General features: G+C 57.4%; 51 protein-coding genes (2 of these 51 running past the window's edge). 34 read left to right on the forward strand and 17 right to left on the reverse strand.

The features are described from left to right. From pldA to rhtC, 3 genes are all read left to right on the forward strand, one after another. Nucleotides 1-577: the 3' portion of a phospholipase A gene (gene pldA / locus C8D90_RS19435; RefSeq protein ID WP_376744992.1), read on the forward strand. 266 nt of this gene lie to the left of the window's left edge; the window shows 577 of its 843 coding nt (coding positions 267-843); the start codon falls outside the window, past its left edge; its stop codon occupies nt 575-577. Between the two features lie 105 nt (nt 578-682). Beyond that, complete coding sequence (recQ, locus tag C8D90_RS19440; RefSeq protein ID WP_115460126.1) at nt 683-2,512, forward strand: ATP-dependent DNA helicase RecQ; 1,830 nt, start codon at nt 683-685, stop codon at nt 2,510-2,512. A 105-nt stretch (nt 2,513-2,617) separates the two neighbouring features. After that, nucleotides 2,618-3,238 carry a threonine export protein RhtC gene (rhtC, locus tag C8D90_RS19445; RefSeq protein WP_115460127.1) on the forward strand — a complete coding sequence of 207 codons (621 nt, stop codon included), beginning with the start codon at nt 2,618-2,620 and terminating at the stop codon, nt 3,236-3,238. A 14-nt stretch (nt 3,239-3,252) separates the two neighbouring features. On the opposite strand, the gene gntK is transcribed toward rhtC, so the two are convergent. From gntK to C8D90_RS19460, 3 genes are all read right to left on the reverse strand, one after another. Then, the gene (gene gntK, locus C8D90_RS19450) at nt 3,253-3,792 is read right to left on the reverse strand and encodes a gluconokinase (protein WP_115460128.1); all 540 of its coding nucleotides are present in this window, start codon (nt 3,790-3,792) and stop codon (nt 3,253-3,255) included. Nucleotides 3,793-3,968: 176 nt separating this feature from the next. After that, the gene (gene gntR, locus C8D90_RS19455; RefSeq protein WP_115460129.1) at nt 3,969-4,964 is read right to left on the reverse strand and encodes a gluconate operon transcriptional repressor GntR; all 996 of its coding nucleotides are present in this window, start codon (nt 4,962-4,964) and stop codon (nt 3,969-3,971) included. Between the two features lie 209 nt (nt 4,965-5,173). Further along, nucleotides 5,174-5,869: a pirin family protein gene (locus C8D90_RS19460; RefSeq protein WP_115460130.1), complete on the reverse strand. Its 696-nt coding sequence runs from the start codon at nt 5,867-5,869 to the stop codon at nt 5,174-5,176. Between the two features lie 201 nt (nt 5,870-6,070). Between C8D90_RS19460 and C8D90_RS19465 the strand changes: the two genes are divergently transcribed. The 5 genes from C8D90_RS19465 to C8D90_RS19485 all read left to right on the forward strand — a co-directional run bounded on the left by C8D90_RS19465 (nt 6,071) and on the right by C8D90_RS19485 (nt 12,900). Beyond that, the gene (locus C8D90_RS19465) at nt 6,071-8,365 is read left to right on the forward strand and encodes a zinc/cadmium/mercury/lead-transporting ATPase (RefSeq protein ID WP_115460131.1); all 2,295 of its coding nucleotides are present in this window, start codon (nt 6,071-6,073) and stop codon (nt 8,363-8,365) included. A gap of 189 nt (nt 8,366-8,554) precedes the next feature. Further along, on the forward strand, nt 8,555-9,673 hold the full coding sequence (locus tag C8D90_RS19470; RefSeq protein ID WP_115460132.1) for a hypothetical protein: 1,119 nt from the start codon (nt 8,555-8,557) through the stop codon (nt 9,671-9,673). Further along, nucleotides 9,673-10,806: a BamA/TamA family outer membrane protein gene (locus C8D90_RS19475; protein ID WP_115460133.1), complete on the forward strand. Its 1,134-nt coding sequence runs from the start codon at nt 9,673-9,675 to the stop codon at nt 10,804-10,806. Before C8D90_RS19470 ends, C8D90_RS19475 begins: the two co-directional genes overlap by 1 nt. Next, nucleotides 10,807-11,943, forward strand: coding sequence for a DUF4056 domain-containing protein (locus C8D90_RS19480; protein WP_376744990.1), 1,137 nt, complete (start codon nt 10,807-10,809; stop codon nt 11,941-11,943). A gap of 99 nt (nt 11,944-12,042) precedes the next feature. Next, nucleotides 12,043-12,900, forward strand: a complete 858-nt coding sequence (locus tag C8D90_RS19485; RefSeq protein WP_115460179.1) for a carboxylate/amino acid/amine transporter — start codon at nt 12,043-12,045, stop codon at nt 12,898-12,900. 1 nt (nt 12,901) lies between these two features. On the opposite strand, the gene C8D90_RS19490 is transcribed toward C8D90_RS19485, so the two are convergent. Together C8D90_RS19490 and metR are read right to left on the reverse strand one after the other, a co-directional pair. Next, on the reverse strand, nt 12,902-15,424 hold the full coding sequence (locus C8D90_RS19490) for a hypothetical protein (protein WP_115460134.1): 2,523 nt from the start codon (nt 15,422-15,424) through the stop codon (nt 12,902-12,904). Between the two features lie 96 nt (nt 15,425-15,520). Beyond that, nucleotides 15,521-16,477 carry an HTH-type transcriptional regulator MetR gene (gene metR / locus C8D90_RS19495; RefSeq protein WP_115460135.1) on the reverse strand — a complete coding sequence of 319 codons (957 nt, stop codon included), beginning with the start codon at nt 16,475-16,477 and terminating at the stop codon, nt 15,521-15,523. A gap of 148 nt (nt 16,478-16,625) precedes the next feature. On the opposite strand from metR, the gene metE reads away from it, so the two are divergent. Together metE and C8D90_RS19505 are read left to right on the forward strand one after the other, a co-directional pair. Continuing rightward, nucleotides 16,626-18,896 (forward strand): 5-methyltetrahydropteroyltriglutamate--homocysteine S-methyltransferase, encoded by a 2,271-nt coding sequence (gene metE / locus C8D90_RS19500; RefSeq protein ID WP_115460136.1) that lies wholly within the window; start codon nt 16,626-16,628, stop codon nt 18,894-18,896. A gap of 111 nt (nt 18,897-19,007) precedes the next feature. Next, nucleotides 19,008-19,874, forward strand: a complete 867-nt coding sequence (locus C8D90_RS19505) for an AraC family transcriptional regulator (protein WP_115460137.1) — start codon at nt 19,008-19,010, stop codon at nt 19,872-19,874. Here the strand turns inward: C8D90_RS19505 and C8D90_RS19510 are convergent, their stop codons facing one another. Further along, a complete protein-coding gene (locus C8D90_RS19510; protein WP_115460138.1) occupies nt 19,875-20,273 on the reverse strand; it encodes a hypothetical protein in 399 nt (132 codons plus the stop codon). Between the two features lie 310 nt (nt 20,274-20,583). Here C8D90_RS19510 and C8D90_RS22300 point away from each other — a divergent pair, with 310 nt between their 5' ends. Together C8D90_RS22300 and C8D90_RS19520 are read left to right on the forward strand one after the other, a co-directional pair. Next, nucleotides 20,584-20,808, forward strand: a complete 225-nt coding sequence (locus C8D90_RS22300) for a hypothetical protein (protein WP_115460139.1) — start codon at nt 20,584-20,586, stop codon at nt 20,806-20,808. A gap of 59 nt (nt 20,809-20,867) precedes the next feature. Further along, entirely contained in the window at nt 20,868-21,443 is a 576-nt protein-coding gene (locus C8D90_RS19520; RefSeq protein WP_115460140.1) for a DNA-binding protein, read from the forward strand. Here C8D90_RS19520 and C8D90_RS19525 read toward each other — a convergent pair. The 5 genes from C8D90_RS19525 to C8D90_RS19545 form a co-directional block, all read right to left on the reverse strand. Further along, entirely contained in the window at nt 21,430-21,774 is a 345-nt protein-coding gene (locus tag C8D90_RS19525; RefSeq protein ID WP_115460141.1) for a PTS fructose-like transporter subunit IIB, read from the reverse strand. The genes C8D90_RS19520 and C8D90_RS19525 overlap by 14 nt on opposite strands. Before the next feature lie 103 nt (nt 21,775-21,877). Next, nucleotides 21,878-22,771 (reverse strand): [formate-C-acetyltransferase]-activating enzyme, encoded by an 894-nt coding sequence (locus C8D90_RS19530; RefSeq protein WP_115460142.1) that lies wholly within the window; start codon nt 22,769-22,771, stop codon nt 21,878-21,880. Beyond that, complete coding sequence (locus tag C8D90_RS19535) at nt 22,737-25,034, reverse strand: formate C-acetyltransferase (protein WP_115460143.1); 2,298 nt, start codon at nt 25,032-25,034, stop codon at nt 22,737-22,739. Before C8D90_RS19535 ends, C8D90_RS19530 begins: the two co-directional genes overlap by 35 nt. Nucleotides 25,035-25,086: 52 nt before the next feature. After that, a complete protein-coding gene (locus tag C8D90_RS19540; RefSeq protein ID WP_115460144.1) occupies nt 25,087-25,407 on the reverse strand; it encodes a PTS fructose-like transporter subunit IIB in 321 nt (106 codons plus the stop codon). Nucleotides 25,408-25,427: 20 nt separating this feature from the next. Beyond that, complete coding sequence (locus tag C8D90_RS19545; RefSeq protein WP_115460145.1) at nt 25,428-26,507, reverse strand: PTS fructose transporter subunit EIIC; 1,080 nt, start codon at nt 26,505-26,507, stop codon at nt 25,428-25,430. Nucleotides 26,508-26,863: 356 nt separating this feature from the next. Here C8D90_RS19545 and ptsP point away from each other — a divergent pair, with 356 nt between their 5' ends. Continuing rightward, entirely contained in the window at nt 26,864-29,368 is a 2,505-nt protein-coding gene (gene ptsP, locus C8D90_RS19550) for a phosphoenolpyruvate--protein phosphotransferase (protein WP_115460146.1), read from the forward strand. A 28-nt stretch (nt 29,369-29,396) separates the two neighbouring features. Continuing rightward, on the forward strand, nt 29,397-30,059 hold the full coding sequence (gene fsa / locus C8D90_RS19555) for a fructose-6-phosphate aldolase (protein WP_115460147.1): 663 nt from the start codon (nt 29,397-29,399) through the stop codon (nt 30,057-30,059). A 40-nt stretch (nt 30,060-30,099) separates the two neighbouring features. Here the strand turns inward: fsa and murP are convergent, their stop codons facing one another. Beyond that, nucleotides 30,100-31,551: a PTS N-acetylmuramic acid transporter subunit IIBC gene (murP, locus tag C8D90_RS19560; protein WP_115460148.1), complete on the reverse strand. Its 1,452-nt coding sequence runs from the start codon at nt 31,549-31,551 to the stop codon at nt 30,100-30,102. A gap of 4 nt (nt 31,552-31,555) precedes the next feature. After that, nucleotides 31,556-32,467 carry an N-acetylmuramic acid 6-phosphate etherase gene (murQ, locus tag C8D90_RS19565; RefSeq protein WP_115460149.1) on the reverse strand — a complete coding sequence of 304 codons (912 nt, stop codon included), beginning with the start codon at nt 32,465-32,467 and terminating at the stop codon, nt 31,556-31,558. 205 nt (nt 32,468-32,672) lie between these two features. On the opposite strand from murQ, the gene C8D90_RS19570 reads away from it, so the two are divergent. Further along, nucleotides 32,673-33,533: an SIS domain-containing protein gene (locus C8D90_RS19570; protein ID WP_115460150.1), complete on the forward strand. Its 861-nt coding sequence runs from the start codon at nt 32,673-32,675 to the stop codon at nt 33,531-33,533. 29 nt (nt 33,534-33,562) lie between these two features. Here the strand turns inward: C8D90_RS19570 and udp are convergent, their stop codons facing one another. Continuing rightward, nucleotides 33,563-34,324 (reverse strand): uridine phosphorylase, encoded by a 762-nt coding sequence (udp, locus tag C8D90_RS19575; RefSeq protein ID WP_115460151.1) that lies wholly within the window; start codon nt 34,322-34,324, stop codon nt 33,563-33,565. A 335-nt stretch (nt 34,325-34,659) separates the two neighbouring features. On the opposite strand from udp, the gene C8D90_RS19580 reads away from it, so the two are divergent. The 13 genes from C8D90_RS19580 to hemB all read left to right on the forward strand — a co-directional run bounded on the left by C8D90_RS19580 (nt 34,660) and on the right by hemB (nt 47,498). Next, a complete protein-coding gene (locus C8D90_RS19580; RefSeq protein WP_115460152.1) occupies nt 34,660-35,490 on the forward strand; it encodes a dienelactone hydrolase family protein in 831 nt (276 codons plus the stop codon). 126 nt (nt 35,491-35,616) lie between these two features. After that, nucleotides 35,617-36,402: a tyrosine-protein phosphatase gene (locus C8D90_RS19585; RefSeq protein WP_115460180.1), complete on the forward strand. Its 786-nt coding sequence runs from the start codon at nt 35,617-35,619 to the stop codon at nt 36,400-36,402. A 223-nt stretch (nt 36,403-36,625) separates the two neighbouring features. Beyond that, on the forward strand, nt 36,626-38,434 hold the full coding sequence (locus C8D90_RS19590; RefSeq protein WP_162844430.1) for a carbon starvation CstA family protein: 1,809 nt from the start codon (nt 36,626-36,628) through the stop codon (nt 38,432-38,434). Nucleotides 38,435-38,570: 136 nt separating this feature from the next. Further along, nucleotides 38,571-39,101, forward strand: coding sequence for a DedA family protein (locus C8D90_RS19595; RefSeq protein ID WP_115460154.1), 531 nt, complete (start codon nt 38,571-38,573; stop codon nt 39,099-39,101). Between the two features lie 117 nt (nt 39,102-39,218). After that, a complete protein-coding gene (gene rmuC / locus C8D90_RS19600; RefSeq protein WP_115460181.1) occupies nt 39,219-40,739 on the forward strand; it encodes a DNA recombination protein RmuC in 1,521 nt (506 codons plus the stop codon). A 102-nt stretch (nt 40,740-40,841) separates the two neighbouring features. Next, nucleotides 40,842-41,597 carry a bifunctional demethylmenaquinone methyltransferase/2-methoxy-6-polyprenyl-1,4-benzoquinol methylase UbiE gene (gene ubiE / locus C8D90_RS19605; protein ID WP_115460155.1) on the forward strand — a complete coding sequence of 252 codons (756 nt, stop codon included), beginning with the start codon at nt 40,842-40,844 and terminating at the stop codon, nt 41,595-41,597. A gap of 13 nt (nt 41,598-41,610) precedes the next feature. Further along, complete coding sequence (gene ubiJ / locus C8D90_RS19610) at nt 41,611-42,213, forward strand: ubiquinone biosynthesis protein UbiJ (RefSeq protein ID WP_115460156.1); 603 nt, start codon at nt 41,611-41,613, stop codon at nt 42,211-42,213. Next, nucleotides 42,213-43,844, forward strand: coding sequence for a ubiquinone biosynthesis regulatory protein kinase UbiB (ubiB, locus tag C8D90_RS19615; RefSeq protein ID WP_115460157.1), 1,632 nt, complete (start codon nt 42,213-42,215; stop codon nt 43,842-43,844). The genes ubiJ and ubiB overlap by 1 nt, the downstream gene beginning before the upstream one ends. A gap of 172 nt (nt 43,845-44,016) precedes the next feature. Beyond that, the gene (tatA, locus tag C8D90_RS19620) at nt 44,017-44,283 is read left to right on the forward strand and encodes a Sec-independent protein translocase subunit TatA (protein ID WP_115460158.1); all 267 of its coding nucleotides are present in this window, start codon (nt 44,017-44,019) and stop codon (nt 44,281-44,283) included. 3 nt (nt 44,284-44,286) lie between these two features. Continuing rightward, nucleotides 44,287-44,817, forward strand: coding sequence for a Sec-independent protein translocase protein TatB (gene tatB, locus C8D90_RS19625; protein WP_115460159.1), 531 nt, complete (start codon nt 44,287-44,289; stop codon nt 44,815-44,817). A gap of 3 nt (nt 44,818-44,820) precedes the next feature. Beyond that, the gene (gene tatC, locus C8D90_RS19630) at nt 44,821-45,621 is read left to right on the forward strand and encodes a Sec-independent protein translocase subunit TatC (protein WP_115460160.1); all 801 of its coding nucleotides are present in this window, start codon (nt 44,821-44,823) and stop codon (nt 45,619-45,621) included. 57 nt (nt 45,622-45,678) lie between these two features. Next, nucleotides 45,679-46,461: a 3'-5' ssDNA/RNA exonuclease TatD gene (gene tatD / locus C8D90_RS19635; protein ID WP_115460161.1), complete on the forward strand. Its 783-nt coding sequence runs from the start codon at nt 45,679-45,681 to the stop codon at nt 46,459-46,461. 14 nt (nt 46,462-46,475) lie between these two features. Next, a complete protein-coding gene (gene hemB, locus C8D90_RS19640) occupies nt 46,476-47,498 on the forward strand; it encodes a porphobilinogen synthase (protein ID WP_115460162.1) in 1,023 nt (340 codons plus the stop codon). A 73-nt stretch (nt 47,499-47,571) separates the two neighbouring features. Here the strand turns inward: hemB and rfaH are convergent, their stop codons facing one another. Beyond that, a complete protein-coding gene (gene rfaH / locus C8D90_RS19645; RefSeq protein WP_115460182.1) occupies nt 47,572-48,060 on the reverse strand; it encodes a transcription/translation regulatory transformer protein RfaH in 489 nt (162 codons plus the stop codon). 214 nt (nt 48,061-48,274) lie between these two features. Here rfaH and pepE point away from each other — a divergent pair, with 214 nt between their 5' ends. The 3 genes from pepE to fre all read left to right on the forward strand — a co-directional run bounded on the left by pepE (nt 48,275) and on the right by fre (nt 51,355). Beyond that, nucleotides 48,275-49,000 carry a dipeptidase PepE gene (gene pepE, locus C8D90_RS19650; RefSeq protein WP_115460163.1) on the forward strand — a complete coding sequence of 242 codons (726 nt, stop codon included), beginning with the start codon at nt 48,275-48,277 and terminating at the stop codon, nt 48,998-49,000. Between the two features lie 115 nt (nt 49,001-49,115). Next, nucleotides 49,116-50,606 (forward strand): 4-hydroxy-3-polyprenylbenzoate decarboxylase, encoded by a 1,491-nt coding sequence (gene ubiD, locus C8D90_RS19655; protein ID WP_115460164.1) that lies wholly within the window; start codon nt 49,116-49,118, stop codon nt 50,604-50,606. A gap of 47 nt (nt 50,607-50,653) precedes the next feature. Then, complete coding sequence (gene fre / locus C8D90_RS19660; RefSeq protein ID WP_115460165.1) at nt 50,654-51,355, forward strand: NAD(P)H-flavin reductase; 702 nt, start codon at nt 50,654-50,656, stop codon at nt 51,353-51,355. A gap of 95 nt (nt 51,356-51,450) precedes the next feature. Here fre and fadA read toward each other — a convergent pair whose 3' ends face one another. Then, nucleotides 51,451-52,617, reverse strand: coding sequence for an acetyl-CoA C-acyltransferase FadA (gene fadA / locus C8D90_RS19665; protein WP_115460166.1), 1,167 nt, complete (start codon nt 52,615-52,617; stop codon nt 51,451-51,453). A gap of 10 nt (nt 52,618-52,627) precedes the next feature. After that, nucleotides 52,628-54,817, reverse strand: a complete 2,190-nt coding sequence (gene fadB / locus C8D90_RS19670; protein WP_115460167.1) for a fatty acid oxidation complex subunit alpha FadB — start codon at nt 54,815-54,817, stop codon at nt 52,628-52,630. A gap of 187 nt (nt 54,818-55,004) precedes the next feature. Between fadB and pepQ the strand changes: the two genes are divergently transcribed. The 3 genes in view from pepQ to trkH are tightly spaced (at most 55 nt apart) and all read left to right on the forward strand, a layout consistent with a single transcriptional unit that may run on beyond the window. Further along, entirely contained in the window at nt 55,005-56,336 is a 1,332-nt protein-coding gene (gene pepQ / locus C8D90_RS19680) for a Xaa-Pro dipeptidase (RefSeq protein WP_115460169.1), read from the forward strand. Further along, nucleotides 56,336-56,953 carry an IMPACT family protein gene (locus tag C8D90_RS19685; RefSeq protein WP_115460170.1) on the forward strand — a complete coding sequence of 206 codons (618 nt, stop codon included), beginning with the start codon at nt 56,336-56,338 and terminating at the stop codon, nt 56,951-56,953. The genes pepQ and C8D90_RS19685 overlap by 1 nt, the downstream gene beginning before the upstream one ends. A 55-nt stretch (nt 56,954-57,008) precedes the next feature. Beyond that, nucleotides 57,009-57,671: the start of a Trk system potassium transporter TrkH gene (gene trkH, locus C8D90_RS19690; protein ID WP_115460171.1), read on the forward strand. Its footprint extends 789 nt past the window's final position; the window shows 663 of its 1,452 coding nt (coding positions 1-663); it begins with the start codon at nt 57,009-57,011; the stop codon falls past the right edge of the window.

The raw sequence follows: 57,671 nt of genomic DNA on the forward strand, positions 1-57,671 counted from the left end.
GCTGGGCGACAACTCGGTGCTGGCGGCTTCCTATACCCAGCGCTCCTGGTGGCAGGCGTTTAACCGCAGCGCGTCTTCGCCGTTTCGCGAAACCAACTACGAGCCGCAGTTGTTTATCGGCTGGGCGACGGATTACGACTATATGGGCTGGACCCTGCGTGACGTCGAGTTCGGCTTTAATCATCAGTCCAACGGGCGTTCAGATCCTACGTCGCGCAGCTGGAACCGGATCTATACCCGCCTGATGGCGGAACGCGGTAATTTCCAGGTGCAGGTCAAGCCCTGGTATCGTATCCCGGAGAACAGCAGCAAGGACGACAACCGCGATATCACCAAGTACATGGGATACTACGATTTGCAGTTGGGCTACAGCTGGGGCAAAAGCGTGTTCAGCGTCAAGGGGCATTACAACTGGAACACCGGCTACGGCGGCGCTGAGATGGGATGGAGCTACCCGATGACGAAGCATATCCGCCTCTATACCCAGTTGTTCAGCGGCTATGGTGAATCGATGATTGATTATGATTTCCGCCAGACCCGCGCCGGCGTTGGGATCATGCTGAATGATATTATGTAATTGCGGAAACCTTCGCAGGACATTACTTCCGTTAACGACAAACCGGCTCCGGACGCCTAGAATAGCACCCTGTGTTTTTCCGGTAACAAACAGAGAAGAGGTAGCGTGGTAACGGCAGAGGTCATTAGCGCAGAGATGCTGGCAGAGCAGGTATTGCGGGATACGTTCGGGTATCAGCAGTTCCGTCCGGGTCAGCAGGAAATTATCAATGCTGCGTTAGCCGGCTGTGACTGTCTGGTGGTGATGCCCACCGGCGGCGGTAAATCACTGTGCTACCAAATCCCGGCGCTGGTGCTGGAAGGGCTGACGCTGGTCGTTTCGCCGCTGATCTCGCTGATGAAGGATCAGGTCGATCAGCTGCTCGCCAACGGGGTTAACGCCGCCTGCCTGAACTCCACGCAAACCTGGGAGCAGCAGCAGGCCGTGTTTGCCGGGTGCCGCAGCGGCGAAATCAAGCTGTTGTACGTTGCGCCGGAACGGTTGGTGATGGATAACTTTCTCGATCAGCTCCCGCACTGGAATCCCGCTCTGCTGGCGGTGGATGAAGCGCACTGCATTTCCCAATGGGGGCACGATTTCCGGCCAGAATACCGGGCGCTGGGGCAAATCAAGCAACGTTTCCCTTCCATTCCGGTTATCGCCCTGACGGCTACCGCCGACAGCACAACCCGTGATGATATTGCCCGCCTGCTGTCGCTCGACGACCCGCTGATTCAGGTCAGCAGCTTCGACCGCCCGAATATTCGCTACACCCTGGTGGAAAAGTTTAAGCCGCTCGATCAGCTTTGGCGTTTCATTCAGGGGCAGAAGGGGAAGTCGGGCATTATCTATTGCAACAGCCGCGCCAAGGTGGAAGACACCGCAGCGCGTCTGCAAAGCCGCGGGCTTAGCGTCGCGGCGTATCACGCCGGGCTGGATAATGACCGCCGGGCGCAGGTGCAGGAAGCTTTCCAGCGCGATGACCTGCAGGTTGTCGTTGCCACCGTGGCATTCGGCATGGGGATCAACAAGCCCAACGTGCGTTTCGTGGTGCACTTCGACATTCCGCGTAATATCGAATCCTATTATCAGGAAACCGGACGGGCCGGGCGTGACGGCGTGCCCGCCGAAGCGGTGCTGTTTTACGATCCGGCGGACATGGCGTGGCTGCGCCGCTGCCTGGAAGAAAAGCCGGACGGGCAGCAGAAAGAGATTGAACGCCACAAGCTGAACGCCATGAATGCGTTTGCCGAAGCGCAAACCTGCCGGCGCCTGGTGTTGCTGAACTATTTCGGCGAAGGACGTCAGGAGTCCTGCGGTAACTGCGATATCTGCCTGGACCCGCCCAAACGCTATGACGGGCTGATGGATGCGCAAAAAGCGTTGTCCGCGATTGCGCGCGTAGGGCAGCGCTTCGGCATCGCCTACGTCGTGGAAGTGCTGCGCGGGGCCAACAGCGCCCGTATCCGGGAATTCGGCCATGACAAGCTGTCGGTGTTCGGCCTGGGGAAAGAGCAGTCTCAGGAGCATTGGATCAGCATCCTGCGTCAGCTGATCCACCTGGGAATGGTCACGCAAAACATCGCCCAGCACTCCGCCCTGCAACTTACTGAAGCCGCTCGGCCGGTGCTGCGCGGCGAAGTCCCGCTGCAACTGGCGGTGCCGCGCATTATTAACCTGAAATCCCGTACCAGCCAGCCGAAAAGCTATGGCGGTAACTACGATCGCAAACTGTTTGCCAAGCTGCGTAAACTGCGCAAAGCGATCGCCGATGAAGAAAACATTCCGCCCTACGTGGTATTCAACGACGCCACGCTGCTGGAGATGGCTGAGCAGATGCCGATCCGGCCCGGAGAGTTGCTGAGCATCAACGGCGTCGGGCAGCGTAAACTGGATCGCTTCGGTCAGGCGTTTATGACGGTGATCCGGGAACACGTAGACGGGGACGATGAGTAAGCGCCAGGCGTAAAGAACCGGCGTCTTGCCTCCGTATTCTCTTTCTTACTTGCCGTTATCGGCGCTAGTATAACGACTTTCCTTTTTATCAGGCAGGACACGGCAATGGTGTTATTTTTCACAATCGCGCTGGTGCATCTGGTGGCGTTGGCCAGCCCCGGCCCCGATTTCTTTTTCGTTTCGCAAACGGCGGCCAGCCGCTCGCGTAAAGAGGCGATGCTGGGTGTGCTGGGGATTACGCTCGGTATCGTGATTTGGGCTGGCGTCGCGTTGATGGGCCTGCACCTGATCCTGATGAAAATGGCCTGGCTGCATCGGGTGATTACCCTGGGCGGGGGGCTGTACCTGTGCTGGATGGGTTATCAGCTGCTGCGTTCGGCCCGTGCTAAAGGCGCTCTGGACGCCAGCGGCGCGGAAGTCGCGCTGCCGGCGCGCGGCAAAACCTTTTTGCGTGGTTTCCTGACTAATTTGTCCAACCCGAAAGCGGTCATCTACTTCGGCAGCGTGTTTTCCCTGTTTATCGGGGATAATCTCGGCGGCGGCGAACGTGCCGGTTTGTTTTTGTTGATCGTGGCTGAAACCTTCTTGTGGTTCAGCGCGGTGGCATTGGTGTTCGCCCTGCCGGTGATGCGTCGCGGTTATCAGCGTCTGGCCAAATGGATTGACGGCGTTGCCGGCGTCCTGTTTGCCGGATTTGGCCTACATCTGATCTTTTCCCGGCCATAACGCCGGGGAAGTTTTCAGGCGTTGCCGGCGATAACGTTTTTGATGACTTTAACCGTGCTTTCCACAACGCCGTCCAGCGGCGGATCGATATGGACGGTATGTACGTCGGCTTCGTCGTTGCCCGGCTCTTCCAGGGTGGCAAACTGTGTTACCAGCATCTGTGGTTTGAAGAAGTGCCCCTTACGCGCTTTCAGCCGGCTTTCGATCAGCGAGAAGTCTCCCTTCAGGTAAATAAAGTGCAGGTGCTTGTTGCCTTCGCGCAGCATGTCGCGATAGCTCTTTTTCAGGGCTGAGCAAACCAGCAGGGAGATATCATTGGTACGCTGCATGGCGAAAATCGCATCGTTGAGCGCTTTGAGCCAGGGTTTGCGGTCATCATCGTTCAGCGCATGGCCTTCCGACATTTTGACGATATTGGCGCGCGGATGCAGAAAGTCGCCGTCCAGGAACGCCGTGCCCATTTCCTGAGAAACTGCATTGGCAACGGCAGATTTTCCGCTGCCTGATACGCCCATCAGAACAAACACGTGATGCGGCTGTTTGACGTCACTCATATTCTCCTCCAGCGCGTTATGAAAGGGTTTTTAAGGAATGTTACTGGTAACTTGTTATGGGTAACATTGTCGGGATTGTTGTGCGGATAAGCAACAGTCAGCGTAAACGAAAATGAATAACTGTGATGTTAATCGCAGTTACTTTGTCTTCGTAAAGAGGTTAGAGGGCGTTGGGATCAGATACTGCCGCCATACAGCAGGGTAAAGCCGACGTCCACCATCTGCGATGAGATCTGCTCGCCGCGCAGCCGGGCCAGCAGGCGCTCTGCGCCGATCTGCCCCATGCGGTAACGCGGCGTGGACACGCTGGCGAGTTTCGGCTCCATCACCTGGCCGATGTCGTGACCGTGGAAGCCGGCGATCGCCATATCCTGAGGAATGCGCAGGCCGCGCCGCTGGCACTCAAAAGCCGCGCCTATCGCCAGGTCGTCGTTGGTGCAGAAGATGCTGTCCATTTCGGGATAACGCTCAAGCGCGATGCGCATCAGCTCTCCACCGGTGGAATAAGACGAACTGACCGGCACCATCACGCTGTTCGGTTCCAGTCCTTCTTCACGCATGGCGGCTTCATAGCCCATCTGTTTGATGACGGTACGTTCATCCTGACGGGCGCCGAAGTAGACCACATGCCGGTGCCCGCGTTTGATAATTTCCTGCGTCATGGCTTTCGCTGCGGCGAAATTATCAAACCCGACGGCGATGTCGATGCAGGGCGTGATGCAATCCATCAATTCAACGACCGGAATGCCGGCGACTTCGATCATCTTGCGCGTGCGGGGGGTATGAATGCGTTCGGACAGGATCAGACCGTCGATGTTATACGAGAGCAGCGACGTCAGGCGTTCCTCTTCCCGCTCCGGCTGGTAGCCGTAGTGAGCGATCATGGTCTGGTAGCCGTGAGCGTCGGTGACGCTTTCGATGCCGCGCAGCACTTCGGCGAAAACCTGGTTGGTCAGCGAGGGCAACAGCACGCCGATAGCGCGGCTGGTGGCATTGGAAAGAATGTCCGGCGCACGGTTAGGGATATAGCCCAGTTCATCCAGCGCGACGGCGATTTTTTTCTGCAAGGGAGCGGAAACCTGATCGGGATTGCGCAGGTAACGGCTGACCGTCATTTTGGTCACACCAACTCTGTCAGCAACATCTTGAAGCACCGGGCGTTTTTTCTTCATTTCCAATCAGATGAGTTACTGTTCCGTAGGGATCGCAGTGTAGCAAAAAAATAATGTTACGGATATCTTCAGGAGTAACAAAGAAAAAGCACCGCCCCTTCCGGGAGCGGTGACTGACAGGGTGTCAATTTTGAGGGTAATGCGTTTTATCGTTATTTTTGCAGGTTTTCAGGCTGCGGCGTTGCCGGCCGCGGCCTGAGAGCCGGGTGTTATACCGGCGGCAAATCAAACAGCAGGATTTCGGCCGCGTCGTCCGCGTGAACGGAGATCGCCGTTTCATCCCAAATCGCCACGCCGTCGGCGGTTTCTACTTTCTGGCCGTTAATGGATACGTTGCCTTTCACAACCTGGATCCATATCCGGCGATCCGCCTGGATCTGGTACACCGATTGTTCATCTTTCAACATCGCCCAGCGGGTCAGCGTCATGTCCTGAAAGACTTTCAGTGAGCCGTCACGGGCATCGGGCGACAACACCAACTGGCGGCCCTGCGGCGCGTCGAAGGTGCGCTGCTCATAGCGCGGCGTCAGGTTTTTCTCTGACGGGATAATCCAGATCTGGTACAGATGCAGGTTACGATCCTGAAGCGCATTGTATTCAGAGTGGCGTACCCCGGTGCCGGCGCTCATAATCTGGAACTCACCGGCGTTGACGCGTTCTTTATTGCCCATGCTGTCCTGGTGTTCTACGGCGCCTTCCAGCACGTAGGTCAGGATTTCCATGTCTTTGTGCGGATGGGTGGGGAAACCCTGTCCGGCGGCAATCATGTCGTCATTGATCACGCGCAACGCGGAAAAGCCCATGAAGTTCGGATCGTAGTAATCGGCAAATGAGAAGGAGTGCCACGTATCCAGCCAGCCATGGTTAGCGTGACCGCGGTCTTGTGCCTTGCGTACGTAAATCATAATCAAATCTCCTCAACGTTTTTTACTAGTCTAGACCTAACCTGAAAATATGAAAGCCTAAAAAACTCACTCCTCTGTTCAAAAAAATCGATTAAGAAAGGCGGTGACGTTTTTCGCTTTATTTCCTTGACTCTGGAGTTGACTCCAGAGTGTAGAGTTAAGGAAAACCCAATCTCCCGACAGCGATACCCGGAGGCTTTTATGTCAGAACATACTCATCATGAAGACGGGCACGGCGCATGCGGCTGCGGCCACGCACATGCCAAAACGCAACATGGTTGCAGCAGTGCCGTACCCCACCAGCACGCCGCGCCGGCGCAGGAGCCGGCGGCCTGCTGTGGCGAAGATCATTGCCATAGCGAAGAGGGCGGGGGGGAAGAGGAGCCGCCCTTGCCGCCGCTGACCGGAAACCAGCGTTTCAGCTGGCAGGTCAGCGGCATGGATTGCCCCAGTTGCGCGCGCAAAATTGAAAATGCGGTTAAAAACGTTCCCGGCGTGGAGCGGGCCGCCGTGCTGTTCGCCACGGAGAAACTGGTAGTAGATGCGAACGCGGACATTACGGCGGATGTGCGCAACGCCGTCACCCGTGCCGGGTTTACGTTGCTGGCGGGGCCGGGGGAGAAACGCGCTGCTGTACAACAGGAAAGCCGCTGGAGTGAGTATGGTTTCCTGATCTCATTAGCAGTAATGATGGTGCTGAGTTATGTGGTCGAACAGTTCAACCCGCAACTGGGTCGCATTGCCTTTATTGCCACTACGTTGGTGGGGCTGGTCCCGATCGTTTCCAAAGCCTGGAAGTTAATCCGCAGCGGCACGCCTTTCGCCATTGAAACCCTGATGAGCGTGGCGGCGCTGGGGGCATTGTTCATCGGCGCGACCGAAGAAGCGGCGATGGTGCTGTTGCTGTTTATGATCGGAGAACTGCTGGAGTCCTATGCCGCCGGCCGGGCGCGCCGGGGGGTTGCCGCGTTGATGGCGCTGGTGCCGGAAGAGGCGGTGCTGGTGGACGGCGAAGCGCGCCGGCGTGTTGCCGTGGCTTCCCTGCGTCCGGGGCAGATTATCGAAGTCGCGCCCGGTGGGCGGCTGCCGGCGGATGCGGTGTTAACGGACGCTTTCGCCAGCTTCGACGAAAGCGCGCTGACCGGCGAATCTGTGCCGGTGGAGCGCCAGCGCGAGGAGAAAGTCGCCGCTGGCGCATTGGTGGTCGATCGCGTGTGCCAGTTACGGGTGGTGTCGGAACCGGGCAACAACGCTATTGACCGCATCCTGCAGTTGATCGAGGAAGCGGAGGAACGCCGGGCGCCTATTGAGCGTTTCCTTGACCGTTTCAGCCGCTATTACACCCCGGCGGTGATGCTGCTGGCGCTGCTGGTGATTCTGATTCCGCCGCTGGTCTTCGCTCAGCCGTGGGAAACCTGGATCTATCGCGGGTTGGCGATGCTGTTGATCGGCTGCCCGTGTGCGCTGGTGATTTCCACTCCGGCAGCCATTACCTCCGGGCTGGCCGCAGCCACCCGGCGCGGCGCGCTGATTAAGGGCGGCGCAGCGCTGGAACAACTGGGCCGGGTGCAAACCGTGGCGTTTGATAAAACCGGCACGCTGACGCAGGGAAAACCGCAGGTGACCGACGTGCTGCCGCTGGCTGGCGGGTCCGCAACGGAAATTCTCGGCCTGGCGGCGGCAGTGGAAATCGGCTCGCACCATCCGCTGGCGCAGGCGATCGTTCAACGCGCGGAGCAGGATGGCGTAACGCCGGTGGTTGCGCTTGAACGTCAGGCTAAGGCAGGAATCGGCGTTGAGGGAAGGATCGGGGAGCGGTGGGTTCAGGTCATGACGCCGGCCAAACTGATGCCGGCGCAGCTTGATGACGCCACGCGACGTCAGATCGAAACGCTGGAAAATGCGGGCAAGACCGTGGTTGCCGTGGTGGGCGATGAACAGCTCTGCGGCCTTATCGCCATGAGTGATACGCTGCGGGGCGATGCGGTTCAGGCGTTGCAGGCCCTGAAGCTGTTGGGTATCAATGGCGTGATGCTGACCGGGGACAATCCGCGCGCGGCGGCGGCGATCGCCTCAACGCTGGGTATTGATTTCCGCGCCGGTCTGTTGCCGGAAGACAAGGTGAAAGCGCTGGAGGCGCTGAGTGTGAATTCCGTTACCGCGATGGTCGGAGACGGCATCAACGATGCGCCGGCAATGAAGGCGGCGAGCGTGGGGATCGCCATGGGCAGCGGCTCAGACGTGGCGCTGGAAACGGCGGATGCCGCGCTGACCCATAACCGCCTGACCGGGCTGGCGGAGACGATTGCGCTTGCCCGCGCCACGCACGCGAACATTCGTCAGAACATCACCATCGCTATCGGCCTGAAAGCGGTCTTTATGGTAACCAGTTTGTTAGGATTAACCGGCCTGTGGCTGGCGGTACTGGCGGACTCCGGTGCAACGGCGCTGGTGACGGCGAACGCCCTGCGTTTGTTACGGGCGAAAAAATTCTGATTTTCTAATGTGTTGTTGTGATGTCTTAACGCGGATACCGTGACAGTATCCGCGTTAAGCACTTAAAGAACCGAAATCCCCTTAAAGATTGTTATAATTCCGCCACTTTTTTGTAATATATCCAGATTAATCCTAACTATGGCGCCGACTGCTGCGTCATTCCCCACTGACCAACAGAAACGACGAAAAATGAAAAGAAAAATGCTGTTTCCGCTTGCCTGCGCGGCGTTCTCATCTTCTTTTGCTTGCACCGTTCTGGCCGATGATGCCACGGATATCCTGATTGACCGTGCAGCCCGGCCTGCCTTTACAACGGCGGATACCTATAAGCCGGGTACCGCCGCGGCATCTGGTGCCGAAAAAGCTGCCGTGCCGGCAGCGGCAGATGCGCAGAAAAGCGACGGCGGCGGTTCTGTCCTGCCTTTCTGGGGAGATGAAGCCCGGGCGCAGGGGTATGATTTACCCGAGCCGTTCGGTATCAACGTTAATTACATGAATATACGGCAGAATATCGACGTTGACAGCATTCGCTTCTCCGGTCTTGGATTAGGTTCCGGCAACAGCTTCACGCCCTTGCCGTCTGAACTGTTTGACATCAGCGTAGGGCATACCCGTGAACGCAGCAAAACCGAAACGCTCAAGCTGGATGCCTGGGTGCTGCCGTTTATGAACATTTATGGCCTGGTGGGCTACACCAAGGGCAGCTCGGTTTCAAAAGTTTCGGTAGACTCCGACCCTTCCAAGTTTTCCGGCAACTTCCTGAACACCATTATTTCCCGCGTTATCCACAACATGAACCAAAGCGGACAGCTGAAGGATCTGGATTTCACCCTGGATTTTAAAGGCGTGACCTATGGTGCGGGTACGGTGCTGGCCGGCGGCTATAAAAACTGGTTCTTTCTGACCGACATCAACTATACCCAAACCCGCTTCGACATTCTGGACGGCAGCATTGACGCATTCACGGTGTCTCCGCGCGTGGGCTATAAGTTCGATATTCCCGAGATGCCGGCGTTGCACCTGGGGCCAACGAAGCTGAGCGTGTGGGTAGGCTCGATGTATCAGGACGTGCAGCAGGAGTTTCGCGGCAGCCTGTCCGATCTGAATATGCCGGCTGAGCTGCAGCAATTGATGAAGCTGGCGGATTCGGACGGCAAAGGCCGCTTTAAGGTTAAACAGCATCTTGAATCGCCCTGGAACGTGTTGCTGGGAACGCAGTATGAGATTACCCGCAACTTTAACGTCGCTACGGAATTCGGCTTTGCCGACCGTAATAGCTTCTTCGTATCGGCGGAATATCGTTTCTGATGGGCAAAGCGTTTTTACCCTGGCTGTTTTTGCTGGCGACGGTGAATGTGCAGGCGGGGTTGTTGCCCGATCGGGCGCAGATCGACGGGTGGCTGAAGGGGCTGGGTTCCGACAATCAGTTTGACGCCAGCAAAGGCATCGACTGGGGCGTGATGCCCGGCCCGTTTTATACCCCGGAGCTTGGCCTGGGGCTGGGCGCCGCCGTGGTGGGTATGTACCGGCCGGATGCGACGGATAGCGTCAGCCAGAACTCGACGCTTTCCCTGACGGGCTTTGTCAGTTCAACCGGCGCCTTTGGCGCCGGTTTTGAAAATTACAGTTTCTTTGCGCAGGATCGCTGGCGCTTTTACCTGAACGGCAGCCTGAAAAACATGCCCACATACTATTGGGGCGATGGCTACGGAGCGGGGAAAAACGATAATCACAAGCAGGAATATACGTCGAAGGAGTTCGCGTTAGCGCCGACGGTGCTGCGCCGGCTTGCGGCAGATACTTATTTCGGACTGGGATGGTCGCTTTCTGCGCAGGATGCCGCATCGGTGAAGGATGTCTGGAAAGGGAATTTTCAGCGTGCGCCGGGCGGCACCTCGGTGTTCAGCTCCGGCGCCAGCGCGACGCTTTCCTACGATACGCGTGACTTCGTGCCGAACCCCTCCCGCGGTCAGGTTGCAGACCTGACGTACACCCACTATTCTCCCGACCTGGGCGGCGATGACCGTTTTGACGTGCTGGAAAGCCGCTATGGCCTGTACTATCCGTTTAACGATAAAACGGTGCTGGCGTGGGATCTCTACGGCCGCTTTACGCAGGGCGACGTGCCGTGGAATATGATGTCATTGCTGGGCAACGACCAGCGTATGCGTGGCTATTATGAAGGACGTTATCGCGATCGCGATGCTGTCAGTACTCAGTTAGAATACCGGCGTAAGCTGGACTGGCGGCACGGTTTCGTGGCCTGGTTAGGGACCGGCACCCTGGCGCATCGTTCAGGCGACCTGGGTAAGGGTGCCTGGTTGCCGTCCGTCGGCGCCGGGTATCGCTTTGAGTTCAAGCCGCGCATGAACGTGCGGCTGGATTTCGGCGTAGGGAAAAGCAGTTCGGGATTCTATTTTCAGGTCGGGGAAGCGTTTTAAGTGCGTATTGGCGCGTTGGTTTTAGGATCGTTACTGCTGATTGGTTGTCAGGGACAGGCATCGTCCACGCTCCCGATCCTTCCTGATCTGCACACCCGGCCGCAGGAAAAGGCAGCCCGCGTCTGGCCGGTGGCGCCGCCGCTTTCCACGCCGGACGGGCTGCGCCCTTGTTGCGCCTTCGGCTACAATCTGCAAGCGCAGGCGCTGGGCATTCCGGTGCCTTTCTACATGCTGGGCAACGTGGTTGAGGCCGACAGCCTGGGCGAGCATCATTACAATGACAGCATGCTCGGCGCGGTCGCCAACCTGATGGGGCTGAGCAGCGAAGTTGACGGCTTGCTCTACACCCGTCGCGGCGGCTTTATCGACCTGGCCCACGTGCGCGATACCGCGGACTACACGCTGTTTCTTTTCACGCATATCTGGCCGCGGCTGGGTTTGAGTAATGATATCACCCTGGGTAACGAGCTTGGCGAACGCCGCATTGTGCTTAAGGCGTTCACCGCGCCCTCCGATCCGGTTCAGCGCTATCAGTTGGCCGCTGCGCTGGCGGCGCGGCTGGCGTTTCAGCTTGCGGCCTGGCATGAAGTGGCGCAGTGGTATGGTTATGAATCCGTTCCCGGATTTTCCGAAGGCGTCTCTGCTTTTTCACCGGAAGATCTCTACTCCAACCTGCTCGGCGCGCGGCTGGCCATCAGCGTGATTCTGGCCGGTCATGCTTCCTCCCTGGAAAACTATAACCTGGCGATGCAGAGGATTCTTCCGCAGGCGCTGCATACGCTGGAGGCGGTGCCGGCGGTGGAAACCCGCTTCCATTTCGATATGCTGGACGGCAACTGGTGGAACAGCCATCGTCGCCTGCCGGACAAATACCTGGTGTTGTTCCGCAATTATCAAACCGGCGATAATCGTCTGCCTTCCGCGGTGCCGGGCGAAAAAACGCCGCCGCTGCGTCTGCAACTGGCGGATAACGTGGGCGGTTTTTCGCTGGATGAACTGGGCGAGTTGCAGATTTGGCCGGGTAGTTCGATGAAGAACCTTCCGCCTCCCATCCGTTACTACACCTATCGTGATTTTCCCGCGTTGGCGCTGCATGCGCGCGCCGTAGATGCCAGGGAATTGTCGGAAACACGCTGAGTGGCGAAAATTCATCCGGATGTAAACCTTATTGCCTGCGCATGCCGTGCGCGGATTCGGTAAACTTGCGCCTTCTTTCGGCAAATAGTGGATGATGGCGTGGTTTTCCTGCTTTTGACGACCCTGCTGTGGGCTTTCTCGTTTAGCCTGATTGGCGTATATCTGGCCGGTCAGGTAGATGCCTGGTTTGCGGTGATGATCCGCGTGGCGCTGGCCTGCGTGGTCTTCCTGCCCTTTTTACGCCTGCGCGGAGTGCGGCCGCGGCAGGCGCTGCTGTATATGACGGTGGGAGCCTTCCAGCTCGGGGTGATGTACCTGTTCTACTACCAGTCTTTTCTTTACCTCTCGGTGCCGGAAATCTTGCTGTTTACCATCATGACGCCGATTTACGTCACGTTAATTTATGACCTGTTGCAGGGGAACCGCCTGCGCTGGGGATACCTGTTCAGCGCCCTGCTGGCGGTATTCGGCGCTTTGATCATTCGCTATAACCCGTTGAGCCAGAAATTTTTACTGGGATTTTGCCTGGTTCAGGGCGCCAATATTTGCTTTGCCGTTGGTCAGGTGGGGTATAAGCGGCTGATGGAGCTCTATCCGATGCCGCAGCACAACGCGTTTTCCTGGTTTTATCTCGGCGCGCTGTGCGTGGCGCTGCCGGCCTGGCTGCTGTTCGGCAATTTCCATCAATTGCCGGCCAGCGGATTGCAGTGGGGTATTTTGCTGTGGTTGGGTATCGGCGCTTCCGGGATGGGCTATTTCATGTGGAACTACGGCGCCACCAAAGTGGACGCCGGTACGCTGGCGATCATGAACAACGTGCTGATTCCGGCCGGGTTGTTGGTAAACCTGGCCGTCTGGCAACAGCATCCCGACTGGCTGCGTTTGATCGCCGGCGGCGGTGTTATCGCGCTTTCCCTGTGGGTACACCGCCGCTGGGTTGTGCCGCTTCAGCGCTGAATCAGCGTCTGCCGCCCATACGACCGCGAAAGCGCGGCTCGTAATTACTGCGATCGAAGTGACGCTCCTGAAAGGCTGGACGCTGTTGCAGCGCCTGCCGGCGTTGCCCGGCGGCCTGTGATGGCTGATGCTCTGTGGGCTGCCATTGCTGACGCGGAGCGGCGGCAATGGCGTTTTGCCGGGCATTCAGGCGTTCGCCGCCACGCTGGCGGGCCTGATAGTCATTGCTGACTTCCGCCGGTGGTTTACTGCTGACGAAGTTACCGCTGGCGTCCATCTTCTGCCAGCCGTCGGCGGTATGCTGATAGACGGCGCCGTCGTGGCCGGCGTAAATTCCGTCCGGCCCGGCGATAGCGCCGCCGTGATTGATCTGGCCGGTTTCCTTGTCGTAGTGCACGTAGCCTGAACCATGTACGGCGCCGCCTGCGCCGAGCGAGGTGAAACTGCCGGCTTTGCCCGCGCTCTGCGGCGTGCTGCCCGCGATGCTCTGACTGTGGGTTTCGCGCCCGGTGTTGACGTTAACGCTGTTACGGGCGTTTACGGCGGCGGCGTTGCCGGTGCCGGGATTACTGATGCCGGCGCTGCGATCGGCGACCGCGCGCCCGGTTTCAGGGTTAAAGCGTACGTTGCCTGCGGCGCCCCGCGTGATTCCCGTGCCGTCGTTGGTTACTTTACCCGCATAGCCGTAGCCGTGCCCGCCGGTGGCCTGATTATAGAAACTGCCGCGTACCTGACTGCCGTGATTACCCGTCCAGGGGTTGCTCCAGTCCGTACGAACGCCCTGAGCGACGGTGTTGCCCCAGTGGTTATAGACGTTATACACCGACACGCCGCCGCCCCAGTAGCCCGGATACGGCGGATAGTTATAGCTCCATGGCCCCCATCCCGGCGAATTCCAGTAACTTCCCCACATCCAGCCGCTGATAAAGCCGAACGACCAGCCGATGGCGGGATCCCAAGCGAAGCTGCTGCCGTAGCCGTACGTGGCTGGGCAACTGTACCAGACGTTGCCGACCCAGGCATTGCAGGGGTAGCCGGTGCCGTACACCACCACGTTGCCGCTCACCACGGTGCCGTAATAGCCGGGGGTATAGCCGACGTAGACCGTATCGTCGTTGCTGCCGTATATCCGGACATAGGTGACGTAGTGCAGCGGTGAATCCGGCGGGATGGTGTAAACGATCGCCGGAACGCTGGCGGCGACCTTCCATACCCCGGAAGGCGCGGTAGCGCTGAACCAGACGCCGTTCTTCACTGCGAAATAGCTGTGGGCGTCGACTTCAATAACCGGAACGTCAGCGTTCCAGGCGTATTTCAACGGCGTACCCGCGATCGGTTTGAATTTTGCCGCGCCGCCGTCATAGCTCACTTTCAGCGCGGCCTTACTGCGCGAAATCGCCGCTGTTTGCGGTACGGCATTGGCAATGAGCGCCTCGCGCGCCTCCGGCGTACCGGGAACAGAGGCCAACACGGCGCTTTTCGGGCTGTCGGACGGAATTTTGGCGAAATCGGCGGGTAATTTTGCGCCGTCGACGTACTGCCAGGGGCCTTTGGTGGTTTCCGCGCGGAACCAGCGGCCGGAGATCAACGCGTACCAGGCGTTGTTTTCCGCGTCGTCAATGAACACGTCCGACGCGGTATTGGCCACATAAGACAAGCGGGTGCCGGCAATGGGCATGAACTGCGGGTCGCCGTTAATCTGAATCAGTTCGGCAGGTTTAGTGACCACCTGCACCACCGCGGGTTTGACCTGCGCCTGCTTCGGTCCGGTGTCCAGCCGTGTATCTTTAATGGCGGCCTGCATGGCGTAATTGATTTCCGCCGGCACCTCTAACTGCACCGCCCACGCGGCGGTAAGCGCAGTGGCGCTGTACCACTGCCCGCTGAACCAGATGTAATAATTACCGCTTTCCCTGAGCAGCAGCGAGCGGGTGTTGATTGCCCGCTCCACGCCTTTCTGACCGGTTGCCTGCCAGGCCGGCTGGCCGTCGAGCATGACCAGCAGCGTAGGCTGAAAGGCAAACAGAATGTCCGGCGGCGAATTGTCTACCCGGATGTTTTGCTGCGGGCTGTTATTCTGGATGGCCAGATCGGACTCAAGTTGGTCAAGGCTGATGACCAGCGGATGGTGGGGAATGAGTTGGCGTAACAGCGCTAAATAGTGCGCCTGATTGGCGGCATCGGTCGGAAAGTTGACTTTGCTGACGTTGATATCACTCAGCGTCACCTGACGCCGCTCTTTATCGGTGTCGGTTCGGGCGCTGAACCAGGCCACGCCGTAGCTGATTTTGTCCCTGGGTTTGCCGTCATTGCCGGTAACGGTGCCGGTTTTCACCGCCATGACCAGCCTTCCCTGCAATTTGTTGCCCTGCCAGCCGTCAAGCTGGGGCTGGTGGAGCATGATATCCGTGCCGGATGACGTAAAACTGCGCGGCCAGGGCGCGTCATCAGCGGCGTATGAGGGAGGGCTTCCTGCCAGCACAATGACTACAAACAGCGAAAAAAGATAAGACAACAGTCTCATGGAAAGCCTCGGGAGAGCAGGAACACGTCACGTCTTCAGATTCTAATCGTTGCCCGGGGATTTCACATGGCGCAATGCGTGCGGAACGTCAAATTATCAGGCTGACTGGGCCTCATGACGAACCGGGGCCGTTGCCCGCGCCGCTGCCGGATGTTCCGCGCTGCGTACGAACGGCAGGTGCGTGCAGGCATGATCGCGGGCCGACTTAATAAACGCGCTGGTTACCGGATGCTGCTGCTCGCCGTCGCGTACGGCGGCGTACAGGCGGCTCCACAGACCCTGACCCAGCGTCCGGGTGACGATCAGCCCCTGACGTTCAAAACTTTCCACAACCCAATGCGGCAGGGCGGCGATCCCCATGCGGGCCGCGACCATTTGGATCAGCAACAGCGTGTTATCGACGTTCTTCAGCGCCGGGGAGACGTCCGCCGGTTGCAGGAAGTGGCGCCAGATATCCAGCCGCTGACGCTGTACCGGATAAATCAGCAACGTTTCAGGAGCAAGATCCTGCGCGACGATCTCTTCATAACGCGCCAGCGGGTGGTCGGGTGCGAGCACCAGACGCACTTCATAATCAAACATCGGCGTGTAGTGCAGGCTGCTGCGCGGCAGAATATCGGAGGTCAGCACCAGATCGAGCTCGCCTTGTTGCAAGGCCGGTTGGGGATCGAAGGTGACGCCGGACTGAAAATCCACCGAAACGTCGGGCCAAAGGCGACGAAAGTTGTCCAGCGCCGGCGTCAGCCACTGTATGCAACTGTGGCACTCAATGGCGATGCGCAGCGCCGTCTGATGCGGTTCATGGCAGGCCTGAAGCGCTTGTTGGATTTGCGGCAATATCTGTTCCGCCAGGCGCAGCAGAATTTCCCCCTGCGGAGTGAAGCGCAGAGGCTGACTTTTACGTACGAACAGCCGGTAACCCAGACGTTGCTCCAGATCGCTGAACTGGTGCGACAACGCTGACTGGGTCTGATGAACCTGAGCGGCGGCGGCGGCCAGCGACCCCGTACTGCGCAGGGCCTGCAACGTTCTCAAATGTTTCAGCTCGATCATGAAGGTTACTCATTTTGAATGTGAATAATTTGCGCTTGTGAGATATACACTACCTGCGGATTATGGATGTGTAAACATCTGGATGGCTAAAACTTGTGACGATAAGGCAAGAGAGAAGCCGGAACCGAATATCCGAAGAGGTTAAATAATGAGCGTAATCAGTCATATTCTGGGATTTCCGCGTGTGGGTCTGCGCCGTGAGCTGAAGAAAGCACAAGAGAGCTACTGGGCCGGCACGTTGTCGCAACAAGAACTGCTGGAGGCAGGGAAAGCGCTGCGCGCCCGCCACTGGCAGCAGCAAAAGGACGCCGGGGTAGACTTACTGCCGGTCGGTGATTTCGCCTGGTACGATCATGTGCTGACGACCAGCCTGCTGCTGGGCAACGTACCTGCCCGTCACCGCAATGCAGACGACAGCATCGACCTGGATACCCTGTTCCGCATCGCCCGTGGCCGGGCGCCCAGCGGGGAGCCGGCCGCCGCGTCGGAAATGACGAAGTGGTTCAATACCAACTATCACTATATCGTGCCGGAGTTTACGCGCGGACAGCGTTTCTCCCTGAGCTGGACGCAACTGCTGGATGAGGTGGACGAAGCCCTGGCGCTGGGTCATAAGATTAAGCCGGTATTATTGGGGCCGCTGACCTACCTGTGGCTGGGTAAAGTGAAAGGGGAAGAATTCGATCGCCTGACGCTGTTAAAAGATATCCTGCCGGTTTATCAGCAGGTGTTGGCTGAACTGGCGCAGCGCGGCATCGAGTGGGTGCAAATTGATGAACCGGCGCTGGTGCTGGAGCTGCCGCGTGAGTGGCTGAGCGCTTATCACGCTGCCTATCAGGCGTTGGCCGGCAAGGTGAAGCTGCTGCTGACTACCTATTTCGACGGGGTAACGCATAACCTCGACACCCTCCGCGCACTGCCGGTGGACGGCCTTCATGTCGATGCGGTTGCAGGTCATGACGATCTGAACGCACTGGAAGCCGCTTTACCGGAGGGATGGGTGTTTTCCGTCGGCGCGATCAACGGGCGTAACGTTTGGCGCGCCGATTTGGCGCAGTGGCAGGCGCGTCTGCAACCGCTGGCGGCGAAGCGCCAACTGTGGGTGGGATCTTCCTGCTCGTTGTTGCACAGCCCGATTGATCTCGGCACGGAAACCCGCCTGGACGATGAAGTAAAAAGCTGGTTCGCCTTCGCCATTCAAAAGTGCGGGGAACTGGCATTGCTGGCCGGTGCGCTGAACGCGCCGCAGGCCGGGAATCTGGCGAAGTTGGAGGCCTACAGCGCGCCGATCCGCGCCCGTCGCAACTCAACGCGTGTGCATAATGCTCTGGTGGAGCAGCGTCTTGCCACCATTACCGCCCGCGACAGCGAGCGCGCCCAACCTTACCCGCAGCGTGCGGCGTTACAGCGCGAGCGCTTCAATCTGCCGGCATGGCCGACGACCACCATCGGCTCTTTCCCGCAAACCACGGAGATCCGTACGCTGCGTCTGGATTTCAAACAAGGCCGTCTGGATACGCCGCGTTACCGCACCGGCATCAGCGAACATATCAAACAGGCCATCGCCGAACAGGAAAGCCTGGGGCTGGACGTGCTGGTGCACGGTGAAGCCGAACGTAACGACATGGTGGAATACTTCGGCGAGAATCTGGACGGCTTCATCTTTACCCAGAATGGCTGGGTGCAGAGCTATGGCTCACGCTGCGTAAAACCGCCTGTGATCATCGGCGACATCAGCCGCCCGGCGCCGATCACCGTGGAATGGGCCAAATATGCTCAGTCCCTGACGGACAAACCGGTAAAAGGCATGCTGACCGGCCCGGTAACCATTCTCTGCTGGTCGTTCCCGCGTGAAGACGTCAGCCGGGAGACCATCGCCAAACAGATCGCGTTGGCGCTGCGTGATGAAGTTGCAGATTTGGAACAGGCGGGCATCGGTATTATCCAGATTGATGAACCGGCCCTGCGTGAAGGTTTACCGCTGCGCCGCGCTGACTGGCAGGCCTATCTCGATTGGGCGGTGGACGCTTTTCGCCTGAATGCGGCAGTTGCGCGTGACGACACGCAGATCCACACGCATATGTGTTATTGCGAATTCAATGACATCATGGACTCCATTGCGGCGCTGGATGCGGACGTAATCACCATTGAAACCTCGCGTTCCGACATGGAACTGCTGGATGCCTTCCGTGACTTTGAATATCCGAATGAAATCGGGCCGGGCGTGTATGACATTCACTCTCCCAACGTGCCGAGCGTGGAATGGATTGAGGCGCTGCTGCGCAAAGCGGCGGACAGCATTCCGGCCGAACGCCTGTGGGTGAATCCGGACTGCGGCCTGAAAACCCGTGCCTGGCCGGAAACCCGTGCGGCGCTGGGGAACATGGTGAAAGCGGCACAGCGACTGAGAGCGTTGTAATTCTCTGGTGCATAATGAAAACCGGGTCCGTGCGGCCCGGTTTTTCGTATCTTGCATCCCGCCACATTCCCCGGATAATCAGAGAACTCATTCTCTGATGCCGGTTTGACCATGAATTACGATCCCTCCCAGGTGCTTGCCAAACTGCTGGACGATCCCGCCGGGATTGGCCAGGTGCGCTTTGCCGGCAATCAGCATCAGGCGCCGGAACTGGCCTATCAGGTCAATTTCCCCCGTCTGGAGATCATCGTGGAAGGCGAGCAGCGCATGATCTGGGAAGAGGGGCAAGGAATGACGCTGGAGCAAACGCTGGTGGCCGGCGATGTGTTGTTCGTGCCGGCCGGAGGCTGGAATAACCCGGTATGGGACACGCCGGTGACGACGCTGAGCGTGCTGTTTGGCAAACAACAGCTTGGGTTCAGCCTGTTGCATTGGGACGGCGGCGAGTTCAGGACGCTGGGGCGGCAAAACGTGGCGCGCCGGGGGCCGCGCGTGGGGTCGTTTTTGTTACAGGCGCTGAATGAACTGGCCTGGCATCAGAGCGATCAGGGCACCGCGCGTTTCATCGTTAAAAGCCTGCTCAGCCACAGCATGGATCTGCTGGGCAGCCTGGCGCAGACGGCGTCGCGCAGTCAGGCATTGTTTGACGCCGTGCGTGAATATATTGACGAGCATTACCACGAGCCGCTGACGCGGGAGTCTGTCGCGCAGGCCTTTTATATTTCACCGAACTACCTGTCCCATCTTTGCCAGAAAGCGGGCGGCGTCGGGTTTAACGAATACCTGAATCATACCCGGCTGGAACAGGCCAAGCACTTGCTCAAGCGCTATGACATGAAGGTGAAGGAAGTTGCGCACGCCTGCGGTTTTGTCGACAGCAACTACTTTTGCCGTCTGTTTCGCAAGAATACCGAACGTTCACCATCGGAATATCGCAGCCAGTACCGCAGTCAATTGACGAACCTGGACGATAACTGACTATTCTGTAAAGGAAAACGTGCAACCACGGAACATCAGAAAACCGATGGTCGTGTCGAGGCTGCTGCAATGTGCGGTGATGCGGTCTCCCATCTCAAACCCCAGAAAGCGCCGGTTGCCCGCCGGATCAGGGTTCAGCTGAATAATTCCGCGCGGATCGTATTCTTCCGTCAGTTCCGCTGAGGGCAGACCGAGCATCAACACGACCTTCCCGCTGGCGGTGTCGTCGAGGGCGCGGAAGACGCCGTGCAGTGTAAAGTCGTTTTCATACTGATATTGCTCGCTGAACGCGTCGGGATCTCTGGCAAACTCGCGGGATAGATCCACCGCAGAGAACTCCGCCGCGCAGGCCAGGCCGCCAAATAATGCAATGAAACAGGCAAAGAGGATTTTATACACCGGGATATTCCGTCGTGAGATAAAAAGCCCACTGAATATACCATCAATGTTATTTACTTAAACCCCTCATCCGCCATTCCCCTTAAACGTCAGACTGTTGCTGCGCATTGTTTCGCAGGATTATGCAAATGCAATGTATGCGATGAAATACTTTGGAAAGCCCTTTTGGGAACCGTAAATGGCCTGCGGCGATGACACCGGCTCCGGGCGTATAGTCGGCGCACACGGGCCTCCCTGAGCGGAGAGTCGTGAAAAAGAGAATGTTGACCAATGTCAACAATGTGGCTATATTACGTACGACAGGAGGTTGATGAAGGAACATCCCAACAAACATATTCAGGCAGCCATTGAATATGCGATCTCCAGAGGCTGGGATTTCGATGCCGGAGGCAGAAGCTCACACTGCTTTGGCCGAATCCGGTGCGGTATCCCCGGGCACAGGGAGCATCAGATGAGTGTCTGGTCCACGCCAAGAAGCCCGGAAAACCATGCCAGGCAGATTATCAGGATGATTATCCGTTGCACGCCTGAATAATCTCGTTAACCAAGGCGGGCAACCGCCTTTCACATTCCGTCAGGGAGAAAAAGAGATTTATGCCCCTTTATAACTTCACGCTGACGCTTTCCGGCGTAACTTCCGCGACCGAAGGGTTGGAAGATGCTTTGTTTGAAAGCGGCTGCGGTGATGCGCTGGTTTATTTTTACGGGACTTCCGTTTATCTGGAGTTCGACCGTGACAGCGACGCATTGCCTGTCGCCGTATTGACGGCAATCCGGGATATTGAATCTGCAGGCATCGGCGCGCGTGTTGAGTCGGTGGATTCCCTGCTGGTTGGCCTTAGTGATATTGCTGATCTGGCCGGGCTGTCGCGCCAGGCCGTGGCGTTACTGAAAGACGGCAACCGGGGGCCGCGCAATTTCCCGAACCCTGTTCAGCGCCTTAAGGGGAATTCACCGTTGTGGAACTGGGATACGGTTGCGGACTGGTTAGTGCAACACGGGCGTCTGGCGGAGGACGATCCCCGGGTCGCCTGCGCCCGGCCGTTGGCGGAGATCAATCTGGCCCTGCAACTGCGGGCGTCCCGCAACCCGGAGCGGGTGAAATACTATGTACGCCTGCTTGAACATCAGGACGAAATCGCCGGGCAGGCACTGTTCAACTTACCGTAATATGGGTTGCCTGAGGTGAGGCGAGAATTTTTCTTACCGCCTGAACGGCTTTATCCGGCGCGCGCAGAAATGTGCTGATGCCAATCCGCACGCAGCGGCAGTGGGCGAAGCGCTCCATGCCTTCCAGCTCGATGTCGGCGATTAACAAGGCTGCGTCGGCATTGCTGATGTCTTCCGCTGACAAATTATGCTCGGTGCCCAGCGCGCCCTGGGTTTCGACTTTGACCAGCCATTTTTCCTGGTGGCAGAGCTTTTCCAGACGTTCAGCGGCCATGTAGGTGTGAGCGACGCCGCTGATGCAGCCGGTCACGGCAATCAGTTTGAGTGTCATCGCATCCCCCGCATGTTTAGGTCGCCAGTCCAGAAGTTAACTACTTGAAGTTAAACGTTGAAATGGAGTACCGAAGTTTGGCATCAATGTCAGTGTATTACGTTTAACCGCCGGTGACGACATGATATCCCGCCGCCTGCGCCATTTCCCGTAGCGGAGTGATTTCCTGCTCGTCCGGGGCCGGTACGTCACGCATGGCATAATCGCGATTAAGCAGGCGGTACTTGGCCTCGCCAAACTGGTGAAACGGCAGCAGATGCAGCTCCTTCAGCTTAAACGGCGCCAGGAAATCGAGCGCGCGGCGCAGGTTTTCTTCGCTAAGCGTATAGCCGGGAATCAGCGGCAGGCGGGGAATAACGTCAATTCCCCGCGCCACCAACAGCGCAAAGTTTTCCTGCACGCGCTGCTGATTTATGTTGAGTATGGTACGGGCCAGCTGCGGGTCCATAATTTTTAAATCAAACAGAACCTGATTACAGTGTCCGGCCAGCGTCGTCAGGGTGTTTGCCGGCGCATCACCGGCGGTTTCCATGGCGGTATGGATGCCCAACGCCTGTAGCCGCTCAAGGAAGCGGGTGGCAAACGCCGCCTGCATCAACACTTCACCGCCGGAGAGCGTCACGCCGCCGCCGGAAGCCCGGTAAAATACATCGTCTTTCAGCACTTCTTTCAGCAGCTCATCAAGCGTTACTTGGCGGCCTATGCGCTCCATTGCCGCAGCCGGGCATTCATCCGCATCGTTCAGGCATGGCGTACAGTGCAGGCATTTGGCTTCACGCCGGACGGTGTGGATGCGGGGCGACATGGACTCCGGATTGGCGCACCACGGGCAGATGTGTGGGCAGCCTTTGAAAAAGACCACCGTACGGATGCCGCCGCCGTCGTTGAGCGAATAGCGCTGAATGTTGAAAATCCGGGCCGTATCCTGGCCCGGACGTGCGTCGCCGTCATCGTACAGGGTGTTACAACTGATGCGCGGTGCGACGGATGATGTCATCCTGAATCTCCTTCGACAGTTCTACAAAGAAGGCGCTATAACCGGCTACGCGTACCACCAGGCCAGCGTAGTCCTGCGGCCGGGCCTGCGCTTCGCGCAAGGTATCCGCGTTGACCACGTTGAACTGGATGTGCTGCAGCTTCAGTTTGGTAAAGGCGCCGAGGAAGTCCGCCAGCTTGTTCAGCCCTTGTTGCCCCTCCAGCGTAGAGGGCGTGAATTTCACGTTCAGCAGCGTTCCGTTGGATAGCAGATAGTTATCCAGCTTGCTGACCGATTTCAGTACCGCGGTCGGCCCCTGGCTGTCCTGGCCCAACATCGGCGACAGGCCGCCATCCGCCAGTTGCTCGCCGGCGTAGCGCCCGTCCGGGGTTGCGCCGACAACCGCGCCCAGCGGCACGTGGGCGGAAACGGTATACGAACCGGGCGTGAACTGGCCGCCGCGCGGATTGCGGTAAGATTCCACCTCTTTGCAGTAGAAACGCAGCAGATCGGCGCTGATGTTGTCGACATCGTCGATATCGTTGCCGTACTTATCAAAGCGGTTAATTAATCGCGCGCGGATCTGTTTCCCTTCCGGCGTGCTGAAATTGGCTTTCAGCGTGGCGAGCAGTTCATCGAAGCTCAGGCGCTGCTGATCGAAGACCATGCCTTTCAGTGCATGGAGGGAGTCGCTCAGGTTGGCGATGCCGATCCCCTGCACGCCGGAGAAATTATAGCGTGCGCCGCCTTCGGTAATGTCTTTGCCGTTTTTCAGGCAGTCGCTGATGAATGAGGATAGCAGCGGAACCGGCGCCCAGTCACGATGGCCGATGTCGCAGATGTTGCTGCCCTGCGCCATCAGGCGGACGTAATGGCAAATTTTCTCGCGGATCTGGCCCAGAAGACTGTCGTAAGTGACGTCCGGGTTGCCTTCATTTTCCAGCAGCACGATTTCCATAACCTTCAGCAGGTTGAACATGGCGATATCGTGCAGACCATACGTTTTGCCGGGAATGGAAAGCTCAACGCAGCCGACCACCGAGTAGTCTCGCGCATCTTCCAGCGACACGCCGCGGTTGAGGAACGCGGGCACCACGACCTCGTCGTTGAATATTTGCGGAATGCCGGTTCCGAGGCGAATAGTTTCCGCCGTTTTCAACAGGAACGGCCGGTCGATAAGCTCATTCACCCGTACACCCAGGTTGGGCTGCGGCAGGCGGATGGTCTGATAGGCGTCCAGGCACAGGAATGACAGCGTGTTTACCGCGCTGCGCCCGTTTTCTGACAGCCCGCCCAGCAGGATGGTGTAACCGGTGGGGAAACCGGCGAAATAACGGGCGCTGGAGGTTGAACGCAGCAGCACGATGTCATTGCACTTCACCCACAATGATTCCAGCAGCTCGCGCAGGAACGCCGGATCGGCGCCTTGATCGAGCGATGCCTGGTAGAACGGCAGCATGTACTGATCGAAGCGTCCCAGAGACAGGGAGCTGGCGTTGGATTCATATTGCAGAATCACGTTCATGTACCAGAACAGCTGGCTGGCCTGATAAAAATCCTCCGGGCGGTGCACGGCGACGTGGCGGGATATCTCGCCGAGCGTCGTCAGTTCGCGCCGACGTTCGCCATCGCGGCAGTTGAGCGCCATTTCCTGCGCCAGCGCGGCGTAGCGCAGAATGTGGCGCTGAGAAGCCTCGAGCAGCAATAGGGTGGCCCGGAAAAAGGCGTTACCCGGATCGCGGGCGTTCAATACCCGCAGTTCATCGGTCAGTGCGCCCAGTCCGTTTTGCAGCAGGCGGGGATAATCGATGATGATATGCCCCTGGCCTTTGTCGGTCTGGTTGATGCTGAAAATCTGGGTTTGAGTGGCTTCGCGAACGTCATCCGTCATCTGACTGTTGATGAAGTCTTTCATTGAGCGCTTTTCCCAGTAAGGGAACAGCTTTTCGCGATAAATTTGTTTATCTTCTTCCGAAATTTCAAAGCGATCCTGAGGACGGGTCGGGAATTGATCCAATTCCTTAAGCAGCCAGTACGGATCCATTTCCGGGGAAATGATGCCCGCCCGTGGCTTGACCGTCCGGTTACCGGCGATCAATTCATCCTCACGGATCGAGATTTCCACGTGATCGAGGATATAGGCCGTGGCCTTAGCACGCCGCAGGATGGTGGGTTCGCCTTCCGTTTGTTTATGGCTGGCGGTATACAACAGGGCGCGTTCCAGCGAAATTTCACGCGGGTTGGCGAACAGGGCGGCTTTAAGGCGTTCAATGCGGGCGGTCATCATGTTCTCCTTGGTGGCCGGGCAGCCTGTGCGGCGCCCGGCGGGTTGATGCTCAGGCAGTCTGGGTAAGATGCGCTTCGATTTTGCTCATGATGGCGTCGGCGCGCTTCACCGCGTCGCTGATGTTGACGCGCACGATTGTCTTGCCCTTGAATCTTTCCTCAAACTTGATGCCGATGTCTTTGGTCAGGATCACCATATCGGCGGATGCGACATCGTCGGCGGTCAGTTCATTTTCCTGGCCGATGGAGCCTTGCGTCTCCACTTTGCATTCCCAGCCTTTGGCTTTTGCCGCGCGTTCCAGGGCTTCGGCGGCCATGTAAGTGTGGGCGACGCCGGACGGGCAGGCAGTAACGGCAATAATTTTAGTCATAATCTTTTCCTCACGCGTAATCAGTTAATTTCAAAATCAAGGTCCAGGTCGTCATTTTTGGCGCTTTGCTCCGCCTGCTTTTTCGCTGCGAAGCTTTTCAGCAGGTTGACGCACAGCGCGGTGACGACGGCGCCGATAGCCAGCGCGGCGACATAGGCCAGTTTTCCTTCCACGACCGGCAGGACGATCAGACCGCCCCAACCGGCGTAACATTGCGCGCCGAGCAGTGCGGCGGCGGCGGCTGAACAAGCACTGCCGATCATGATGGAGGGGATAACGCGCAGCGGATCGGCGGCGGCGAAGGGGATCGCGCCCTCGGTGACGCCGACGCAACCCATCAGCAGCGCAGCTTTACCGGCTTCACGTTCTTCCATGCCGTAATACTTACGGCCAATCAGCGTTGCCAGCCCCAGGCCGAGCGGCGGGGTGGCGATGGCGACGGCGGCGATAGCCACCACGGTGTACACGCCTTGCGCCACGCAAATCAGCATGAAGGCGTAGGCGACCTTGTTAACTGGCCCGCCCATATCGAAGGCGATCATCAGGCCCATAATCACAGCGAGCACCACGATGCTGCCTTGCTGCATCCCCTGGAGCCATTGAGTCAGGCCGTTGGTCAGGGCGCCGACGGGTTCGCCCAGCCCCCACATCATGATCCCGGCGGTCAGTAGGGTGCCGATGATTGGAATGACGAAGATAGGCATCACGGAGCGCAGAATTTTGGGCACCGGGATCTTTTTCAGGTAGAACACGATGATGCCGCCGAGCAGGCCGGCGATGATGGCGCCGAAGAAGCCCGCGCCGAACGAGTTACCGACCCAGGCGCCGATGGCGCAGGGAGCCAGGGCGGAGCGGTCGGCGATGGAGTAGCCGATGTAAGCGGCCAGGAAAGGCACCATCAGGGTTAAACCGGCCACGCCGATATCAAACAGTTTTTTCAGGTTGGGGTCGGAAGCGGCGTCCGGGACGGCCCCTTTCCCGTAAAGCATAACGGAAACCGCCAGCAGGATGCCGCCGGCAACCACGAAGGGGATCATGTGCGATACCCCGGTCATCAGGTGTTGACGTGTATTTCTGAGAATTTGAACCAACTCTTTCATTGTTGACTCTCCGGCCTCTGTGGGCTGTGGGTAGTGCGCCACCGGGGCGATCCCGGTGAAGAAACTGAATTGGTTTTCACAATAGGCAATCGCGGCGTGGGCAGACAGTGGAGAAAATTGCCATTTACTGGATTTTTGTAATGTCCGGTAAAAAATGCGATCCACCTCAACGTTGTGACGTATTCACAGCATCTATACCTGCAATGCGGCTCTGTGAGCCATATCCCATTTCATCCGTAAGCTTACATTTATCCAGTTTTTGGCAGTTTTGTCCCGTAGCCACCAACGCGATCGTACTTTTATGCTGTAGCCATTCATGTCGCGGTAGCGCGCTTCCTCCGAGGAGAAAAAGGTTTATGGCGAAAGTAGTGAAGTTTGTCTGCGAATTACCCAACGGGGTGCATGCCCGTCCTGCCAGCCATGTTGAGACGCTGTGTAATCAATACGTTGCAACGTTTTCCTGGCATAACGTCCGCACCGGTCGCAGCGGCGATGCGAAAAGCGCGCTGGCGCTGATTGGTACGGATACGCTGCTTAACGACGAGTGCCACGTCACCATCAGCGGTGATGACGAAGAGGCGGCCTGGACGCGTTTCAGTCAGTTTATCAGCCAGGAATTTCCCCATTGCGATGCGCCGCTGGAGCAGGCAACCACACAGGATACGCTTGATGCCCTGCCGTTTTCGCTGAGCAACCTTAACCCGCAGGTGATACGCGCACGTCCGGTCAGCGGCGGGATTGCAACGGGAATGTTGGTGCATCTGGCTGCTCCGGCCCTGCAACTGCCGGAAAATCTGCCTGAAGCGGCAAGTATCGAAAGCGAGCAGGCGCGGCTTGATAGCGGCCTGAACGCATTACAACGGACCATTGAGCTGCAACTGCTGGGAGACTGCGGCACCGCCGCCGCCGTACTGGAGGCGCACCGCTCGCTGGTGAGCGATGCTTCGCTGCGTACCCGCCTGCTGGAAGGCGTGTTGCAGGGCGCAGGCTGTGCGGCGGCCATTGTGCGTGCGGCGGAGTATTTCTGCGCGCAGTTTGCGCAGTCATCCAGCGCCTATCTGCAGGAGCGGGCGCTGGACGTGCGTGATGTGAGCTATCAATTGCTGCAACAGATTTACGGTGAAACCTACTTTCCGTCCCAGCGGGCGCTGCAGGGGCCGAGTATCTGCATGGCGGATGAACTGACGCCGAGCCAGTTTCTGGAGCTGGATAAGTCCATGCTGAAGGGCTTGCTGCTGAGCAGCGGCGGCAGTACGTCGCATACGGTGATTCTGGCACGCTCATTCAATATTCCCACGCTGGTGGGCGTGCAGGCTGCGGAGCTGATGCCGTGGTTACAGCAGGAAGTGTGCCTGGACGGTGATTTGGGGCTGGTTGCCGTAAACCTGACGGAGCCGGTGCGCCGTTACTATCGCCAGGAGTTGCAGGTTAAAGAGGCTATCGCGCAGCAGCAACGGGCCTTTCTGGAGCAGCCGGGACGCACCGCCGATGGTATTCGTATGGAAGTGGCCGCAAATATTGCGCATTCCGTGGAAGCCGCGCCGGCGTTTGCCAATGGCGCGGAAGGCATCGGGCTGTTTCGCACCGAGATGCTGTATATGGATCGCGCCCACGCGCCGGCGGAGGATGAGCTGTATAACATCTACTGCCAGGCGCTGGAAAGCGCGGACGGGCGCAGCATTATCGTGCGGACGATGGATATCGGCGGCGACAAGCCGGTGGAATACCTCAATATCCCGGCGGAAAACAACCCGTTCCTGGGCTACCGGGCGGTACGCATCTATCAGGAGTTTCTCACCCTGTTCCATACTCAGTTGCGTTCCATCCTGCGCGCTTCGGCACATGGTTCCCTGAAGATCATGATCCCGATGATCTCTTCCATGGAAGAGATCCTGTGGGTGAAGGATCAACTGGCGGAGGTGAAGCAGAAACTGCGCGCCGAGCAGATCCCGTTTGATGAAAAGATTCCGCTGGGGATCATGCTGGAAGTGCCGTCGGTGATGTTTATCATCGATCAGTGTTGTGAAGAGATCGATTTCTTCAGCATTGGCAGTAACGATCTGACCCAGTACCTGCTGGCGGTGGATCGTGACAACGCCAAAGTCACCAAACATTATAACAGCCTGAATCCGGCGTTTCTGCGCGCCCTCGATCATGCGGTGCGTGAAGTTCACCGCCACGGTAAGTGGATCGGGTTGTGCGGTGAATTAGGCGCCAAGGGTTCGGTGCTGCCCCTGCTGGTCGGAATGGGGCTGGATGAAATCAGCATGAGCGCGCCGTCGGTTCCGGCAACCAAGGCCCGGCTGGCGCAGCTGGACAGCCGCGAATGCCGTCTGTTGCTGAATAAAGCGATGGCCTGCCGCACCTCGCTGGAGGTAGAGCATCTGCTGGCGCAGTTCCGCTTGTCCCGTCAGGATGCCCCGTTGATTGGCCGCGACTGCATTTCGCTGAATAACGACTGGCGCAGCAAAGAGGAAGTGATTAAAGGCATGGCGGATAACCTGCTGCTGGCCGGACGTTGCCGCTATCCGCGTAAGCTGGAGGCGGACCTGTGGGCGCGTGAGGCGGTGTTTTCTACCGGGCTGGGATTTGGCTTCGCCATTCCGCATACCAAATCGGAACATATTGAACAGTCGGCGATCAGCGTGGCTAAGCTGCCGCAGCCGGTGGCATGGGGCGATGAAGAGGCGGAGTTCGTCATTATGCTGACGCTTAATAAGCACGCTGCCGGCGATCAGCACATGCGGATTTTCTCCCGCCTGGCGCGCCGCATTATGCATGAGGAATTCCGGCGTGCACTGGTGGAAGCGACCGATGCCGCACAGATTGAAGCGTTGCTGACGCGTGAACTGGAACTGTAATTAAATTCAATGGGTTGAAGGAAATATTATGGAACTCTATCTCGATACCGCGGACGTTGCCGCTGTAAAACGCCTGGCGCGCATTTTTCCGCTGAGCGGCGTAACCACCAATCCCAGCATCGTGGCGCAGGGCGGGCAGCCGGTGTGGCAGGTATTGCCGCAGTTGCAGGAGGCGCTGGGCGGGCAGGGAACGCTGTTCGCTCAGGTAATGGGCCGCACGGCGGAGCAGATGGTGAGTGAGGCGCGTCAGCTTCATCAGCGGGTGCCGGGAATCGTCGTGAAAGTGCCGGTAACGGCGGAAGGTCTGGCGGCGATTAAATGCCTGAAACAGGAAGGTATTCCTACGCTGGGGACCGCCGTTTACGGCGCAGCGCAGGGGCTGTTGGCGGCGCTGGCCGGGGCGGAGTATGTCGCGCCTTATGTAAACCGGGTGGATGCGCAAGGCGGCGATGGCTTGCAGATGGTGCGGGAGCTTCAGTCATTGCTGAAACTGCATGCGCCACAGGCTAAAGTTCTGGCGGCCAGCTTCAAAACGCCGCGTCAGGCGCTGGACTGCTTACTGGCGGGCTGCGAAGCGATCACGCTGCCGCTGGACGTCGCCCAGCAGTTCCTTTCCGCACCGGCGGTAGAGGCTGCGGTCGTGAAATTCGAGCAGGACTGGAAACAGGCATTCGGCTCAACGGATTTGTGATTACGGGTAGCGGAGGTGGCCGGGCCGCCTCTCGCTCCGGTTAGCTCAGGTCTACGTTTTTACTGCCGAAGAACCAGGTAAACACGAATCCCGCAACGTAAGAAATCAGTATCCCCGCCACGTAAACCGCCATACCCGCATAGATGCCCTGACCGGACGTCATCAGGGGAATGGATACCAGGCCCGATGGGCCGAAAACGGTATTCAGCCCGACCGGCAGGCCCAGATAAGAGACCAGACCGATAAAGAAGCCGCCCGTTGCGCCGCCGAGGCAGGCGGTCACGAAGGGTTTGAGGCGCGGCAGCGTCACACCGTAAATCAGTGGTTCGCCGATCCCGAGCAGCCCCGGAATGATGGCGCCTTTTACCTGAATGCGCAGCGTAGAGCCGGCACGGGCGCGCATATAAAGCGCCAGCGCCGCACCGACCTGCCCGCCGCCCGCCATCGCCAGGATCGGAAACAGAGAGTTGAACCCCTGGGTATCCATCAGCGCGAAGTAAACAGGGACGAACCCCTGATGAACGCCGAAGACCACCGCAATTAAAAACAGCCCGGCCAGCACTGCGGCGCCGAACGGGTTGCCGTTAAGATGCAGGAACAGCCACGACATGCCTTTGAACAGCTCGCTGCCGATCGGCATGATGACGACGTAGGTCAGCGCGCCGGTAATCAATAACGTGATCGATGATGTCAGGATCATGTCGAGATTGTCGGGGATCAGCCGGCGTACCTGACGTTCAATCCACGCGCCGAGAATACAGGCTAAAAGCACGCCGATGATGTTGCCGCGCGGATCGATGGTCAGGCCGAAGAAGCTGTCGATGCCCGCGTAGTAACCGGTGGTTCCCTCCGGGACATAGCGCAGGATAAACAGGGACGCGATAATCGCGCCGTTAACCCCACTGCCGCCGAAGGCTTTCTGGGCGTTATAGCCGACCAGAATGCTGAGGAAGGTGAACATACCGGTACTGAAAACCTTCAGGTAACCGATCAGGCCGGTCAGCCAGGCGGCGGGCGTTGTGCCTTCCATTGCCAGCGTTTGCTGGAGCAGGGTAGCGACGCCGAGCATCAGGCCTGCGGCAATGAAGCCGGGGATCAGCGGGGTGAAGATGGTGGCGAATTTCGTCAGGAAATTATGCACGGCGCTGTTTTGCCGGGCTTTCATTTGCTTTTTGTTGGCGCTGGCGAGGGCGCCGAGATCGGCCGCCGGTGCGGCGTCGGACGTGGCGGAGGGCTGCCGGCTCAGCAGGGCGTTCATCATTTCGCTGGCGGTCTGGGCTTTGCCCGGCCCCAGGACGATTTGCAGTTGGTCGTCTCCGTCAATGACGCCCATTACGCCGGGGATCTTTTTCAACCCGCCATGATCGGCTGACGCCCGGTTTTTCAGCGTCAAACGCAAACGCGTCATGCAGTTGCCGCAAACGGCAACGTTGTGAGCGCCGCCGACCAGCTGCAAGATTTGCGTCATCATTGCTTCGGTAATTTTCGCCATCGGTTTATCCCCGGGTGGATTGCAGGGTTTGACGGATAAACCCGTGGTTTTGAGCCAGCAGCGCCGCTGCGTCCGCGGCTTCCAGCCCAGCCAGGATCATCACGATGGCGGTCTTGCAGTGCCCGTTGCATGCGGCGAGCGCGTCGATAGCAGCCTCCCGTTCGCATTCCGTCGCCTGCATGACGATATTAATCTGCCGCTGTACCAGCTTGGCGTTGGTGGCTTCAACGTCAACCATCAGGTTGCCGTACACTTTGCCGGTGCGGATCATGGCGCCGGTCGTCAGCATGTTCAGCACCATTTTTTGCGCGCTGCCGGCCTTCATGCGTGATGAGCCGGTAACGACTTCCGGGCCGACAACGGGCTCAATCGCGATGTCGGCCAGCTGGCTCATGGCGCTGCCGCTGTTACAGGTGAGTGAGATGACTGTCGCGCCGGTGCTGCGGGCATGCTCCATCGCGCCGATAACGTAAGGCGTGCGGCCGCTGGCGGCGATACCGACCAGAACGTCGTTGGCGCCGAAGTTCAGATCGCGCAGATCCTGCTGCCCCAGTCCGGCGTTGTCTTCCGCATTTTCAACCGCTTTGAGAATGGCTTTATGCCCCCCGGCGATCAGGCCGACCACCTGTTCCGCCGGCGTGCCGTAGGTCGGCGGGCATTCACTGGCGTCCAGAATCCCCAGGCGTCCGGAGGTTCCCGCGCCGCTGTAAATTAATCTTCCCCCGTTCATAAACGCAGCGGCGATGGCATCAACGGCCTGAGCGATTTGCGGCAATACCCGCTCAACGGCCAGGGCGACTTTCTGGTCTTCCTGATTAATGACTTTCAGCATGTCCATGGTGGACAGCATGTCGATGTTTTCACTTGCCGGGTTGCGGCCTTCGGTTTGCAGGCGGGATAAGTCGATTTTTGTCATGATGAAGAATACGCTGTAGAATGAGTTTGGAATAAATTATTCCAATTAATTCGATCAATAAAGAATTTATTATTTTTGGCGGCCGGTTTGTGATCTGGTTCAAAGGTGAAACGGGAAATCCCTGATTACGCCGGCGGCGGGGTAAAATAGACTGTCCTGCGGGAATAACTCCCTCTTGCATGCCGATTAACCGGGGAATGTTTTCATGCGTTGTCTGCAAAAAATTATCGTTAATAAAGCGCTGTTTACGCCGGGTGAGCGCAAAATCGCGGATTACATTCTGGCGCAGCCTGACAAGGTGAAAGCGTATTCGTCGCAGGAGTTGGCCGCCAGCCTGGGCATCAGCCAGTCGAGCATCATCAAGTTTGCCCAGCGCCTGGGTTTTAAGGGGTTCCCCAGCCTGAAAATCGCCCTGATTGAGGAGTGGGGGCAGCAAAGTCAGCAGACGGAGGCGCAGGACGGGCAGCTGCATAACGACATCAGCAGCCACGATACGCCAGCAGTGATTGCGGAAAAACTGTTTCGCGAGAAGCAGCAGGCGCTGCGCGATACCACTGAACACCTCGACTATGCCAGCCTGGAACAGGTTGTCGCCTGCATCCGGGAGGCGGGGCGGATACAGATCATCGGGGTGGGTGGCTCATCGCTGGTGGCGAAGGATTTGGCCTATAAAATGATGAAGGTCGGTTATCCGGTGATGAATGAGCTGGACAGCCATGTGCAGCTTACCGTCGCTCAGTCTCTGGGCGAGGGCGACGTTCAGCTGGTCATCTCCTTTTCCGGCAACCTGAAGGAGATCACACTGGCCGCCGGTGAGGCGCGTAAAAACGGCGCGAAGGTGGTGGCGGTGACGTCGTTGCAGGAAAGCCCGCTGCGCAAAATGGCGGATTATACGCTCGATACGCTGGCCGAAGAGTCTCGCTGGCGCAGCTCGTCCATTGCCGTGCGGACCGCACAGAACACGATTACCGATCTGCTGTTTGTCTGCCTGTTGCAGGGAGACGGCGAACGCAGCCGGCAATACATCCGGCGCAGCAAAGGGATCATTGAACAACTGGAATCCTGACGGCGGGAAACGCCGTCAGGAAGAAAGGATTACAGCAGACGGCGGGCCGCTTCCACGACGATTTTCACCGCATGGCTTTCGGTTTGTTTCATGGTTTCGGCGTTAGGGATCTCTTGCTGGGTGCGGTTCACGATCACTCCGGCCACCATCCCGGCGCGCAGCCCCTGGCTGGCGCACATGGTCAGCAGCGTTGCTGATTCCATTTCATAGTTCATTACGCCCATTTCCTGCCACTCTTTCATCGAGCCTTTGAACTGGCGCACGACGCGGCCGGAGTAGGTGTCATAACGTTCCTGACCAGGGTAGAAGGTATCGGAAGACGCGGTGACGCCGATATGCGTGGTGGCGCCGACAGACTTAGCCGCTTCGACCAGTGCGGTGGTGCAGGTGAAGTCAGCGACGGCCGGGAATTCCATAGGCGCGAAGTGCAGGCTGGCGCCGTCCAGGCGCACGGAGCCGGTAGTGACCAGCACGTCGCCTACATTGATGTGCGGCTGAATGGCGCCGGTGGTGCCGACACGCAGGAAGGTGCGGATACCCAGCTGCGCCAGTTCTTCCACTGCGATGGAGGTTGACGGGCCGCCGATGCCGGTGGAGCAGATAATGACGGATTTACCGTCCATTTCCGCCCGCCAAGAGGTGAACTCGCGGTGGGATGCCAGTTTTACCGGGTTATCCATCAGACGGGCGATTTTCTCCACCCGCTCCGGATCGCCGGGAACAATCGCCAGGGTTGCGCCCTGTAAGTCACTCTTTACCAGGCCAAGATGGAAAACGTCAGATTTGGACATAATCGACTCCTCTGTCATCGCGTTATTTGTAGTTGAGGAACAAAAAAGCACTCTACTGAAATCCGGCGGGTAAATGCGTGATGCTTGTCACTCATAATGAAGAAACAATCACATTGTATACATTAATACGTGATTTTTATCACAAATAATGGCGTGTGTGATGTTTTGCTAATCACATTTCGTTTTCATCCGAAGGAAAACGATGCTGAAAACCTGTTCACTTTAGCAGAAAAGGGGATATTCATGCCGGATGCGATTGTTTGATTCTCAAACAGCAGAAATATTGCTATTTATATTTAACATTCAGGCAATATATTTTTGACAGGAAGCTGCTGATGAAAACTGAAGTTGTGGCTGAGCATGGTAACGAATCGCCCGGATTCGCACCCGCGGCGGGAGAAGTGGCGTCAAGCGCGATCCTTACGGACAGCGAAGGATTACATGCCGCATTCACCACGATCCCCTCCCAGGGGGACGAGCTGCCTGCCTATATGGCGAAGCCGCTGAAGGCCGGCGGCCCCTTACCGGTCGTGTTGGTGGTGCAGGAAATTTTCGGGGTTCATGAGCATATTCAGGATCTTTGCCGCCGGTTGGCGAAACAGGGATATATGGCGATTGCGCCGGAACTCTATTTTCGCCAGGGTGATGCCCGTGAATATCAGGATATCGGCGAACTGTTACAGAAATTGGTCAGTAAGGTGCCGGACAGGCAGGTAATGAGCGATTTGGATCATGCGGCTCATTGGGCGGCGCGTCACGGCGGCGACGCCGGCAGGCTGTTCGTGACCGGCTTCTGCTGGGGCGGACGGATTACCTGGCTGTATGCCGCACACAATCCGCAATTGAAAGCCGGGGTTGCCTGGTACGGTAAATTGGTGGGAGACAAAACGCTTAATTCGCCGCAGCAGCCGGTGGACGTAGCGAAAGATCTGAGTGCGCCGGTGCTGGGCCTGTATGGCGCGCTGGACAGCAGCATTCCGCAGGAGAGCGTGGACACCATGCGTCAGGCGCTGCGCGCGGCTAACGCCGAGGCTGAGATCGTGGTTTATCCCCAGGCGGGGCACGCATTTAACGCCGATTATCGCCCCAGCTATGAGGCGGAATCCGCTCAGGATGGCTGGCAGCGTATGCTGGCATGGTTTGCCCGCCACGGTGGTATTGCCTGAGTGACCGTTCGCGCGGGCCGGATCGGTCCGCGTTTTTCTGGTTTTCCCGCCGACCTCGTAATCTGTTAAGGTGTTATTCATCCTGGTTATGCAAATGACTGCATCACCTGATAAGAAGAGGTCATGATGACAGCAACGATTATTTTGCATCCGTCGATTGCCCCGCTGGAGGGCGGTATTAATTTTCGCGATCTCGGGGGTTATGTTGCCGCCGACGGGCGCAGAATTAAGCGCGGAAAACTTTTTCGCTCTGGTTCGTTGGATCGCCTGACGGAGAGTGATTGTCATTTTTTGCAGGGCGTACCCGTGCAGCATATTCTGGATTACCGCGACGCCGATGAAGTGGCGGGTAAACCGGATATCGTTTGGCATGGCGCCCGTTACCTGAATTTGCCGGCCAATCCGCTGAGCGAAGAGGTTAACGCCAATCTGGAAAAGCTGAGCAATGAAACGCTGGCGAACTTTGACGCGCAGGGATTTATGCTGGAGCTGTACCGCCGGTTGCCGTTCAGCAATCAGGCTTACCAACTGCTGAGCACGTTGTTGCAGAGCCCTGGCGATGGCGCGCTGGTTCAGCACTGCGCGGTGGGTAAGGACCGTACTGGCGTGGGTTCCGCGTTGATCCTGTTTGCGTTGGGCGCCGATGAAGCGACGGTGATGGAAGATTATCTGCTGACGGAAACCACGCTGGCGCCGTTCCGCAGCGAGTTGCTGGATCACCTTTCCCAACAGTTGAATGAACAAGCGCTGGGGCAGTTTGCCTATGTGTTGTCGGCACGGGAAGAGTTCCTGGTGACGGCGATGAAGGAAATCACGCAGCGCTACAGCTCGGTAGATAACTGGCTGGAGCAGGAGTACGGGCTTGATGCCGGCGTGCGTGCTCAACTGCAGCAGCGCTATCTGGAGTCGTAAACGGCCGGGCCGGCGATTTTTCCGCCGGCCCTTTCGCGCCATACTGAGATCTTTGTCACATTTTCCTCCGCTAATCAGTCCGTTAGGCGATTATTCCGCTCGCCGCTTACCCCATCTTTCTGACCGCTTACTGCACAAACATACCGCTTAATCAAATCTCCCGCCTTTTCCGGATAGCGCGACGTATGTTAGCGCCTGAGAAAACCCTCAGGAGATAATAACGATGCAACATGCGATTACGTTTGTTATCGCGACGCTGTGTATCCTCACGATTTGCTACCGTCTGTACGGTATCTTCTTCGTGCGTAAGGTACTGCGTGCCGATGATAATGAAGTGACGCCTTCACATACCTTTGAAGACGGGAAAGATTATGTGCCTACCAAACGGTGGGTTAACTTTGGCAGCCACTTTGCGGCAATCGCCGCGGCGGGGCCGTTGGTCGGGCCGGTACTGGCTGCGCAGTTCGGCTATCTGCCGGGCTTTCTGTGGCTGCTGATCGGCTGCGTCATCGGCGGTGCGGTGCACGATACCGTCGTGCTGTTCGCCTCCATGAAGCATCAGGGCAAGTCCCTGTCTGAAGTGGCGAAATCTGAGCTGGGCCCGATCGCCGGATGGTGCACCGGGCTGGCGATGCTATTCATTATTACTATCACCATGGCTGGTCTGTCGATGGTGGTGGTGCATGCGCTGGAACGTAACCCGTGGGGCACTTTCGCAGTGTTCATGACCATTCCGATCGCGATCGGCGTGGGACTGTGGGAGCGCGTAACCGGCAGCATGAAAGGCGCGACCTATGTCGGTATCGCCGCAATTATCGTCTGTGTATTTGCCGGCCCGTACATCCAGCACACCACGTTCGGCGAATGGCTGACCCTGAAGGCGTCTACCGTTAGCCTGCTGCTGCCGGTTTATGCTTTCTTTGCGACCGCGCTTCCGGTGTGGATGCTGTTGACGCCGCGCGGCTATCTCTCCAGCTTTATGAAGATCGGCGTGTTCGGCGCGCTGGTGGTGGGCGTGGTATTTATCAACCCTGAGATCCAGTTCCCCGCCATTACTCAGTTCATCCACGGCGGCGGCCCGGTTCTGTCTGGTCCGGTATGGCCGTTTATCTCTATTACCATTGCCTGTGGCGCGATTTCCGGCTTCCACGCATTTATCGGTTCCGGCACCACGCCGAAGCAGATTGATAAGTGGAGCGACATCCTGCCGGTAGGCTTTGGCGCGATGCTGGCGGAGTGCGTAGTGGGCGTAATGGCGTTAATCGCCGCAACTTCCCTGCATCCGGCGGATTACTTTGCTATTAACTCCAGCGCGGAAGCCTGGGCGGCGCTGGGTATGGACGTTGTACACCTGCCGAAGCTGAGCGAAGAAATCGGTTTGGATCTGTATGGCCGTACCGGCGGTGCGGTGACCCTGGCGGTAGGGATGACGGACATCTTTATCCGCGTACCTTGGTTCAGCAGCCTGGCGTCGTACTTCTTCCAGTTCGTTATCATGTTTGAAGCGGTGTTTATCCTGACCGCAGTCGACTCCGGTACCCGCGTTGCGCGCTATCTGCTCCAGGATTTCCTGGGCGACCTGTGGGCGCCGCTTAAGCGTACCGACTGGTTACCCGGCTCGATTTTCTGTTCCGTGATTGCCTGTGCGCTGTGGGGCTACCTGCTGAACTCCGGCGATATCAACTCCGTATGGGCGTTGTTCGGCGTGTCCAACCAGTTGATGGCGTCTGTTGGCCTGATCATCGGCGCGACCATCATCCTGCGTCTGGCGACCAAGCGTATTTATATGCTGACCTGTGTGATTCCGCTGGCGTATCTGTTCGTGACGGTAAACTATGCCGGTTACTGGATGGTGAAGAACGTTTACTTCAACTCTGCGGCGAAAGGGTACAACATCTTTAACGGCACGATTTCCATCATCATGCTGGTTCTGGGCTTTGTGATCCTGATTGCCGCCCTGCGTAAATGGCGTGAGCTGTGGAGCGCCCGCGGTAAAGAGATGGTTATGCAGGAAGCCTCGGCGAACGTCTGATTCCGCGTTATTTTCTGCCATAACCCGAATAAACGGCCGGATATTCCGGCCGTTTATTTTTGGTTAATCCACAAAAGCCATAACTTTCCGTATCCTTATTCACGTAGCGTTACGCTAAGGAAGAAGTGAGGATAAGGTGAATCTGGATATTATTATTCACGCGGTGGTGGAGTTCGTCCGTGTCCATCAGCACTGGACGCTGCCGATCGTGTTTGTGCTGGCCTTTGGCGAATCACTGGCGTTTCTCTCCCTGTTGCTGCCGGCAACCGTGATCCTGCTGGGGCTGGGAGCCTTATTCGGCGAAAGCGGGCTGGCGTTTCTGCCGATTTGGCTGGCGGCGTCTGCCGGCGCGTTCTTCGGCGACTGGTTCTCTTATTGGCTGGGAAAGCACTATCAGCATCAGGTCGAACATATGTGGCCGTTCTCCCGTCATCCGCACATGCTGGAAAAAGGGCATTTGTTCTTTGAACGCTGGGGCGTCTGGGGTGTCTTTATCGGCCGGTTTTTCGGACCGTTGCGTGCGGTGGTGCCGTTGGTTGCCGGGATCTGCGGAATGCCGCGGGTTTATTTTCAGGTCGCCAATCTTGTTTCCGCATTGATTTGGGGTTTCGGTATGCTGGCGCCGGGCATGTTCGGCATGCAGTGGCTGCATAATTGGATTGATTAACCCCGCGCGTGTTTTCGCTGCTTTTGCGAACAGGCGCGCAGCCTTTGTATCTTCTCTCTGGACATCCATACAGTATCTCATTACCTTGACGGAAAAGGCATAAAAAACGGGGTGGCGGTGGATATCAGCATTTTCTATGGCATAGGCGGCGGTCTGACGGGGCTCTTGCTGGGCTGGCTGATTGCCAGCTTGCGTATGCAACGTCACAGCCTGCTGGCGGAAAGTGAACTGCGCCTGTGTGAGCAGGAGTCTGAGCAGGGGCGGCAGGAGATCCGGCAACAAGCGGAGCAGATTCAGCACCAGGAACAGCGTTTGCGCCAGAGCGAGCAGGAATTGCGCGCTTTGCACAGCCGGCTGGCTGCGGCGCAGGAGAAGCTGTCGCAGCAGGAAATCTGGCGTGAAGAGTATGAAAAACTGAATCAGGAACTGCGCGCTCAGCTCGGCGTGAACAGCGCGCAGGAGGCAGAACTGCGCGAGATGACGATCCGGCTGGAAGAGAGCCGCCTGGCGTCGGAAGAGAAGCAGCGCCTGTTGATCAACAGCGAACAACGTCTGACCACCCAGTTTGAAAATTTGGCGAACCGCATCTTTGAGCATAACGGGCGGCGCGTAGATGAACAGAATAAGCAGAGCCTGGATAACCTGTTACGTCCGTTGCGCGATCAGCTCGACGGGTTCCGCCGTCAGGTGCAGGACAGTTTTGGTCAGGAGTCGCGTGAACGGCATACGCTGGCTCATGAAATCCGCAACTTGCAACAACTGAATGCGGAGATGGCGCGCGAGGCGGTCAATCTGACCCGTGCGCTGAAGGGCGACAACAAGACGCAGGGCAACTGGGGCGAAGTCGTGCTCAGCCGCGTGCTGGAGGCGTCCGGCCTGCGCGAAGGGCATGAATATCACACACAGGTCAGCATGCAGGCGGAAGATAACTCCCGCATGCAGCCGGATGTTGTCGTACGCCTGCCGCAGGGCAAAGACGTGGTTATCGACGCCAAAATGACGCTGGTGGCCTATGAGCGTTACTTCAATGCGGAAGATGAGGCGATGCGCGAGATCGCGCTGCAGGAGCATATTGCGTCGGTGCGCGGCCATATCCGGCAACTTGGGCGTAAGGATTATCATCAGTTGCCGGGATTGCGTTCCCTTGATTACGTCCTGATGTTTATTCCGGTGGAGCCTGCGTTTTTGGCTGCGATTGACCGGGAGCCGGAGCTGGTCAATGAGGCGTTGCGCCACAACATTATGCTGGTCAGCCCGACGACGTTGCTGGTGGCGCTGAGAACGATCAGCAACCTCTGGCGTTACGAGCATCAGAGCCAAAATGCGCAAAAGATCGCCGAACGTGCGGCGCGGCTTTACGATAAAATGCGCCTGTTCGTTGATGATATGAGCACGCTGGGGCAAAGCCTGGAGAGAGCGCAGACAAGTTATCAGTTGGCGATGAACAAATTAGGCCAGGGACGTGGTAACCTGATTGGCCAAATTGAAGGATTCCGCGCATTGGGCGTTGAGGTTAAACGTCCTATCAACCCCTCCCTGATCGGGGAGGCGGAACCGGAAGAATCGCCGGAAGATAAGGATATTCTTCCCGGCGCCGGGCAGTATTCCGAGAACGAAACCGCAGAGAATAACGGGTAGCGATAGCAAGATCGCTGATTCGGTCAGCGCCGTTTTAAGCACGGTTTCTTTGCGTGATTTTGATACACTTGCGCTCCACGACTGAAAAGCAGGCAAACTAACATGACGGATCAAACGCAGGAAACCACGCATTTTGGTTTCCGTACGGTGTCCAAAGCCGAAAAGGCGGGCATGGTGGCAGAAGTCTTCCACTCTGTGGCGGCAAAATATGACCTGATGAATGATCTGATGTCTTTCGGTATTCATCGAATCTGGAAGCGTTTTGCTATTGATTGTAGCGGTGTGCGCCGGGGACAGCGGGTGCTGGATCTGGCGGGCGGCACCGGCGACCTGGCGGCCAGGTTCTCCCGCATGGTCGGCGAGCAGGGCGAGGTGGTTCTGGCCGACATTAACGGTTCCATGCTGAAGATGGGGCGTGAAAAGCTGCGGAATCAGGGCGTGGTTGGCAATATCAACTACGTGCAGGCCAATGCCGAAGCGCTGCCGTTCCCCGAAAACTATTTCGACTGCATTACCATTTCATTCGGCCTGCGTAACGTGACCGACAAGGATAAAGCGCTGCGTTCGATGTTCCGCGTGCTCAAGCCGGGCGGCCGCCTGCTGGTGCTGGAGTTTTCCACGCCGCTGATCGACGTGCTTAATAAAGCCTATGACGCCTATTCCTTCCACGTGCTGCCGCGCATCGGCGAGGTAGTGGCGCATGATGCGGAAAGTTATCGCTATCTGGCGGAGTCCATCCGTATGCATCCGGATCAGGAAACCCTGAAAGCGATGATGGAAGATGCCGGGTTTGAAAACGTGGGTTACTACAACATGACGGGCGGTATTGTTGCACTGCACCGTGGCTACAAGTTTTAACTGAAGGGACGCTATGTTAATCCCATTACTTACCGCCGGCATTGAAACGGCGCTTAATTCGCTGCTCTACCGCGACCGGGCTTTGCAGTCAGCCCGTTTGCGCCTGGCGGGTAAGGTGTTGGGCGTTTCCGTGCGCGAACTGGATACGCCGCTGTATCTGATTTTTAGCGAGCGCCAGGTAGATGTTCTGGGCCGCTGGGAAGGGCCGGCGGATTGTAATGTCAGCACCCGTATGGCCGTTTTGCCTGAGCTGCGTGACCGCCAGCAATTAGCGGCGCTCATCCGCAGCGGTGATCTGGTGGTGGAGGGTGACATTCAGGTCGTGCAGCAATTTGTTACGCTGATCGATCTGGCGGAATGGGATCCGGCTGAAGTTCTGGCGCCGTATACGGGGGACGTCGTTGCCCAGGGTATCGGCATGGCGCTGCGTAAAGGCATCGGCTTTCTGAACGCCGGATTGCGACGCCAGCAAAACTACCTGGCGGAAGCATTAACGGAAGAGTGGCGCCTTGCGCCCGGGCCGCTGGAAGTTGCCTGGTTTAATGGAGAAACGGACGCCGTGGCACGCGAAGCGGTTAAGCTGGAGAAGCGCCTGGAAAAACTGGAGGAGAAGTAATGACGCCATCGGAGTTGCGCCGCCTGTATCTGATCATTCGGGTATTCCTGAATTACGGCCTGGATGAACTGATCCCGAAGATGCGCATCACGCTGCCGTTACGCTTCGGTCGCCGTTTTTTGTTTTGGATGCGCAATCAGCACCGGGATAAGTTGCTGGGCGAACGCCTGCGTTTAGCTTTGCAGGAACTGGGGCCAGTATGGATCAAGTTCGGGCAAATGCTTTCCACGCGTCGCGACCTGTTCCCGCCGATGATTGCCGATCAACTGACCCTGTTGCAGGATCGGGTCTCTCCCTTTGATGGCGCCCTGGCGCGCCAGCAGATTGAACAAGCGATGGAAGGATCGCTGGAACAGTGGTTTGATGATTTCGATCAGCAGCCGCTGGCTTCCGCCTCCATTGCGCAGGTGCATACGGCGCGTTTGAAAGAGAACGGGCGCGACGTGGTGCTGAAGGTGATTCGTCCGGATATTCTGCCGGTGATTAAGGCGGATATCCGCCTGATGTACCGCCTGGCCGGATGGGTGCCGAAATTGCTGCCGGACGGTCGCCGCCTGCGCCCACGGGAAGTCGTGCGTGAGTATGAAAAAACGCTGCTGGACGAGCTGAACCTGCTGCGTGAGGCGGCCAATGCGATCCAACTGCGGCGTAATTTCGACGGCAGCCCGATGCTGTACGTGCCGGAAGTATATTCTGATTACTGCCGCGAAAACGTATTGGTGATGGAACGTATTTACGGCATCCCCGTTTCGGATATCGCTGCGCTGCATGCCCAGAATACCAACATGAAACTGCTGGCGGAGCGCGGGGTTCAGGTGTTTTTCACCCAGGTTTTCCGCGACAGCTTTTTTCATGCCGATATGCATCCCGGTAATATTTTCGTCAGCTATGAACATCCTGATGACCCGCAGTACATTGGCATCGACTGCGGCATTGTCGGCAGCCTGAATAAAGACGATAAGCGCTATCTGGCGGAGAACTTCATCGCCTTTTTCAACCGTGACTACCGTAAGGTTGCCGAACTGCACGTTGATTCCGGCTGGGTGCCGTGTGATACCAACGTGGAAGAGTTTGAGTTTGCCATTCGTACCGTGTGCGAACCGATTTTTGAAAAACCGTTGTCGGAGATTTCATTCGGTCACGTATTGCTGAACCTGTTCAATACCGCGCGTCGTTTTAACATGGAAGTGCAGCCGCAGTTGGTGCTGCTGCAAAAAACGCTGCTGTATGTTGAAGGACTGGGGCGCCAATTGTATCCGCAGCTCGATTTATGGACGACGGCCAAGCCTTTTCTGGAAAGCTGGATGCGTGACCAGGTGGGGATTCCGTCGGTGCTGCGTGCGCTGAAAGAGAAAGCGCCATTTTGGGCGGAAAAGTTGCCTGAGCTGCCTGAGCTGTTCTACGACAGTCTGCAACAGCATAAGGCCCTGCAGCGCAGCATTGATAGTGTGGCTGCGCAACTGAGCCAGCAGCGCAGCCGTCAGGGTCGATCACGTTATTTATTCGGGATTGGCGCTACACTAGTACTGAGTGGTACGATTTTGCTGCTGGCGCAAGTCGCGGTATGGCCGGCCTGGGTGATCGGCGGCGGCGTAGCCGTCTGGATTGCCGGGTGGTGCTATACACGGTAGGTTTCACGCCGTGCCGGGTCCCGGCATAGCTTGAATAATAACGGGTTATACCTATTAGTAAGTATTTCCCCCTCTGACCGCATATTCCCGGTCGATATAGTTGAAAAATATCCGTGCGAGTACCGTATAATGCGGAGCACGAATAAACCCCTGTAAGTAGAGGTGAATGATAATGGGCGGTATCAGCATTTGGCAGTTGTTGATTATTGCGGTGATCGTGGTGCTGTTGTTTGGTACTAACAAGCTGCGTACTTTAGGTTCCGATCTCGGAGCTTCCATCAAAGGTTTTAAAAAGGCTATCGGGGACGAAGACAAAACGCCTCCGCAGCCGACTAACACGGCTTCCACGTCTCAGGATGCGGATTTTAAATCCATTGCCGAACAACAATCCGGCATGAAAAAAGAAGAGACGAAGACTCAGGACAAAGAGCAGGTATAAACCGTGTTTGACATTGGGTTTAGTGAGCTGTTGCTGGTGATGGTCATCGGGCTGGTTGTCCTGGGGCCGGAACGGTTGCCTGTCGCCGTGCGAACGGTTGCTGGCTGGGTCCGCGCCCTGCGGTCGCTGGCGGCGTCGGTTCAGAATGAGCTGACGCAGGAACTGAAACTACAGGAATTGCAGGACAGCCTGAAAAAGGCGGAGCAGGCCGGGTTGCAGAACCTGACGCCGGAGCTGAAGGCGTCGATGGATGAACTGAAAGAAGCCGCGCAGGCGATGAAGCAAAGCTATCATCCCAATAACATGTCAGAACCCTCTGGAGCGTCCGTAGCTCCGGAGGCGCCTCCGAAGGGCGGGGTTGATCCGGAAGCTATGCATGATGAGGAGGAGCACGGCATTTCACGGGCTCCTGCTGCGGATGTTGCTGCGGCCCCTGAACCTGAAAAAACGCCCCCGGTTGCTGAGGGTAACCCCCCGGCAACGGTTAAGCCGGATGTTCCGGCCTCCACGCAATCCACCACAAGCGATCGTTAAAACATGGCCGTTGATGATACCCAGCCTTTGATTAGCCACTTAATCGAACTGCGTAAGCGGCTGTTAAATTCGCTTATCTGCGTTCTGGTTGTTTTCCTGGCATTGGTGTATTTCTCCAATGATATCTATCACATGATATCCGCACCTTTGCTCAAGCAGATGCCGAGCGGCGCAAGCATGATTGCGACGGACGTGGCATCGCCGTTTTTTGCGCCGATCAAACTGACGATGATCGTTTCGGTGTTCGTTTCGGCGCCGATGATCCTGTATCAAATCTGGGCTTTCGTGGCGCCGGCGCTGTATAAGCATGAACGCCGGTTGCTGATGCCGCTGCTGTTCTCCAGTTCGGTGCTGTTTTACGTCGGCATGGCGTTTGCCTATTTCGTTGTGTTTCCACTGGCGTTCGGCTTTTTTGCCAAGACCACGCCGGTTGGCGTAATGATTGCGACGGACATTACCAAATATCTCGACTTTGTTATGGCGCTGTTTATGGCGTTTGGCGTGTCGTTCGAGGTGCCGGTTGCGATTATTCTGCTGTGTTGGAGCGGCGTCACTACGCCGGCGGAGCTGCGCAAGAAGCGCCCTTATGTGATTGTGGGGGCCTTCGTTGTCGGGATGCTGCTAACGCCGCCGGATGTGTTTTCGCAAACCCTGCTGGCGATACCGATGTGCTTGTTGTTTGAGGTGGGTGTGTTCTTTGCCCGCTTTTACGTCGGTAAGCGTCGTCCACGCAATAGCGAAGATGACGACGCCGACGAAGGCGAAAACGGGGCGGATGCTGCTGAGCGCCCGGAAAAAGAGTAATCTGTTGAGTCATTACGGACCGCCCTCTTGGGCGGTCTCTGTTTTAGGGAGCATGTCATGCTGGATATCGGTGTAAATCTGACCAGCCGCCAATTTGCCAAAGATGCCAATGACGTCGTGGCGCGGGCGCGGCAGGCCGGCGTCAGTGGTATGATGATTACCGGCACCAACCTGAAGGAAAGCGGCGCTGCATTGGCGCTTGCCCGGCAGCATCCCGGATATTGCTGGTCTACCGCCGGCGTGCACCCTCATGATGCCAGTAGCTGGAATGAGGCTACCGCACAGAGCATCGCGCAGTTGGCGGCGATGCCGGAGATCGTGGCGGTCGGTGAATGCGGCCTGGATTTTGATCGTAATTTTTCCACCCCGGCAGAGCAGGAACGGGCGTTTGACGCCCAGTTGGCGCTTGCCGCCGAGGTGAACAAACCGGTATTTCTGCATTGCCGTGAGGCGCACGGGCGGTTTGTCGCCATGCTGAAACCCTGGCTGACCCGGATACCCGGCGCAGTCGTGCATTGCTTTACCGGCAGCCGTGATGAGTTGATGGAGTGCCTGGCGCTGGGCCTGCATATCGGCATTACCGGCTGGGTGTGCGATGAGCGTCGGGGCCTGGCGTTGCGGGCGCTGCTGCCCGATATTCCCGATGACCGCCTGTTGCTGGAAACCGATGCCCCCTATTTGTTGCCGCGGGATTTAGAACACAAACCCAAATCACGGCGTAATGAACCCTGTTTTCTGCCGCATATCGTCAGGCAGGTAGCCGGCTGGCGCCGACAGGACGCCTCATGGCTGGCGCAGGTGACCGAAGACAATGCCCGCCGGTTGTTCCGGTTGGCTTGAGTAAGGAGAAAAAAGTGAGCTATGCATTCCCTGGCGCCTTTCCTGGCCGCCGCCTGCGTCGTGTACGTCGTCATGATTTCAGCCGCCGTTTGGTGGCGGAAAATGTCCTGACCGTCGACGACCTGATCTATCCCGTATTCGTTATGGAAGGGAAAAATCATCAGGAGCCGGTAGCATCCATGCCGGGTGTTTCTCGCATGACCATCGACTTACTGGTGAAGGAAGCCGAGGCCGTTGCCAAACTGGGCGTTCCCGTGTTGTCTTTGTTTCCGGTGATTGGCACCGACAAGAAATCGCTGCATGCCGAAGAAGCCTATAACCCGGATGGGTTGGTGCAGCGTACCGTGCGTGCGCTGAAGGATGCGGTTCCGGAGCTGGGTATTCTGACCGATGTCGCGTTGGATCCGTACACCACGCACGGGCAGGACGGCGTGATTGATGAAGACGGCTATGTGATCAATGACGTCACCAAAGAGATTCTGGTACGGCAGGCGTTGTCCCACGCGCAGGCCGGCGCAGATATCGTGGCGCCCAGCGACATGATGGACGGACGTATCGGCGCCATCCGCGATCAGCTGGAGGCGCAGAAGCTGGTTAATATCCAGATCATGGCTTATTCCGCGAAGTATGCGTCCTGCTATTACGGCCCGTTCCGTGATGCGTTGGGTTCCGCCGGCAACCTGAAGGGCGGAAACAAGAAAACCTACCAGATGGATCCGGCTAACGGTGACGAAGCCCTGCAGGAAGTCGCGCAAGATTTGCAGGAAGGCGCGGATATGGTGATGGTGAAACCGGGTATGCCTTATCTGGATATGGTTCGCCGGGTGAAAGATACCTTTGGCGTGCCGACCTTTGCCTATCAGGTATCCGGCGAGTATGCCATGCACATGGCGGCGATTCAGAACGGATGGTTGCAGGAGCAGCCGGCAATTATGGAGTCACTGTTGTGCTTCAAACGTGCCGGTGCTGACGGCGTGCTGACCTACTTCGCCAAACGTGTGGCGCAGTGGCTGCATGATGCGGAGATGAACCGCTAATCGTTTTGACGGCCGTTCAGCGACGTAAAAAAGCTCCGGATTTCCGGAGCTTTTTTGTCTGTTGAGCGCGAGATTACAGCTTTTCGAAATTAACGTTATTCACGCTTTGCGTAACCTGCTGATTCAGGAGCGTTAACAGCAACAGGGCGCGTTTCTCCCCGTCCGGTTCAGCATAAATGGCTTTCATGCCTTCAAAGGTGCCTCCGGTGATGAGTACCTCATCGCCCGGCATCGGTGTTTTGGGATCGAACACATCGGTCGGCAGTTCGTTCATCAGCGTTTTTATCACCCGGAAAGGCACCGTAGCCGGCTGAGAGCCGAAGCGAACGAAATGGCTGACGCCGCGGGTAGATTGCACCGTGGTGGTGTGGATGCGTTCAGGATCCAGTTCAATAAACATGTAATTAGGAAACAACGGCTCACTGACCGTCAGGCGCTTTCCGCGTACGATTTTTTCCAGGCTGATCATCGGCGTAAAACAAGGCACCTGCTGCCGCTCCAAATGCTCCTTGGCTCGTTGAAGTTGTCCCCGTTTACAATAAAGCAGATACCACGATTCCATAATCATCCAACATTCAATACGCCTGTTAATTAATAAGCATAGCAAAAGCCGTATTTTATAAATAGGGTGAGTGGGAGCGTTTAGCGGAACATAGCGCAGAATTCACTATATTCTTCTCTTATCAGCACAATAGGCAGAAGATCACATCAACTGAGAAAAGATTTGGTTATAAATACGATTCTCGAATTATTCATCATTGGAGGAGCAGGCGTTCATGGAGCTATTTTTATTAAGTAACGGCAAACTTTCCGGGGAGTCGGAGTTGCTTGGGTACGCGAAGGCGCAGATTCAGGCGATGCTGCTGCGCAAAAAAATCCGCTCCGCGGTGCTGATTCCTTACGCCGTTATCCGCAGCACCTACGACGCGAGGGCGGAAGAACTGGAAAGCTCGTTGGGGATCAAGGTCACAAGCGTGCACCATTTTGCCGACCCGGCGGAAGCTATCGCTCAGGCGGAATGTATTTTGGTCAGCGGCGGTAATACCTGGGTACTTAATCAGCAATTACATGAGCTGGGGCTGGTTGTTCCCGTGCAGCGGGCGGTTCGGGAACGTGATGTGCCTTATATCGGCTGGAGTGCGGGCTGTAATGTGGCGACGCCCAGCATTCGCACGACCAATGATATGCCGGTGCGCAGCAGCGCCGTTCTTCCCGCGCTGGGCCTGTTCCCGGTGCAAATTAACCCGCACTATATTGATGCGCACGTCAGCGGCCACATGGGTGAAACCCGCGATGAGCGTCTGGCTGAGTTTTGCGCAATCAACCCTTCCGAGTCGGTGATTGCCCTGCGTGAGGGCAGCATGCTGCATGTGTCCGGTAATCATCTGGAGTACTACAGCAGCCGCGGAGAGGGCTACAAGATTTTCCGCCATCAGCAGGAAACCCGTGAGTATTATGACGCTCAGGCCCTGGCTGAGCTGGTGCCGTTTCATTGCGCCTGATAGCGGCAGATAAAACGCCTGAATAAACGGCGCGTTATTTGTTTGTAACGAAAGTGCAGCAAGCCGGGTGAAGAATGCTTATAATGGCATCTTCACCCGTTCTTACAAGAAAGTTATGAAATACCGTGACTTGCGTGAATTCCTTTTGTTGCTGGAGCAAAGGGGAGAGCTAAAACGTATCAGCCAGCCGATTGATCCCTATCTGGAAATGACGGAAATCGCTGACCGTACGCTACGGGCCGGCGGGCCGGCATTGCTGTTTGAAAACCCCGTCGGCCACGACATGCCGGTGCTGTGCAATCTGTTTGGTACGGCTAAACGGGTGGCGTTGGGAATGGGGCAGGAAGAAGTCAGCGCGCTGCGCGAAGTTGGGGAGTTGCTGGCTTTTTTGAAAGAGCCGGAGCCGCCGAAAGGTTTTCGCGACCTGTTCGATAAGCTGCCTCAGTTCAAGCAGGTGCTGAATATGCCGACCAAGCGCCTGAGTTCCGCGCCGTGTCAGGAGCAAATCTGGCAAGGGGATGACGTGGATATTGGCCGCATTCCCGTTATGCACTGCTGGCCGGAGGACGCTGCGCCGCTCATCACCTGGGGCCTGACGGTGACCCGCGGCCCGCATAAAGAACGCCAGAACCTGGGGATTTATCGTCAGCAGGTGCTGGGAAAAAATAAAATTATCATGCGCTGGCTTTCTCACCGCGGCGGCGCGCTTGATTTTCAGGAGTGGCGCCAGGCGAATCCGGGGCAGCGCTTCCCCGTGGCCGTCGCGCTGGGCGCCGATCCGGCGACGATGCTGGGTGCGGTGACGCCGGTGCCGGACTCCTTGTCGGAATATGCTTTCGCCGGCCTGTTGCGCGGCACTAAAACCGAAGTGGTGAAGTGTGTTTCCTGCGATCTTGAAGTTCCGGCCAGCGCGGAAATCGTGCTTGAAGGGTATATCGAACCGGGTGAAGTTGCGCCGGAAGGCCCTTATGGCGATCACACCGGCTATTACAACGAAGTAGATAGCTTTCCGGTGTTCACCATCACACATATGACGCAGCGACGCGATCCCATCTATCATTCCACCTATACTGGACGCCCGCCGGATGAGCCTGCGGTAATGGGATTGGCATTGAACGAAGTCTTCGTGCCGATTTTGCGTAAACAATTTCCTGAAATTACCGATTTCTATCTGCCGCCTGAAGGATGCTCCTACCGTATGGCGGTGGTGACGATGAAGAAGCAGTATCCGGGGCATGCAAAACGCGTCATGATGGGCGTATGGTCATTTTTGCGCCAATTTATGTATACCAAGTTTGTTATTGTCTGTGATGATGATATCAACGCCCGCGACTGGAAAGACGTGATCTGGGCGATTACGACCCGTATGGATCCCGCGCGGGATACCGTAATGGTGGAAAATACGCCGATCGATTATCTGGATTTTGCTTCGCCGGTGTCTGGTCTGGGTTCGAAAATGGGGCTGGACGCTACCAATAAATGGCCGGGCGAAACACAGCGCGAGTGGGGCCGGCCAATCATAATGGATGAAAACGTACGTACGCGGATAGATGCCATCTGGGATGATTTAGCTATTGTCAGCGGCGACAGAAGCGGTAATAAATGATTGCCTGTTTAGCCAGATAAGTACCGATTACCCGACAGAGTGAATACATGACAACGATGAGCTGTAAAGTGACTTCGGTTGAGGCTATCACCGACACGGTTTACCGGGTCCGGCTGGTTCCCGACGCCCCCTTTTCATTTCGTGCAGGGCAGTACCTGATGGTGGAGATGGATGAGCGTGATAAACGTCCGTTCTCTATCGCTTCCACGCCTTTGCAACAGGATTATCTGGAGCTGCATATCGGGGCTTCGGAGATTAACCTGTATGCGATGGCGGTGATGGACAGGATACTGAAAGAGCGCGAAATCACCATCGATCTGCCTTACGGGGAGGCGTGGCTGCGTGAGGAGAGCTCGCGTCCTTTACTGCTAATCGCCGGCGGCACCGGCTTTTCCTACGTTCGCTCCATTCTGATGATGGCGCTGGCGCAGCAGCCGGAGCGTGAAGCGGCGATTTACTGGGGCGGGCGCGAGTCGAAGTATCTCTACGATCTGCCGGAACTGTATGCGTTGCAGGAGAAATACCCGCAGCTGAAAGTCGTGCCGGTGGTGGAACAGCCTGAAGCCGGATGGAAAGGGCGTTCCGGTACCGTATTGGGCGCAGTGCTGCATGATTACGGCTCTCTGGCGGATTATGACATCTACATCGCCGGGCGTTTTGAAATGGCGAAGATAGCCCGTGAGCGTTTCTGCGCCGAGCGGGACGTCAGTGAAGAACATTTATTCGGCGATGCGTTTGCGTTTATCTGATTGAGACGGGCGGGAAGCTTTCCCCGCCCGAACCCCGAAAATAAAAAGCCCGCCCCTGACAGGCGGGAAGTACGGCAACTAAACCCGATTTGCATTTATCCGATGCGTTCGAACACCGTTGCGATGCCTTGCCCCAGCCCGATACACATGGTTGCCAGCCCGAACTGCACGTCGCGTTTTTCCATCAGATTCAGCAAAGTCGTGGAGATGCGCGCGCCTGAGCAACCCAGCGGGTGACCTAGCGCGATAGCGCCGCCGTTCAGATTCACCTTTTCATCAAGCTGATCCAACAGCCCTAAATCTTTCAGGCAGGGCAACGTCTGTGCTGCAAACGCTTCGTTCAGTTCAAACTGGCCGATGTCAGAAAGCGCCAGCCCGGCGCGTTTCAGCGCCAGCTTAGTGGCCGGAACCGGCCCATAGCCCATGATGGACGGATCGCAGCCAACCACCGCCATTGCGCGGATCCGGGCGCGGGGCTTCAGGTTCAGCGCTCTGGCGCTTGATTCACTCATCAGCAGCATCGCGGCGGCGCCGTCGGACAGCGCGGATGAGCTGCCGGCGGTGACGGTGCCGTTAACCGGATCGAACGCAGGTTTAAGCGCGGCCAGGCTGGCGACGCTGGTTTCCGGGCGAATGACTTCATCGGTTTCCAGCAGCTTCAGCACGCCGTCAGCATCATGACCCGGCACGGGGACAATCTCATTGCGGAACGCGCCGCTGGTTGTGGCCGCCCAGGCGCGCTGATGCGAGCGCGCGGCAAACTCGTCCTGCATTTCCCGGCTGATGCCGTGCATTTTGGCCAGCATTTCAGCGGTCAGCCCCATCATACCGGCGGCTTTCGCCACCGTACGACTCAGGCCGGGGTGGAAGTCCACGCCGTGGTTCATCGGAACGTGCCCCATGTGCTCCACGCCGCCGATCAGGCTGATATGGGCATCGCCGGTCATGATGGCGCGCGCCGCATCGTGAATGGCCTGCATCGAGGAGCCGCACAGGCGGTTGATCGTGGTGGCCGGTACGGTGTGCGGAATTTCCGCCAGCAGCGCCGCGTTGCGGGCAATATTGAACCCTTGCTCCAGCGTTTGCTGCACGCATCCCCAGTAAATATCGTCAATGGTGTTGGCATCAACCTGCGGGTTGCGGCTGAGCAGTGCGCGCATCAACCGGGCGGAAAGATCTTCCGCGCGAACCTGACGGAAAGCCCCGCCTTTGGAGCGGCCCATAGGAGTGCGCACGGCGTCGATAATCACTACGTTTTCCATCTTTGCGTCCTCAGTCCGGGGTGCCGGTATTCAGGGTTGCGGCGGGCGTCACCGCGGGATAGTAGCTATCGTTGGTTTCCGCTTTGGCACGCAGCCCGGCGGGAACCTGGTACAGCGGGCCAAGGTGCTGATAGCGATGCGCCATTTCTACGTACTGTGCGCTGCCCAGCGTGTCCAGGTAGCGGAAGGCGCCGCCGTGGAACGGCGGGAAGCCGATGCCGTAGATCAACGCGATATCCGCTTCCGCCGGTGATGCGACGATACCTTCTTCCAGGCAACGTACGACTTCGTTAACCATCGGGATCATCATGCGGGCGATGATCTCTTCGTCGCTGAAGCTCTGGTTGCCCGGGGCAACGGAAGACAGTATGGGCTGAACCCGTTCATCCGCCTCTTTGCGCGGTTTGCCCTTGGCGTCTTCCTGATAACGGTAGAAACCCAGGCCGTTTTTCTGGCCGAAGCGCTGTTGTTCGAACATTACGTCGATGGCATCGCGATACGCCTTCGCCATGCGTTGCGGGAAACCCTGCGCCATGACGTTCTGGGCATGGTGCGCGGTATCAATGCCGACCACGTCCAGCAAATAAGCCGGGCCCATCGGCCAGCCAAAGCGTTTTTCCATCACTTTGTCGATCTGGCGGAAATCGGCGCCGTCACGCAACAGCAGGCTGAAGCCGGCAAAGTAGGGAAACAGTACGCGGTTGACGAAAAACCCCGGGCAGTCATTGACGACGACCGGTGTTTTTCCCATCCGGGTTGCATAGGCCACGACGCTGCCGATGGTTCGGTCGGAGGTTTTTTCACCGCGGATGATTTCAACCAACGGCATGCGGTGAACCGGGTTGAAGAAGTGCATGCCGCAGAAGTTTTCCGGCCGTTTCAGCGCCGCGGCAAGTTGATTGATGGGAATGGTCGACGTGTTCGATGCCAGGATTGCGTCATCCGGCAGCAGGGCTTCGGTTTCCGACAATACCGCGGCCTTCACGCCGGGGTTTTCCACCACGGCTTCAACCACGATTTGCGCACGGTTGATGCCTGCGTAGTCCAGCGTGGGCTGAATCGTTGACAATACCTGCGCCATTTTCATACCGCTGACCTTGCCGCGCTCCAGCTGTTTGTTCAGTAATTTAGAGGCTTCGGTCATGCCCAGCGTCAATGATTTTTCGCTGATGTCTTTCATGATGACCGGCACGCCTTTCAGGGCGGACTGATAGGCGATGCCGCCGCCCATAATGCCCGCGCCCAGTACGGCGGCGTGGGTGGGAACGGCGCCGGCCTGAGCCAGTTTTTTGGCTTTGCCTTTTACCGTTTGTTCATTGAGGAAAATACCGACCAGCGCCCGTGCTTCATTGGTGCGGGTTAGCGGCACAAAGCTGGCAGTTTCCAGTTTCAGCGCCTCATCACGCGCCATGCCGGCGGCAGCTTCGATGGTTTTTACCGCGGTCATCGGGGCGGGATAATGTTTACCGGCGGTTTGCATCACGACCGCTTTTGCGGTGGCGAAGCACATTGCGCTTTCCACCGGGCTGAGCCTGAGCGGCTCCAGCTTGGGACTGCGGGCCGCACGCCAGTCGAGCTGACCCGCAATCGCCTGCTTCAGCGTAACGAGCGCAGCGGATGTCAGTTTATCCCGGGCGACGACGGCATTGACCAAACCGAGCTTCAGCGCCTGCTCCGCGCCGACATCTTTACCGGCGGCGATGATTTCCAGCGCGTTATCGGCGCCGATCAAACGCGGCAGGCGAACCGAACCGCCGAAGCCGGGCATAATTCCCAGGCGGGTTTCCGGTAAGCCGATGCGGGCATCCGGCGATGCGATGCGGAAGTCGGTCGCCAGAATACATTCACAACCGCCGCCCAGCGCATAACCGTTGATCGCGGAAAGAGTGGGAACCGGTAAGTCCTCCAGACGATTGAAAATGCTGTTGGCATGGCGCAACCATGAAGCCAGCGTCTCTGCCGGTGCGGCAAATAACGATAAGAATTCGGTAATGTCCGCGCCGACGATAAAGGCGTCTTTGGTGGAACGGAGTACCAGACCGCGCAATTGCGATTGTCGTTCCAGTACGGTCAGGGCGTCGCCCAGGCTGGAGACGGTATGCGTATCCAGCTTGTTGATAGCGGCCCGGGCGTTAAATACCAGCTCGGCAATGCCGTCTTCGAGCCAGTTAACATAGAGGTTTTCGCCTTGGTAGAGCATCGTGATCTCCTGAATCAGCGCAAGTGATCTGGTATGACCAGATGATTTCGAGTGTGGAATCTATGTTAATAAATTGCAAATTTGTTATTAAAAATTTGCAAACATGATCACAGCTCTCCGGGAATGCGATCTTCGGTTCCGGGCTGTGGTAAAATGAAAAATTCGTTGTGGCCAAAAGGGGATACACATGGAAACGCTGGCTTCACTGTATTCGGAGCATCTTGAGACACTTCAGCAACGCGCGCGCGTGGTGCTGGAACGCAATCAACTGGATGCGTTGCTGATTCATTCCGGTGAATTGTTGACGCTGTTTTTGGACGATCGTGACTACCCGTTCAAAGTAAACCCGCAGTTCAAGGCCTGGGTGCCAGTGACTCAGGTGCCTAATTGCTGGCTGTGGATTGACGGCGTCAATAAGCCCAAACTGTGGTTTTATTCTCCGGTTGATTACTGGTACAGCGTGGAGCCGCTGCCCGAGGCGTTCTGGACGCCGCATGTGGAACTGACCGCGCTGCGTAAGCCCGATGATATTGCGCAATTATTACCGGCTGCCCGCGAGCGCGTGGCGTATATCGGATACATTCCCCAGCGTGCGCTGGCGTTAGGGATCAAAGCGGAACTGATTAACCCTCAGCCGGTGCTGGATTACCTTCACTATCACCGCGCGTACAAAACCGGTTATGAACTGGCCTGCATGCGCGAAGCGCAAAAAACGGCCGTTGCCGGACATCGCGCGGCATTTGAGGCGTTCCAGTCCGGAATGAGCGAGTTCGACATCAACCAGGCGTACCTGACGGCCACCGGGCACCGCGATCTGGACGTTCCCTATGACAATATCGTGGCGCTGAATGAGCACGCTGCGGTGTTGCATTACACGACGCTGCAGCATCGTCTGCCGCAGGAAGTACGCAGCTTCCTGATTGACGCCGGTGCGGAATACAACGGTTATGCCGCCGATCTGACCCGTACTTATGCCGCGAAGCCTGAGAGCGATTTCGGGGCGCTGGTGCGCGATCTTAATCAGGAACAGCAGGCGCTGATTGGCACGTTTAAAGTCGGCGTGCGTTACACCGATTATCATATTCAGATGCATCAGCGCCTGGCCAGGTTGCTGAAGAAACATCAGCTTCTGGTGGATATCAGCGAAGAGGCTGCGGTGGCCGAAGGGCTGACCACGCCTTTCCTTCCGCATGGCCTGGGGCATCCGCTGGGGCTGCAGGTACATGACGTGGCCGGCTTTATGCAGGATGAAAACGGCACCCATATGGCGGCGCCGGAAATGTATCCTTACCTGCGCTGCACCCGCGTGATGGAGCCGGGTATGGTGTTGACCGTGGAGCCGGGGCTGTATTTCATCGACTCCCTGCTGGAGCCATGGAAAGCCGGGAAACACGGAAAACATTTCGACTGGGCGAAAATCGGGGCGATGAAGCCGTTCGGCGGCATCCGTATTGAAGATAACGTCGTGTTCCACGAAAAACGCGTGGAAAATATGACGCGTGATCTGCACCTTGATTAATGAGCCAGGGGTATGCCATCCCCGCTGACGATGTTTGCATCAGCGAGGAGATTAAGAAAAGCCGCTTTATTACATATCTGGGGCATACTCCCGGTAATGAAGCGGCGAGGGCGTTCGTTCAGCGAATTAAGTCAGCGCATCCGGATGCCCGGCATCATTGCTGGGCGTTCGTTGCCGGTAATCCGCAGGATTCGCAGCAACTCGGTTTTTCTGACGACGGCGAGCCGTCCGGTACGGCGGGAAAACCGATGCTCTCCCTGCTGATGGGCAGTGGGATCGGCGAGATTACCGCCGTGGTCGTGCGTTATTATGGCGGAATCAAGCTGGGCACCGGCGGACTGGTGAAAGCATACGGCGGCGGCGTGCAGCAGGCGCTGAAGCAGCTGCCGACGCAGCAAAAAATTCCTCAGAGTGAGTATACTTTGTCGTGTGACTATGCGTTACTCAGCCAGATTGAATCCCTGATCCGGCTGGCGGATGGCGACATACTGCAAAGTCAGTTTGCTGAAGGGGTGACACTGACGCTGAGTTTGCCGCGAGCGGCGGTGGACGAAGTTGAGAGGAAATTGCGTAACCTGAGCCGGGGTGAGTTACATCTCCGGGCGGTGACGCCGTGATTTCCCGGTATTTGTTTTTGACAGATTCACATTTCTGAGCAAGGAACGTGCCCGAATGCATTTTCGTGCCATTATCCGCATCGTCGGTCTACTCGTCATCCTCTTTTCCGGAACGATGTTTATTCCCGGGCTGGTGGCCCTCATCTATCGCGACGGCGCAGGGCGGGCATTTACCCAGACTTTCTTCGTCGCCCTGGCGATCGGGCTTTTCCTCTGGTGGCCGCAGCGTAAGCAAAAGCATGAACTGAAGCCGCGTGAAGGTTTTCTGATCGTGGTGCTGTTCTGGACGGTGCTGGGCAGCGTGGGGGCCTTACCTTTCCTGTTTTCGGAGCGCCCGAATCTGGGGGTGACGGATGCCTTTTTTGAGTCGTTCTCCGGGCTGACCACGACGGGCGCGACCACGCTGGTCGGGCTGGATCATTTACCCAAAGCGATTCTGTTTTACCGGCAGATGCTGCAATGGCTCGGCGGTATGGGGATCATCGTGCTGGCGGTGGCGATTTTGCCGATATTGGGCGTCGGGGGGCTGCAGTTGTACCGGGCAGAAATGCCGGGCCCGCTGAAAGACAATAAAATGCGGCCGCGAATCGCTGAAACGGCAAAAACGCTGTGGCTGATCTATGTATTGCTGACGATCGCCTGCGCGCTTGCCCTCTGGGGGGCGGGGATGGATGTGTTTGACGCCATCTCCCATAGCTTTGCCACCATTGCCATCGGC

The organism is Enterobacillus tribolii, from assembly GCF_003363015.1.
GTDB lineage: Bacteria > Pseudomonadota > Gammaproteobacteria > Enterobacterales > Enterobacteriaceae > Enterobacillus > Enterobacillus tribolii.

Excerpts from the sequence above, each read along its gene's own strand:
- rhtC (WP_115460127.1), top strand. The coding sequence starts at position 2,618 with ATGGTGTTATTTTTCACAATCGCGCTGGTGCATCTGGTGGCGTTGGCC.
- gntK (WP_115460128.1), bottom strand. The coding sequence starts at position 3,792 with ATGAGTGACGTCAAACAGCCGCATCACGTGTTTGTTCTGATGGGCGTA.
- gntR (WP_115460129.1), bottom strand. The coding sequence starts at position 4,964 with ATGAAGAAAAAACGCCCGGTGCTTCAAGATGTTGCTGACAGAGTTGGT.
- C8D90_RS19460 (WP_115460130.1), bottom strand. The coding sequence starts at position 5,869 with ATGATTTACGTACGCAAGGCACAAGACCGCGGTCACGCTAACCATGGC.
- C8D90_RS19465 (WP_115460131.1), top strand. The coding sequence starts at position 6,071 with ATGTCAGAACATACTCATCATGAAGACGGGCACGGCGCATGCGGCTGC.
- C8D90_RS19470 (WP_115460132.1), top strand. The coding sequence starts at position 8,555 with ATGAAAAGAAAAATGCTGTTTCCGCTTGCCTGCGCGGCGTTCTCATCT.
- C8D90_RS19475 (WP_115460133.1), top strand. The coding sequence starts at position 9,673 with ATGGGCAAAGCGTTTTTACCCTGGCTGTTTTTGCTGGCGACGGTGAAT.
- C8D90_RS19490 (WP_115460134.1), bottom strand. The coding sequence starts at position 15,424 with ATGAGACTGTTGTCTTATCTTTTTTCGCTGTTTGTAGTCATTGTGCTG.
- metR (WP_115460135.1), bottom strand. The coding sequence starts at position 16,477 with ATGATCGAGCTGAAACATTTGAGAACGTTGCAGGCCCTGCGCAGTACG.
- metE (WP_115460136.1), top strand. The coding sequence starts at position 16,626 with ATGAGCGTAATCAGTCATATTCTGGGATTTCCGCGTGTGGGTCTGCGC.
- C8D90_RS19505 (WP_115460137.1), top strand. The coding sequence starts at position 19,008 with ATGAATTACGATCCCTCCCAGGTGCTTGCCAAACTGCTGGACGATCCC.
- C8D90_RS22300 (WP_115460139.1), top strand. The coding sequence starts at position 20,584 with ATGAAGGAACATCCCAACAAACATATTCAGGCAGCCATTGAATATGCG.
- C8D90_RS19520 (WP_115460140.1), top strand. The coding sequence starts at position 20,868 with ATGCCCCTTTATAACTTCACGCTGACGCTTTCCGGCGTAACTTCCGCG.
- C8D90_RS19525 (WP_115460141.1), bottom strand. The coding sequence starts at position 21,774 with ATGACACTCAAACTGATTGCCGTGACCGGCTGCATCAGCGGCGTCGCT.
- C8D90_RS19530 (WP_115460142.1), bottom strand. The coding sequence starts at position 22,771 with ATGACATCATCCGTCGCACCGCGCATCAGTTGTAACACCCTGTACGAT.
- C8D90_RS19535 (WP_115460143.1), bottom strand. The coding sequence starts at position 25,034 with ATGACCGCCCGCATTGAACGCCTTAAAGCCGCCCTGTTCGCCAACCCG.
- C8D90_RS19540 (WP_115460144.1), bottom strand. The coding sequence starts at position 25,407 with ATGACTAAAATTATTGCCGTTACTGCCTGCCCGTCCGGCGTCGCCCAC.
- C8D90_RS19545 (WP_115460145.1), bottom strand. The coding sequence starts at position 26,507 with ATGAAAGAGTTGGTTCAAATTCTCAGAAATACACGTCAACACCTGATG.
- ptsP (WP_115460146.1), top strand. The coding sequence starts at position 26,864 with ATGGCGAAAGTAGTGAAGTTTGTCTGCGAATTACCCAACGGGGTGCAT.
- fsa (WP_115460147.1), top strand. The coding sequence starts at position 29,397 with ATGGAACTCTATCTCGATACCGCGGACGTTGCCGCTGTAAAACGCCTG.
- murP (WP_115460148.1), bottom strand. The coding sequence starts at position 31,551 with ATGGCGAAAATTACCGAAGCAATGATGACGCAAATCTTGCAGCTGGTC.
- murQ (WP_115460149.1), bottom strand. The coding sequence starts at position 32,467 with ATGACAAAAATCGACTTATCCCGCCTGCAAACCGAAGGCCGCAACCCG.
- C8D90_RS19570 (WP_115460150.1), top strand. The coding sequence starts at position 32,673 with ATGCGTTGTCTGCAAAAAATTATCGTTAATAAAGCGCTGTTTACGCCG.
- udp (WP_115460151.1), bottom strand. The coding sequence starts at position 34,324 with ATGTCCAAATCTGACGTTTTCCATCTTGGCCTGGTAAAGAGTGACTTA.
- C8D90_RS19580 (WP_115460152.1), top strand. The coding sequence starts at position 34,660 with ATGAAAACTGAAGTTGTGGCTGAGCATGGTAACGAATCGCCCGGATTC.
- C8D90_RS19585 (WP_115460180.1), top strand. The coding sequence starts at position 35,617 with ATGACAGCAACGATTATTTTGCATCCGTCGATTGCCCCGCTGGAGGGC.
- C8D90_RS19590 (WP_162844430.1), top strand. The coding sequence starts at position 36,626 with ATGCAACATGCGATTACGTTTGTTATCGCGACGCTGTGTATCCTCACG.
- ubiE (WP_115460155.1), top strand. The coding sequence starts at position 40,842 with ATGACGGATCAAACGCAGGAAACCACGCATTTTGGTTTCCGTACGGTG.
- ubiJ (WP_115460156.1), top strand. The coding sequence starts at position 41,611 with ATGTTAATCCCATTACTTACCGCCGGCATTGAAACGGCGCTTAATTCG.
- ubiB (WP_115460157.1), top strand. The coding sequence starts at position 42,213 with ATGACGCCATCGGAGTTGCGCCGCCTGTATCTGATCATTCGGGTATTC.
- tatA (WP_115460158.1), top strand. The coding sequence starts at position 44,017 with ATGGGCGGTATCAGCATTTGGCAGTTGTTGATTATTGCGGTGATCGTG.
- tatC (WP_115460160.1), top strand. The coding sequence starts at position 44,821 with ATGGCCGTTGATGATACCCAGCCTTTGATTAGCCACTTAATCGAACTG.
- tatD (WP_115460161.1), top strand. The coding sequence starts at position 45,679 with ATGCTGGATATCGGTGTAAATCTGACCAGCCGCCAATTTGCCAAAGAT.
- rfaH (WP_115460182.1), bottom strand. The coding sequence starts at position 48,060 with ATGGAATCGTGGTATCTGCTTTATTGTAAACGGGGACAACTTCAACGA.
- pepE (WP_115460163.1), top strand. The coding sequence starts at position 48,275 with ATGGAGCTATTTTTATTAAGTAACGGCAAACTTTCCGGGGAGTCGGAG.
- ubiD (WP_115460164.1), top strand. The coding sequence starts at position 49,116 with ATGAAATACCGTGACTTGCGTGAATTCCTTTTGTTGCTGGAGCAAAGG.
- fre (WP_115460165.1), top strand. The coding sequence starts at position 50,654 with ATGACAACGATGAGCTGTAAAGTGACTTCGGTTGAGGCTATCACCGAC.
- fadA (WP_115460166.1), bottom strand. The coding sequence starts at position 52,617 with ATGGAAAACGTAGTGATTATCGACGCCGTGCGCACTCCTATGGGCCGC.
- fadB (WP_115460167.1), bottom strand. The coding sequence starts at position 54,817 with ATGCTCTACCAAGGCGAAAACCTCTATGTTAACTGGCTCGAAGACGGC.
- pepQ (WP_115460169.1), top strand. The coding sequence starts at position 55,005 with ATGGAAACGCTGGCTTCACTGTATTCGGAGCATCTTGAGACACTTCAG.
- C8D90_RS19685 (WP_115460170.1), top strand. The coding sequence starts at position 56,336 with ATGAGCCAGGGGTATGCCATCCCCGCTGACGATGTTTGCATCAGCGAG.